Genomic DNA, 57,671 nt, shown 5'->3' on the forward strand with positions numbered 1-57,671 from the left:
ATGGGCCTATATATTTCATCATATTATCTTTTGTTACCCATTTATTTCTATAAGCAATTTCTTCTAAACACGCTATTTTAAAACCTTGTCGTTTTTCAATAGTTTCTACAAAAGAAGATGCCTCATGCAAACTATCATGAGTACCAGTATCTAGCCAAGCGAAACCTCTTCCCAGCAATTCAATATTAAGCTCTCCACATTCTAAATACTTCTGATTAATGGATGTGATTTCTAATTCGCCTCTTGAAGAAGGTTCAACAGATTTAGCAATATCAACAACTCGATTATCGTAAAAATACAAACCTGTAACAGCAAAATCTGAACGAGGGTTTTTCGGTTTTTCTTCTAAACTAAGTACTTTTTGATTATCATCAAATTCTACAACCCCAAAACGTTCAGGATCACGAACTTTATAGCCAAAAATTGTGGCACCTCGTTCATTACATGCGGCTTTTTTCAATAAATTAGAAAAACCTTGCCCCCAAAAAATATTATCCCCTAATGCTAAACATACAGAATCATTTCCTATAAAATCTTCACCTATAATAAAAGCTTGAGCCAGTCCATCAGGGGATTTCTGAATTTCATATTTTAAATTCACACCAAATTGTGAACCAGTGCCTAGAAGTCTTTTAAAACTATAAACATCCTCTGGAGTAGTTATTATCAAAATCTCTTTAATACCTGCTAACATCAATACAGAAATCGGATAATAAATCATTGGCTTATCGTAAACAGCTAATAGCTGCTTAGATACACCCTGAGTTATAGGGTATAAACGAGTACCAGAACCACCTGCTAATATAATACCCTTCACTATTCAGCTCCATTACCTAGTCGTTTCATTTTATAGTCACCGTTTATTACTCTTAACCACCAAGAATCGTTGTTCAAATACCACTTAACAGTTTTTCTCATGCCAGTTTCAAATGTTTCATTAGGAACCCAGTTAAGCTTTTCCATTATTTTACTAGCATCAATAGCATATCGTAAATCGTGCCCGGGTCGATCTTCTACAAACGTCACCAAATCACGATAATTTCTAATACCCTCTGGTTTTTCTGGAACTAATTCTTCTAATAAATTACAAATTGTATAAACCACATCTAAATTACATTGTTCATTATGACCGCCTATATTATAAGTTTCACCAATTTCACCTTTGGTGACTACTAATAATAATGCTCTCGCATGATCTTCTACATATAACCAGTCTCGAATTTGTGATCCATCTCCATAAACAGGTAAAGACTTCCCTGAAAGAGCACTCAGGATAATATGAGGAACAAGTTTCTCTGGAAAATGATAAGGTCCGTAATTATTAGAACAATTAGTAATCAGTATAGGCAAACCATAAGTCCGATGCCACGCCCGAACAAGATGATCTGAACTTGCTTTACTGGCTGAATATGGTGAACTTGGTGAATATGGCGTAACTTCAGTAAATAGTGGTAGATCTTTTCCTTTCATCATATTTTTTGGGTGCGGTAAATCTCCATAGACCTCATCTGTTGATATATGATGAAAGCGAAAATCATCTTTTTTTTCTTTTTCCAAGGATATCCAATACTTACGCGCAACCTCTAGTAATGTGTAAGTTCCAACTATATTAGTATGAATAAACTCGCCTGGGCCATCTATAGAACGATCAACATGACTTTCAGCGGCCAGATGCATAACCACATCTGGTTTATGAGTATCAAATACTCTGTTAAGTTCATTAGCGTCACAAATATCAACTCTCTCAAACGAATAACGATCACTTTTTATAGAGTCTGGAATGGAATCTAAATTTCCAGCGTAAGTCAGCTTATCTAAATTTACAACATCATACTCAGTATCAGTTAAAATATGTCGGACAAGAGCACTACCAATAAAGCCCGCACCACCAGTAACTAAAATCTTCATATCAAACCTTATTCATGCTTAAGAATCTAACTCTTTTGAGAAATATTCAACAATATTTTCAATTAAATATTTTTCTTTATCTTTAACGCCAACTTCGCAATAAAATCTTAACTCAGGCGCATTACCAGAAGGCCTCATGTGAACTATATCACCATTATTCAATAGAATACGAAAGCCATCAGTTTCGTCAATACTCACTATCTCCAAAGATTCAAAGTCACTTAATAAAAAATTTATATGTGACAGAAATTCATTTTTTTTTGTCTCATTAAATTTGATTTTTTTAATTAAATTATCACTTTTTTTAGTCGAGATATTTTTAATTCGATCGCTAGCAGTAAAGCGTGATGACAATTCTAAACTAAGTTGACTTATAGGTCTCATCTGCTCCAACGACATAGCCAATACAATTAAGGAAGGTAACAGGGAGTCACGCGTCGGCAAAGCATGCAAGATTTCGCCATTCACCACAAAATTCGCCCCCACCAAAAACCCACCATTGGCCTCATACCCCACTACCCGAGCTTGTGGTGTTTCTTTCAAAAGCGTCTCCATGCCAGCAATTACATAAGGGGAGCCAATCTTGGTGCGTAATGTTTTTCTTTTGGGACTTTGAAATTCACTTCTTAATTCAAGAACTGTATTCACATTCACGGGTGCAGCCACATGAGTAGCCCCTAAATAATCGGCACACAACACACCAAGAATATCTCCTCGAAGCCACTCTCCATGTTCGTTAGCTATCAATGGTCGATCGCCATCACCATCGGTTGAGATAATGGCATCTAGGTTATGTGTTTTGGCCCAATCGAGACCTTTTTGCTTATCCTCTACTGATACCGCTTCCGTATCAATCGGCACAAAGGTGTCGGTTCGTTCTAAAGAAATAACTTCGGCACCAAAATGCACTAGCAACTCTTTGATAACATCTCGTGCGACACTAGAATGCTCATATACACCAATGCGTTTGCCCGTAAGCATGCTAGCAGGAAATAAATCGATATAACGTTGCTTAAACAAGGCAATTGCTTGCTCATTGACCTGAGGAAGTTCACTCTGTGTAACTTGTGCCAACAAGGTTCCAGATATAGAAACTTGACCCGCCATAATGCTCGCTTCGTCTGCTTTACTAATTTCACCATCTGGCCGATAAAATTTAATACCATTACGATCAAAGGGAATATGGCTCCCCGTGATCATCACGGCAGGAATATTGTTTTGCATGGCATAATAGGCTAGGGCTGGGGTGGGTAGAGTACCGCAATTGATCACTTCTATATCTGCAGCTTTCGCCGCGATAATGCAGGCTTTAGCAATCTCTGGGCTACTAGGGCGTAGATCCATTCCTATTGCCACACATTTAGCCGTCGGGCAGATAACTTGCAAAAACGAAGCAGTGTAAGCAAAGCAAAGTTCTGGAGTCAGATCCTTAACGAGGCCACGTACACCACTCGTTCCAAATGCCACGCCAAGTTGCTGACTTAACTTATCGACATTAACGAGTTCAGACTCTGAATTAGCAGTCATTTTCTTAACAACTACTTTTTTAACGGCCATAACGATCACTAAAACGTACTATGTCGTCTTCTCCAAGATAACTTCCTGATTGTACTTCCACTAATTCCAGTGGAATTTTCCCAGGGTTTTCTAAAGCATGAACTACGCCAACAGGGATATAGGTGGATTCATTTTCCGTCAGTAGAATTTCTTTATCACCATTTTGTACTTTCGCTGTCCCAGAGACCACCACCCAGTGTTCAGCACGATGATGGTGCATTTGTACACTGAGTTTTTCACCCGGTTTTACCATAATACGTTTTACTTGATGACGCTCGCCCAAATCCACCGTTTGGTAGGTTCCCCATGGACGGTGTACCGTGGTATGAAACATATGCTCTTCACGCCCTTCTTTTTGAATGCGCTTAACAATTTTCTTTACATCTTGGGCGTTATTCTTATCCATGACTAAAACGGCATCAGCCGTTTCTACTATTACTAAATCTTTTACACCTACCGCAGCAATCAAGCGAGATTCGGAGCGCACTAGGCAGTTAGACGTACCTTCCGACATGACATCGCCCAATAATACATTTTGATCGATGTCTTTTTCTGCATAATCATATAGCGCATCCCATGCACCTATATCACTCCAATCACCCGCATAAGGCACGACTTTGGCTTTGCGCGTAGGCTCCATTACCGCGTAATCTATGGACTCTTCCGGACAAGCAGCAAAAATATCCGCATCGATACGTATAAAATCCCTATCTTCACTGCGTTTTTCATAGGCATGACTCACCGCTTGGAAAATATCAGCCCGGTGGATTGCTAATTCATCTAGATAGGATTTGGCTTTAAATAAGAACATGCCGCTGTTCCATAGATAATCCCCAGAATCCAAATAGACCCGCGCCGTTGCAAGATCTGGTTTCTCTACAAACTCGGCAACCGCAAAATTCATCCCAGAGCGAATATAACCATAACCTGTTTCTGGACATGTTGCCTCCACACCAAAGGTAACAAGCGCATCCCCTTGTGCTAATTCGGCCGCTTGCTGAATGGTTCTTTCAAATGCTTGGGTATCACGAATAACGTGATCAGCAGGTAACACCAATAATAAAGCGTCACCTAAATCTCTATACTTGGCTTCCAGAGCAGCCAGCGCGATGGCTGGCGCAGTGTTACGACCATTAGGCTCTAGCAAAACACTCGCATTTTTTATACCAATTTCTTGTAATTGCTGGGCAATTAAAAAACGGTGATCTTCATTACAAACAATAATTGGTAAGCTCATATCTAAAGAAGATACTCTTTTAGCAGTCTGCTGTAGTAGACTATATTGAGTATCGATCAATGGAAGACACTGCTTAGGAAAGTGCTCGCGAGACAGTGGCCATAGACGGCTACCTACACCACCGGATAAAATAACGGGTATAATTTGCAAAATACATCCCTACCTATATAACAATTCAATAAAAAGCAAAGGCTACTAATCATTCTCGCTTTTTTTAGTTAAGACTTCTTTTCGAAGCTCTTCAATTTCTTGTGTTAAGCTTTCATACTCTTGCAATTTTTTTTGCAAGAAATGTCGGGTCAATATAGCCCTATCTTCTATTCCTTTTGGCGTAAGGAGATAAAGATAACTGACTTTATTAGCGTTATTTCTAAAATTCTCTACTTTCACCAAGCCCTTTTCGATCAAGGCTTTTAAGCAAAAGTTCACCTTGCCAAGACTAATCCCTAAACGGCTGGCTAATTCACGCTGACTTATGTCAGGATCTTGCTGAAGCTCTTTAAGAATCTTAAAACGATATTCATCTGTTAGCATGTAAAAAAACTACTGTTTCCTCAACATTAAGACATCAGTCTACGCGTATATATAGTTTGGCTTAAGGCACCGTTCATCAAGTGAACGATATTAGTGGAAAACATTAAAATATGCAAACAGTGTGATAGAAAAGAGATTGAAAATTTTAAATTATTGTGCAGTGACAGGAAGCTGCTTCACTGACCGTAGCTTAGGATTAAGCCTGAAAAATATCCATTGTGTCAGGCTTAATCATCGTCGGGATAGCTCCCTACTGGGCAATGATTATAGGCCAGACGTTAGTCTAACTATTTCTATCAGATAAATTGTCGGGATCACTTCCAACAATGTATGTTGACCTACAACAAGCGACGATTATTCAACAGTTACGGATTTTGCCAAATTTCTTGGTTGATCTACATCGGTACCTTTTACAACGGCAACATGGTAAGACAATAGCTGCAGAGGGATGGTATGCACTATCGGCTCTAAGATACTTTCTACTTTAGGCACTTCCGTAAAGGTAATATTTTCTTCGTTATTAAGCTCGGTACCCTTGTCTGCAAAGACGTAAAGTTCGCCACCTCGGGCGGCTACCTCTTGAAGATTAGACTTTAGCTTATCCAACATATCGTTATTTGGCACCATAGCAATGATGGGCATATTCTCATCCACCAAAGCCAATGGACCATGCTTCAACTCTCCAGCAGGGTATGCTTCCGCGTGGATATAAGAGATTTCCTTCAGTTTTAAAGCGCCCTCTAAAGCAATAGGGAACATGGCACCGCGACCAAGAAATAAAGCATTATGTTTATTTGCAAAGCAATCGGCAATTTTTTTGATGTGAGCATCTTCTTGCAGCGCGGCATTCACATAACTAGGCAATGATCGCATAGCTTGCACTAAGGCTTTTTCTTTTTCTGCAGACAAACCATTTTCCACAGCTATTGCTACACTAGTAATCAACAATGCTGTTAATTGTGTGGTGAAGGCCTTGGTTGATGCCACCCCAATTTCAGCGCCAGCATTGGTTAGCAATGTGAGTGCCGATTCACGCACCAGCGTACTAGAAGGCACATTGCAAATGGCGAGAGTCGTCAAATAACCAAGTGTTTTTGCCATGCGTAATGCCGCCAATGTATCGGCCGTTTCACCGGACTGAGACAAGGTTAAAAACAGCGTATTTTTAGGCACCGCCACTTTGCGATAACGATATTCGCTGGCGACTTCCACACTGCAAGGCACGCCCGCCAAATCCTCAAGCCAATATTTGGCAACCAATCCGGCATGGTAGCTAGTGCCGCAAGCGACGATATGGACATTTTCTACCTCTTTCAAAAAGCCAGAATCCGCACCAAAGCAACTGGTGAGGACCTTTGACTCACTAATTCGACCTTCTAAGCAAGCCGCAATCACTTTGGGCTGCTCATAGATCTCTTTCATCATATAATGACGAAATTCCCCTTTATCGGAGGCATCAACATTGTGATTAAAGACACTGATGGGGCGATCTTGCACTACACCACTTTGATCATAAATGGTCACCGCATCGCGTGCTACCTCAACCACATCTCCTTCTTCTAGAAATATAAACTGGTCGGTCACATGCAATAACGCCAACTGATCAGATGCCACAAAGCTCTCTTCGATCCCCACCCCAACAACCAGTGGACTACCTTTGCGAGCAGCAATAAAACGCTCTTCCTCTTTACTGCTTACCACCGCAATGGCAAACGCACCTTCCAGTTTTGTTAGTGTTTTTTGTACCGCTTTTAATAGGTCCAACTCCGTTTTTAAAGCATCGTCAATAAGGTGAACAATGACTTCTGTATCCGTTTCAGATTTAAACTGATAGCCTTTGGCTTTTAGGTCACGACGCAGTGGCTCGTGGTTTTCAATAATACCGTTATGCACTAAAGCTAAATGACCTCCTGAGAAATGTGGATGAGCATTCGCTTCTGTGGGTTTACCATGGGTTGCCCAACGTGTATGAGCAATACCCAATTTACCATCCAGCGGCTCAACATCGAACTTATCCTTGAGGGCTTGTACTTTACCTACTGCTCGGTGTGCAAACACACCATTACCATTGTTAATAGCGATACCTGAGGAGTCATAGCCACGGTATTCTAGTCGACTTAACCCTTCGATTAAAATTTTTGATACATTACGGCGAGCGATCGCGCCAACAATTCCACACATGGATAAATCCTTTCTAAGACTTATCAAACTACTTTATAAAGAAGAGCTTGATATTATTCAATAGAGACAAATAGCTAAGACTTATAGGCTTAGACATTTCAGTTAAAATACTTTAGACACGATACACTTTGGTTAAGACTTTTTAGCAACGCGAATCCAATTGTCTTTTTGTGTTTGCCGGCTTCTGGCTAACACTAGTTGATTCGCTTCAACATCGCGTGTGATCGTTGAGCCTGCAGCCACGGTGGCTCCTTCACCTATGCTTACGGGCGCTACTAATGAGGAATTGGAACCAATAAAGACATTGTCAGCTACTTGGGTCAAATGTTTATGCATGCCATCATAATTACAGGTGATAGTTCCTGCTCCCACATTGACACCAGCCCCCATGTGCGTATCGCCAATATAACTTAAATGGTTAACCTTGCTTCCCTCACCAATGATGGCTTTTTTGGTTTCGACAAAGTTACCGATTTTAGCTTTGTCGGCAAGCTGAGTACCGGGGCGCAGTCGAGCAAAAGGACCAATATCGCAGTGTTTACCTACAATACTGTCTTCAATCAACGTATGACTTTTTAGAATTGTGCCATCACCAATTTGACAATCTTTTAGATGGCAGTTAGCACCGATCTCTACATTGTCACCCAAGACAACATTGCCTTCGAAAATACAGTTGATGTCGATAATCACATCCTGCCCCGTGCTGAGTTCGCCACGAATATCAATTCGTGCAGGGTCTAACAAGCTTGCACCATTTTCCATCAACACTCTTGCTTGCTGATTTTGCATTTCTCGCTCAAGGGCCGATAGCTGAATTCTATCATTGACACCAGAAACCTCTGCTTCGTTTTCGGGGTGAACAGTAACAATCTCTACGCCATCTTGCGCGGCCATAGCAATAATATCAGTGAGATAATACTCTCCTTGGGCATTATTGTTGCTCAACGCTGCTAGCCATTTTTGTAGATGATTATTAGGCGCTAATAAGATCCCCGTATTCACTTCATTGATTAGCAATTCTTTAGCAGAAGCGTCTTTTTGTTCAACAATGGCAACCACTTGCTCTTGGTCATTACGAACAATTCGACCATAGCCCGTTGGATTTTTAAGTTTTATCGTGAGTAAAACCAATGTATTAGGAGAAGACAACGCCGTCATGGCGTTTAGTGTGCTTGCCTGTATTAAGGGTACATCACCGTATAGGGTCAAAGTCGATCCGCCGACCTGCAAATGAGGCGCCACTCGACGCAATGCATCACCCGTGCCTTGTGGATTATTTTGCCAAACAATATTGGCCGAAAATTTTTGACATTCAGCAGAAACTTTTTCTCCTTCATGCCCAACAATAAGATGTAATTTGGCCCCTGGTAGCTCTTTAGCAGTATTTAAAACATGTTGAACCATAGGTGTGCCCGCTATTTTATGCAGTACTTTTGGTAAGTTAGACTTCATTCGACTGCCTTTACCGGCAGCCAAAATAGCAACATCAAGAGTCATCAAGCGTCCTTAATTTATTGGCGTTTTATTGGTAAATAAAAGTATGAGTAGATGAAAGAATTGTGACCATTAGACCGCGACTCTCTTTTTTGCTCAAGTTGAATTGTCATTTTTTTTATGACAATCATTAAAAATAGCACATTATTAACAAATCTATTACAGCTTAGATCAATAGCATTACCATGACTCTTTCTGTAAAATTTCCTCCTCCACATAGAGAAGACAAGGGTTTAATGTGAAAACAATATTAGTGACAGGTGGTACAGGCTTTATTGGAAGCCATACTTGTGTTGAGTTATTAAATCAAGGTTACGATGTCATAGTCGTCGACAACCTTTGTAATTCTAGCCCACTCGTTTTGGAGCGGATCGCACAAATCACTAGCAAGAAAGTCACTTTTTATAAGCTAGACTTGTTAGATAAGCCGAACTTAGAAAACATTTTTCAAAAACATCCTATCGACGCGGTTATCCATTTTGCGGGATTAAAGGCTGTTGGTGAGTCAACAAAAATCCCCCTGAGCTACTATCATAACAATCTCACTGGGACGTTAGTTCTTCTCGACATAATGCAAAAGCATCATGTCTTTGATTTGGTATTTAGTTCATCTGCAACTGTTTATGGGGAAAACAACCCAATTCCCTATATCGAACATTTTCCTTTAAGCTCAACCAGCCCATATGGCCGGACGAAAGTAATGATAGAGCAGTTCCTTCAGGATGCTTTTAAAGCGGATTCTATATGGAATATTTCATTGTTGCGTTATTTCAATCCTGTTGGTGCTCATCCTAGCGGGTTAATGGGTGAAGATCCTAACGGCATCCCAAACAATCTGATGCCGTTTATCACTCAAGTTGCGATAGGCAAACGCGACAAATTAAATATATTTGGGGGCGATTACCCAACCCATGACGGTACAGGGGTACGCGATTATATTCATGTAGTTGATTTAGCATTAGGCCATATTAAAGCCCTCAAAAAGTTAGCACTCAACAAAACACCAAGCGTTGAAGCCTATAATCTTGGTGCTGGAAAGGGTTATAGCGTTTTAGATGTAGTAAAAGCGTTTGAAAAGGCCGCAGATAAAAAGATCTGCTACCAGATTGCTCCAAGACGCGAGGGCGATATTGCTGAATTTTATGCTGATGCAACAAAAGCCAAAAACGAATTAAATTGGCAGGTAGAGTTATCTTTGGAAGATATGTGCCATGACGCATGGAACTGGCAAAGCAAAAACCCAAATGGTTATCAGTAAGAAGTCAACAAAGTAAAGTAAATGCTCTGCATACACCTAGATGCCACCTAAAACAGGTGGCATTTTATTTTACACTCGGACAACGGCTACATTCCTTCTGAAGAAGCTCAACGAACAATCTTGCTGCGGGGCCAGTGCGCTCTCCTTTACCAAAAATAGCATACACATAAAAGGTACGTTCGCTCCCTGAAACAAGATTTAATCGTTTCAGCTTGCCACTTTGTAACGCATCGCTAATATCCGCTTTTGGCAACCAAGCAAAGCCAACGCCACTTGAGACAATTTCTAATGCGGATTGCACACTGGAAACCGTCCAACGGCGGTCGGTTCCAAGCCAGCCCGCATCCACCGAGCTTTCTACTGCGGAATCACGAATAACCAGTTGCAGCTCTTGACTGAGTCGCTCATTATTAATGGGAAGTGTTTCTTGATTCAAGGGATGATCCGCTGCTACAACCGCCACCAATTCGACCTCCACAATGGGATCAGCAAGGTAGCCTTTGGGCACAATACTACTTAGCACTAGGTCTGGATGCCCCTGTTTAAGCGCCTCTATACCACCACTTAACACCACCTCTTTCAATTGCACCAGAGTCCCTTGACTTTGTGGCTCGAACGCTCGTAATGCTCTTAATAATGCGGGGGTCGGAAAGACTTGATCGACAACCACTTCTAATTCTGGCTCCCAGCCTTGTCCTAAGGTTTTCGCTAATTCCTCCAAATCCACCGCTTCTTGGATTAAGTGCCGCGATCGTCGTAATAAGACCTCTCCCCGCTCGGTTAATTTTGCTTTGCGGCCTTCGATAATCAGTAAAGGGTAACCAAGTTGTTCCTGAAGACGGGCCACCGTATAACTCACTGATGATTGGCTTTTATGCAAGGCTTCAGCCGCTTGCGCAAACCCGCCTTTATCGACAACTGCTTGCAAAACACGCCATTGCTCTAATGTCACTCTTGGGGCTTTCAATATTGCTCTCTCTTTTATTAAACATTAAAAACACTTTGTAGATTCGACTTCAGTTGTCGGGCTGAAGCCGCGACCTACATTTAAACCGTGTCTATCAGGCAATCTACCATTCATTGTATTATTGTAGGTTGGACTTTAGTCCAACGGCTTTTGTCGGGCTGAAGCCGCGACCTACATTTAAACCGTATCTGTCAGGCGACCTACCATTCGCTGTATTATTGTAGGCTGGACCTTAGTCCAACGGTTTTTGTCGGGCTAAAGCCACGATCTACATTTTAACCATGTCTGTCAGGCAATCTACCATTCGTTGTATTACTGTAGGTTGGACTTTAGTCCAACGGTTTTTGTCGGGCTAAAGCCGCGACCTACATTTTAACCGTGCCTATCAGGCAATCTACCATTCATTGTATTATTGTAGGTTGGACTTTAGTACAACGGTTTTTGTCGGGCTAAAGCCACGATCTACATTTAAACCGTGTCTATCAGGCAATCTACCATTCATTGTATTATTGTAGGTTGGACTTTAGTCCAACGGCTTTTGTCGGGCTGAAGCCGCGACCTACATTTAAACCGTGTCTGTCAGGCGACCTACCATTCATTGTATTATTGTAGGTTGGACTTTAGTCCAACGGCTTTTGTCGGGCTAAAGCCGCGACCTACATTTAAACCGTGTCAGTTAGGCGACCTACCATTCGTTGTATTATTGTAGGTTGGAGTTTAGTCCTACGGTTTTTGTCGGGCTGCCTTCCAACAATACATGGCAACCTACCCGTGTCTATAAATATATTGCATTCCAGTACGGATAGTTTCTTATACTTTTAACTAAACCTTTTCTTAAGGGGTTGACAACGATGTATCGTGCTATATTTTTACGATCTTCGTCTCTTCGCAAAGCCCTGTCATAAAATGATGGCTGCCAAAGCCTTCCCTGTTTCATTAAAGATCTATTGATTTGCTTAGCACTGCCCCCCTTTAGCGATCTAATAACACTCGACAAGCTTGATTGGTCCGATTCGAGCCGAACCAACCCATGAAAATGATCCGGCATCAAAACCCAAGCCAACCAAACACAATCAAACTGAGTTTCGTTTACTTGTATTTGTTGGCAGAATAACTGTGCTACATTGAAGTCCTTAAAATATGGATATCTATTTTGAGTATTAAACGTAACAAAATATTCTCCATTATTTTGTGAATATCTTCCTTTTCTCAAGTCATTCCATGACATAATTTTTCCTTATTTCAAGCGCATTGAGGTTGGATCTCAGCTTCAGTTTAACAAGTACTTTTGTACTGAAGCTGCGATCTACAAGACCCCGATCAAATAACTAATTGTCGGGCTAAAGCCACGACCTACCATCTCCTTGTATGATTGTTAGACTTCAGTCTGACGTCCCCATGCTCCTCCTACTCCTGTGTCGGGATAAATCCCGACCGACCTAGCTATCATCACACAAAATATGATTTTTTCGTCATTATATATCGTATTTTTCGATCACTATCCGCTAAATAATGCGCTTTCTTATCGAATAAACTGTCTTTATTATAGCCTCATTAATAAACTCACGGGACAGAATGATCCCATTAATGATAATTGGAGAGTAAATAATGCCGACTTTATTACGTATTGACTCTAGTGCTTCTGGTGACAACTCAAAATCTCGCCAACTGGCCAACGAATTTGTTGAAAAGTGGTTAGCGAAAAACCCCGAAGGAAAAGTTGTATCTCGCGATGTGACTGCCAACCCTTTACCACATTTTACGGGTGAAACACTTGGCGCTCTTTTCACGCCAGAAGCAGATCGCACTCCAGAACAAAAAGCCATTGTTGCCATTGGTGACGAGTTAATTGAAGAGTTAGAAGCCGCTGATATCGTGATCGTTTCTGCACCAATGTATAACTTCGGCATTCCATCGACTTTGAAAGCTTATTTTGACTACATTGCACGCGCTGGTCGCACTTTTAAATACACTGAAACCGGCCCGGTTGGGCTTGTTAACAAAGACGCTTATGTTTTTGCAGCAAGCGGCAGCTTCTTAGCAGATACACCTGCCGACCATCAAGTTCCTCATATCCAAACCTTCTTAGGTTTTATCGGTTTGAACGTGAAAAACACCTTTGTTGCTGGCGGTCAAGCACTTGGCGAGCCAGGTGAAGAGGCCTTTAGCAAAGCTAAAGCCCATATTGCTGAAGCGGTATAATCGCAACGCTATCGTTTAGCATTCTCCTACGAAACAAAGCCAAAGCCCATAATGCGTATTCCTATTAAACAGGGTACACATTATGGGCTTTTTCATTTCCATTAGACTATCTAATCTACCCATTAGATCAACTAGCATCTAAGAAGATTAATAGCTTATACTCCTTGAGCCTTTAAGCTGATCCGTTTTCTCGGCACATCCACCTCTAAGACCACAACCTTAATGATATCTCCCACTCGAACCACCTCCCTTGGGTCTTTGACAAAACGATCCGCTAGTTGCGATATATGCACCAATCCATCTTGATGCACGCCAACATCCACAAAGGCTCCAAACGCCGCCACGTTGGTCACAACCCCCTCAAGCGTCATCCCCTCATGTAAGTCATTCATATTCTGAACACTATGATCAAAGGCCGCATAGAGAAACTCAGGCCGAGGATCTCGGCCAGGCTTTGACAGTTCATCCAGAATATCTGTAAAGGTATAACTTCCCACTTGAGTCGCAAAGTCTGGTTCGCTTTTGAGCTGATTTAGCAATGCGCTATTTCTCATTAACTCGCTGGCTTTCACCCCAAGTCGAGTAGCCATTTGCTTCACCACACAATACGATTCTGGATGCACTGCGGATGCATCCAATGGTTCTTTGCCATTCAACACTCTGATAAATCCTGCGCATTGCTCAAAACACTTCTCACCAATTCCTTTGATGCTTAACAACTCATGACGGGATTCAATACGACCCTTTTGAGCACGATAGTCAACGATATTTTGCGCCAACCGGGCGCTTAAACCAGAGACATAAGACAGTAAGGAGGCTGAGGCCAGATTCACGTCGACCCCCACTTTATTAACACAATCCTCTACCACTGCGCTCAGCGACTTCACTAGCTGGCTGGGCTTTACATCATGTTGATACTGACCCACTCCTATCGCCTGAGGCTCAATCTTAACCAATTCTGCCAAAGGATCCTGAAAACGCCTGGCTATGGAGATGGCCCCTCGGATCGTTACATCTAAATCCGGGAACTCGGCTATTGCCACTTCAGACGCCGAGTAAACCGACGCACCCGCTTCACTCACAACCACTGTTTTACAGTCTAGTTTTTCTGATCTAATTAAATCAGTACAAAAAGCCTCCGTTTCTCTAGATGCGGTTCCATTACCAATCGCCAACCAATTTATCTGATATCTTTTCAGCAACGACCGTAATGTGTCTCTCGCTGCCTGCGCTTGCTTATCTGATGAAAAAGGGTAAATCACAGCCGATTCTTTTACCTGAGCCAACTCATCAATGACCGCCAGTTTCACACCATTTCGAAAACCTGGGTCCACCCCTAATACACGACACGCCCCCGCCGGCGCTGACATTAATAAATCATTGAGGTTATCGGCAAATACCTTTATTGCCCCTGCTTCAGCACGCTCCTTTAATTCAGACAAGACATCAGCTTCTAGCTTTGAGAATAACCTGCTTTGCCAAGCAAGCGATAAATAGTCATACTGACGCTTTGTTAAAGGAGAAGAAGAGGACACGGATGTAGAAAAGAGATTATTTAATGCCGGAATGTTCAGCCATGAAGGAACCTCTTTTTCTAACCCTGCTTCAGAATATCGAATCCCCAATTTTAACATCGACTCCTTTTTACCACGAAAAAGCGCTAATAAACGATGGGGCGGTACTTTCTTAATCGGCTCTTGATAATCAAAATAATCTTTATATTTATCTCCTATTTCTTGCTTCCCCCGAATAACCTTACTGACTAGCTCCCCTTTCGCCAATAGCACAGTCCGGCCTTTTTTTAACAGATCGCTATTCATAGACAGAGTCTCCATGATGATCTCTTGAGCACCTTTTAGCGCGTCCTCAAGAGACATAGGTACATCATGGTTAGACTTAAGCCATATTGCAACGAGTGCCCACTCATCGTCTCCAGACTGAGCCCACAAACGTTCTGCCAAAGGCCCTAAGCCCAGCCCTCTCGCCAAGTCTGCATTTGTTTTACGAGTTTTTTTAAACGGTGCATAGAGATCTTCTAACTCTGTTTTCGTTTCAGCCCGTTTTATTTTATCTGCCACTTCTAGTGGATAAGGTGTAATAGATTTCAAACTTTCCAGAATACTATGCTGGCGCTTATATAGCTCAACAAGATATAACCAACGATCATGAAAGCGCCGTAGATTCACATCGCTCATTCCTCCCGTCATATCCTTACGATAGCGAGCAATAAAAGGAACACTGACGCCTTCTTCGAATAAACAAATAATACTTTCACTCATTTTATTTGTTAAAGAAAACTCATTACTCAAGGTATTTGCTATCTGCCTCATTTTTTACCCCGTTTTTTACACTTTTCAATCATTAGACTCTTTTATTTGTGTCGCATCTTTGGATTTTTTTTATTAGAATCGGCAAACAAACTTGAAATAGTTAAAATATGAGTCAAACTATAGAACAATCCATTGGATCATTTTACAGTAACTGAGTCATCTGCGGATATTGTTTATTCGCATGTCAGCTGGCAAAAAGACAACCAAGCGTCCTTTGTCAGTATCATTTCGACACTTATTGAGTCTAAGGATGAATCTCTTTTTCGGTGTAGAACACAAAACAATCCGTTCTTAACAGATATATTAGGGGATACCTATGAGTTTATTACTTGAATTAGCTGGCAATAAAGCCAAAGCACGTGCCGCAGCGAAAGAACTAACGGTTGCTCAACTTGAAAACCTTATTGCTGGTTTCACAAATGCATTAGAAAAAGTCAAAGAGGAAGAGCAGGCTCGCCAAGCAGAAGAAGCAGAGAAAGCAGCTCGCGCTGAAGAAATTGCTGCACTGATTGCGAAAAGCGGTCTAACCATGGAAGAGGTAGCCCTATTGAGTTCACCAAAATCCAGCGCTAATAAAGGCAAAACCGTTGAGCCAAAATACCGTCTTACCATTGATGGTAAAACACATGAATGGACAGGCCGTGGCCGCACACCAAAAGTATTCCAAGAATACTTTGATGCAGGAAACAGCCGTGAGAGTGTTGAAATCAAATAATTTTACCACCCTAAAAAAAACATAAGACAATAAAAAAGCGACTTAAGTCGCTTTTTTATTGTCTATTCTTTTTATCTAATTTTTTATTGCTATGCACTGCGACTGCGGACCAAAAGGTGCAGCACAGTAACAGTGATATTTCTATTTTTCTCTAAAAGCATGCCTAACAAGCACTATTGCACAACCCAACATACCACCTAACAGCACCCCTAAAATAACAATCAATGGTCGTTTTGGTGAAGTTCTGCTTAACGGCGCTTCAGGATTTTCAACAAACTGATAGGTAGAAAATGCAAGATTGTTATCTATTTTACTAGCAGCAAGCAGCGCCAGCTTAGCTTGAATTTGCTGTAAACGAGGCTCAATAATCGTTAATTGCTTCTGCCCTAGCGCATCCAATACTTTAACTTTGGCAGCTAGCGCGTTTGCTCCAATATTAATCGGAAACATATCGCCATTGCCCAAATTCTGTTGCGGTTTATTTATACCTGCAGTTCTTGCAATGTCTAATGCATACTGAGCTCGCTGACGCTCATTGATTAATTTTGCCATTGCCTGATCATGCATCAGCGACTGCTGCTGCTCCAATTCACTTTGTTTGGCCTGCAATACAGATTGAATATTGGCCAGCGCAACACGTCGCGCTATATCAGCCACGTAGTCAATATAGCCATTTAAAAATTCAAGACTTTTATCAGAAGTATTTTGCTCACCTTTTAATGTAAATGATTCAACTTCTTGATTACCCGATTTAAGTGTCAGTGCCGACAGCTTTTGGTACCATTTATCATATAATGCTGCTTGGCTATCTTGTAATTGCTTCTTATCATCCTGGTTCTCTAAAGTCAGCTTATTTAGCGCTTCTTTAAAGTCTGACACAGTTGAAATATAGGCTTTCTTATTCGCCCGCAACTCAAACTGCTGTATAAAAATATCAAACAGAGTAGCAGGTAAAACAAACTGATCTAGCTTGTTACTCACTAACACGGTACCATCTTCTTGGTAAATATCAAAAGCTGGCTGTAAATCCCCTACCACCTTACGATAATTAGAAAAGTCACTGATTTGCGGGATGGTAACGATCGCCTCTGTTGTCCATACCTGCTTTGCTAACAAAGCATAGGTTACAGCCCCAAGAGCACAGATAATTGTCGCTATGATTATGGTCCACTTTCCCTTCCAAAGGGCAATTAATAATTCTTTTAGATCTATTTCATCATCTTGCTGAAAGGTCTTTCTAGGTAAAGACGACTCCTGCAATTGGCGGGGTTGCTCCACAATGTTTCCTTTTCTTATGTCAATAACAATTAATAATAGCGAGATAGCGGCACAAAAAAAGGCTCAACTACAACAAGCAAATAATACGAACTATAGAGTAATTTTTTTATAAATCAAATCCCAGACACCGTGACCTAGCTTTTCGCCACGCTGTTCAAATTTAGTCAATGGACGTGATTCTGGTCGCGGATAATATTGCCCCTTACTAGCGGCATTTTCATAGATGGTCTGCGCTTCCATAACCTCCATCATATGCTCGGCATAGGGCTGCCAGTCTGTTGCCATATGAAAATAGCCATCTATTTTTAAAACATTTGCCACTTGTTGTGCAAATAAAGGCTGAACAATGCGACGTTTGTTATGTTTCTTTTTATGCCAAGGATCAGGAAAGAATAATTGAAAACCACTGGCTGCCTTTTCCGGCAGACAATTCGCCATCACTTCGATGGCGTCATCACAATAGACCCGTAAATTCGTGATACCCACTTCTTTTGCCAGCATCATAAGTTTTGCTACACCGGGGGGATGCACTTCAATACCGATAAAATCTTTCTCAGGGGCATTTTTCGCCATTTCGGCAAGAGAAGCGCCCATTCCAAAACCGACTTCAATGACCACATCGGACTGACGACCAAACACTTCTTGATAATCAATTCGGCCATTCTCTATTTCTAGGCCGTAAAATGCCCAATTAGCATCGTAGTTTTTCTGTTGGCCTTCGGTCATCCGACCACCTCGCACAACAAAACTGCGAATGGTGCGTTTCTTAATAGGCTCCTGCTTGTCTATCATAGTGTCTTGCATTATCTCTTATCAATTAAATGAATGGCATCAAGTGAATGGTCGTTCATCGATTCACTAATATAATGGTCGGCTATACTACCGAAAAGACTATTTTTTGTCCCCTACCTAAATGACTATTTTCAGTAATCAATTGACCTTAAACTGACCTTGCCATAAGTTTTTTGCTAAAAGAAACCAAGCAAGCAAATATAAGACACCACCAATAGGTGTAATCGCTCCTAACCAAAGTACACCGGTGAGGGTCATCACATACAGGCTACCCGCAAAAAATACATTACCGATGAGAAAGCATACGATGATTTTTCTAGCGGAAGGAATATAGGAAAACAAAGCAGCAACAATAAGAGACGCTAGCGCATGATACATTAAATATTGGCTCCCCGTATGCCACCAAGATAAGGCTCTTTCATTTACCATTTTAGTCAGGGCATGGGCTCCAAATGCCCCAGCGACAACAGACAAAAAACCTTGTGTAGCCGCAAAACAGGCTAATTTAGCCGGAAAAGAAGAAACTTGAGACATGAATTATTCCAATACATTTAGAAAACCATTGCTGCCAATGGCAAAATAACGGCTACCATTTGAAAAAGACAGGGCAAGCACGCTGGCCCCAGTAGGTTGCAAGGTATCTCTTAGGTGAAGATCCCACTCTTTAAGCACTTGCCCCGTCGGTATTTCAACTAGAGACACTCGACTGTCAACACCACCAATTAAAAGCTGTTGATCGTTTCTAGAAAATACCGCACTACTAATGGTTCTTTTACGTGCCTTCAAAGATCCTGTATAGACCGTGGTGACAACTTTGCCCGTTTGTGTTGACCACACTTTAGCGGTTCCTAGCTGGGCAGAACCGAAGGCGTATTTACCGTCATCAGATAAGGCCACCGCCGCAATTTGATTACTTAACGTCCACTCAAACTTCTTTTTACCCGTCCGGACGTTCCACAAGGTAACGTGGTATTTATCATCCCCGGTGAGAGCCAGACGTCCATCAGGTGACACATCTACGGCTCGAACTATGGCGCCAGTACGAAATGTCTGTTTTATGCCACCATTTTTCACATCAAAATAACGTGCCGTTTGATCATCCAAACCAACAAGAGCGAAATCGCCATTATCTGTCAATTTTAACGACTGAATATTACCCGGGGTGTCCCAAAAACCGACGGAGTGACCATCTGAAGTACGCCATAACACCAAGGTCCGAGCAGATCCTGTCGCGGCAAATTCACCCGTCGGGTCAATGTCGGCACTAATAATGGACGTATACTCACCTTTCGCATGATTCCAATTATAGCGCCTATCGTTAAGAGCTGTTCGCCAATAGCTCCCACCATGCTCAATTGAGCCAACCACTGCGGCACTACCATCTTCACTCAGCGCGGCAGAGTAAAGTCCTTGAACAGCAAACTCTTCAACTCTTATTGGCGCTTTTTCGGAACAAGCTGACAACACAAAAGCGCTGATGATAAACAGAGAAAGATTACGCGCTTTTTTCGCTGTGGGCCTCATGAAGCTCCTCAATTAATCTATCTTCTAACTGAAAACGTTCCGCCATCACCACTGCAAGGGTTTTCATAGAACATGGAAGCGCTTCCAGTTGTGCACTGACGTGTTTTTGAGTGTCATACTTATCATTAAACTCAAGTGCTACTTCTGTGCTTTCATCGATTTCAGGCATCAATTCATTAAGCAGCTTCAAAGCTGAGTCGTCTTTAAACTCTTGAGCCTCCAGAGCCAGCTGCTCATATACATTAAAGTGCCCCACAGATACATAATCCACCAGCAGTTCACATAGGTGTTGAATTTTCGGCGTATCCATTTGGGTGTATTCTTCAAGATCGCGCAACTCTACCCAAGTCTCGATTAAATGCTGTCTCTGCTTTAGCCAACGATCAATAATGTCATGGACACCACCCCAGCGCTCTTGTGCCGTTTTACATCTCTCTAACATAGAATATCTCCATCTACACGACGATAGTAAAAACACGCCTTGCTTAATTATAAATCCAGTCTCTTCATACTCAGTTAAATAAGAGCATATTCCGAAGCGATACCCCCTGCAAGAGCGGGACAAAGGGTAATTTGTAACGTTTCAATGGGGCTAGGTGAGTAAGTGAAAACACCATTACCAAGCAACTAACCCCAAATTGCCCAATCATTTATATTTAACGTCTTGTTTTTCCTGAACGAAAAGCAATCCAAACATTAACGACGGCCATTAAAACAAACATGACCAAGGTCCAACCGGGAATACTAATACCAAGGAAAGTCCATACCACTTCACCACAATCGCCAGTTCCCATAATCATTGCTCGCGCGACGCTTTGCCATGGAAACGCACTGATCATATAACTTAACCCTGGCATACAAGCTGGCAAATCATCCACTGGAAGATGTTGCAAATACAAATGGCGGATGGACAGTGCCGCCCCCATTATTGATAAAACCACCACAGTGATAGAAAACCACTGTCGACGTTTCTCATTCGCCGTTAACGCTGAAAAAATCGATACTAGACCAATAAAGAAGAAAACAATGCGCTGCAACATACATAACGGGCATGGCTCAAGCCCCATTTGATATTCCATATAAAAAGCCACACCTAATAAAGCAAATGCCGCCAAACCAACCATGCCATGGAAGCGACGAGACGACATTCTCTTAATCATAGACAAGAGCATAGAGATTCCTTATATTCCATAGAGTTACATTGAGCAGAAATGGACATAAACAAACGAGAAAAGTTCCAAATTACTACTGACATACACATTTAATCGCAGTTAGTATACTGTCTATTGCAATAAATACGAGACATCACTATGTTCAGAACGGCTCCCTTAGTCCTTATTCGCCTTTTCACTCTCCCCATTTTTTTATTCAGCCTGCTGACGGTAACGGCCCATGCTGAGGACGCCTCAGGAAAAACGCCCCCTGTTTACATCGAAATCAGACCAGAATTTGTCGTTAACTTTGAAAGCGATACAGCAAGACTTAGGTACATCAAAACCAGTATTACACTGCAAACGGATGCGGCAGATAAAGCGTTAATTGAGGAGAATATGCCGCTGGTCAAAGATGCTCTTGTGATGTTTTTAAGCTCGAGAACTGGCGACCAAGTGACTGGCGCACAGGAAAGAGAAAAAACACGTATTGAAGCGACTCAGGACTTAAATAAAATTCTGAAAGAAGAGACCGGAAAAGAGCCAGTGAAAAGCGTGCTATTTGGCAGTTTTTTAACGCAGTAGTGCCTTAAGGCTATTTCTTACTATCTCTTTCTATATCAACGCTTGAATTTCTTAGACCCCTCCCTAACCCTCCCCTTAAATAAAGGGAGGGGACTGGAAATGCCTCAGTAAAAGACTCCTCCCATCTTACCAAGGGGGAGGCTGGGAGGGAGGTTATAGCTCTTTAATATCGTCGGGGCTTACATACCCAGCGACTTTATCAACGGGTTCATTGTTAAAAAATTTGTCCATCTGCTCCATAATGTATTTACGAGCATCAGGCTTCATTAAGTTTAACTGCTTTTCATTGATCATCATGGTTTGCAGTACTTGCCAGTCTTGCCATGCTTGTTTCGATACTGTTGACAGAATCTCTTGGCCTCGAGCCCCAGGTAGTGGCGCACGATCCAGCGCCTCCATCTCTTTTTGGTATTTTTTGCAGAATACGGTATTTGACATGATTTGCTCGCTGTCCAGTGGGTTCAATCTATGTGGTCTATGACGACCATGAATCTATATCAACCATTAATGGTGTTGTGGGCATAGAATTCAAGCGTTTCACGGGAGGCTATTGCATTCAATAGAGACAACCTCATTTAATAACGTACGTACTGGAGCAGGTAAGCCCAAGGTCATCACATCATCGAGAGCAAACCACTGATACTTCCCCTCTTCCATCACGGCGTTTAGCTCACCAATGCGAACATAACTTGGTTCGATATCCAAGTGATAATGACTAAAGGTGTGCCGAAAAGCCGTCAGGGAAGAGACATCATGAATCTGGGTTTGAAAACGCTGTTCAACATGCATGACCACACTTTCGTCGCAGGCCAGCTCAGGCAAACTCCACAACCCGCCCCAAATCCCTGTTTGGGGACGTTTTTCCAGCAATACTTGATTGTCGTCATTCGATATCACTAAGAACTGCAAACGCTTTTCTGGCTTAAGTGCTTTTTTGGGCTTACGAACCGGAAACTGTGTAGGATCCTGGGTTTGGCGGGCTAGACAATCGGTTTCAAGTGGGCACAACAAACACTGGGGCTTAGAGCGGGTACATAAGGTTGCACCGAGATCCATCATAGCTTGAGTATAATCACCACAGCGTTCGCTCGGCATATAATGCTCCGCCAATTCCCACATGGCTTCTTCCGTTTTCCTCTCACCCGGCCATATTGGAACCGCATGAAACCGTGCCAGCACGCGCTTCACATTACCATCTAAAATGGCGGCCTGCACACCACGAGAAATCGATAAAATCGCCGAGGCAGTAGAGCGCCCTATACCAGGTAATTCACAGACCCCTTCAACAGAATCAGGGAACTGCGAATCCCACTCGTCCACTAAGATCTTAGCGGTCTTATGCATATTCCTTGCGCGGGCGTAATAGCCCAAACCACTCCAATGGGCAAGCACCTCTTCCTGATTCGCCTTAGCCAGCGCTTCAACCGTTGGAAAAGCCGCCATAAACTTCTGATAATAAGGAATGACTGTGGTCACTTGCGTTTGTTGCAACATGATCTCAGAAATCCAAACACGATAGGGGGTTTTGTTCTCTTGCCAAGGTAGGTTTTTACGCCCGTGTTTATCAAACCACGCTAGTACACGAGGCGCAAAATTTTCAACTGGTTGCATTACTGTCTCACGATTGTCTTGTTCTGTGACATACACTGAACAGCGTATGGGGAAAAGGTCACTGAAGTGCCCCCTGCCCCATCAACTTATTCACATTAAAATAAACTCTTTAGTTTATCTTTTAGCTTATCTCTAAGCTTTTCCTCTTCTTCCTGACGTTTTGCTTTAAGCTTGTCTTTCAACTTTTCTTTCTCAGCTGCCACTTTATCCTTTAATTCTTGTTTCGCTAAATCCGCAAATAAAGCCCCAAACTTCTTCAAATCAGGGCGACATAAACTAGCAGGATCATCCGAAAACTGCCCCTTACACACAATAGGAAATGCCAGTTTAGTGATTTTGTCATTCACTCGACAGGCATGATCAAGATGGCTACCACTGAGCGCTACATTGGCTTGATAATCCAATGATTGCTTCGGTAAAGAAATGATACCGTCTCCTGTTACCTGAATCCCTGCTGATGTTAGGACTAAGCCCGGCGTTGAAATTTGCCCATTAACAATATGTGCTGGAAAAGTCATGTTTTCGAAGGGTGTATCGTCCCCAAAGTCTTTGTAATTAATCGACTCTTTGCGAACGGCGGCAATGCCTTTACACACGGTTCGAGTGAGGTTCATCCCCACTAGCGCACCTTTTTTAATATGAACCAATAAATCTCCCTGTAAAGAGGACATCAAATCCCCTAGGCGATTACCTTGAGCGGACAGTTCACCCTCTACAAACGTGGCGCCGCGCAATTTATCCATCTTCATATAATCATGAAATAACGGCTGAATTTGCACACCGGACACTTTTGGTACCAGCGTCATTTTAGGTGTATTACCGCGCACATCAAGAGTGGCTTTCACTTCTGCTTGTCCTTGATATAAATGGATTAGAGCCGGTGATACCCGTACAACACCGTTCCCCACCGTTGCGTCCAGAGCAACCTTATCGAGCTGCATTTTTTTGAAGATGACATGCTTCAAGGAAACGCCTAAATGCCCTTCTAATGAACGAATCAACGCCACTGGAATCAGCTCTTTGCTAGACGCGGCGACATCGGTTTGAGGCGCTTGGTTCTTCGTTGACGTTGTCGAACTATTTGCCACCTCATTATTGGCTGCCATTGATGACTGAGTAGAGTTTTTTGCAGCGGCTTGCTCAGAAGGTACCGTTTCAGGAGGTAAGTAGCGGTCTAAATCCAACCCTTCCCCTGCGATGTTAATATCCCAACGCAATGGTGATAAATCCACGCCCGCACTGGCGTTAATCTTACTGCCATCCAAGAGCAAAGACATCGGCTGAACTAGGAGGGTGTCTTTGTCTCCATGTAAGGTAATAGCCACTTGAGCCTTGGTCAAAGCACTGCTATCAGCCATATTTGGCAGCGTTATATTGAGTTTTTTCATCACCTCTCGGGGATTAAAGGGGGCAATAGCAAGCTTGCCATTAAATTCGGGATCACTTAACACTTGAAAAGCCTGTACGCTTGCCGTCGCCGTCATTCCTAGTGTTTTCAATTCCAAACCTTGCGCCGATAAGGTTTCTTGGGGCACATCCATATCTACTTGAGAAGCTTGCAAGCTGGCCTTGAATGGACTCGTCGGCAGCCTATCTCCTGACGTGGTGGTTGAAAGGTCAACATTATTTAAAGAGAATGCTTCACGCTCAGGAAAAACCGTCAGGTCAGCATCCAGTTTTACCTCAGCATTAATGGGGTGCTTTCCTTGCAAGTCGCTTTGCTTGATCATCAGGTTCATCGCTAATGGCCACGCCTTATTCCACTGAACATCGCTCAACTCCACATTCATAACGGCGTTTACTTTTTGCTTATTCACTGCATTGGTGTAAGTGATATCGGCATTTTTTATGATCAGTTTGTCTAAATGCAGGTTTGGCAAAGCACGTTTAAACGGATCACTTGCTGAAGTCGCATAATCAGCTTGATTGCTGGAACTTGCTTGGCCAGATTGAGGGGCATTAGAATTGGTAGACTGGGCCTTATTTTGTCCTTTTACCTTCGCCTCAACCACATTGCGCTGCCAATTAGCATGGCCTTGTTTATCCACTGATAGATTGGCTTTTAAATTCACCAACTCTACTGTATCCACGTCAATGTTGCGTTTTAACAAAGGCAATACCGCTAGCCCGAATTCAGCTCGATCGAACTGTAAAATCTCAGGGTCTTTCCCCAACGCCACGCCAATATGGCTTAATGAGAGTCCAAAATGGGGAAAAAAAGACCAATGAATGTCGCCATCCATGCGCAAACGCACGTCGGCTTTTTCCAACGCTACCTTTTGAATCTCTTTCTTAAAGTCATTGGGATTCACAAAGATCATGACATAGGCCACCAGAGCGACCATCAACACCAAGAGAACACCGACTAAGATCGCTAACCTTTTTACCCACACCATGCCACACTCCTTAAATCCTCTTCGACTGCAACTTATTAAGTTAACTGTCATAAATAAGCTAAGCCAATCTAATGCTCGCCATCATAACACTCGATAAGACACTTTATCTCCTTCAATAGCTCCTTTATCAAATTCCCCGATGAGCCCTTTATCAACTTAATAGCAACAAGTCATCAAAAAGGGCAAAGCAAGGGATAGAAGCCAACGACGCCAGACTCTATAATACAAGCCTAATTTTTATAACATGATGTCAAATCATAGCAACTCACTGTGGAGAAGCTTCAATGTCCGATCGGATCGCCAGCGTCGAGCGTAATACGCTCGAAACACAAATCAAAGTGTCTATTAATCTAGACGGTACCGGAAAATTCAACTGTGAAACAGGCGTCCCTTTTCTTGACCATATGTTGGATCAAGTTGCCCGTCACGGTCTGATTGACCTAGATATTCATGCTGTTGGTGACTTACACATTGACGCCCACCATACAGTGGAAGATCTTGGTATTACCATGGGACAAGCCTTTGATAAAGCCATTGGCGACAAAAAAGGTATCAAACGCTATGGCCATGCTTACGTTCCCTTGGATGAAGCTTTATCTCGCGTGGTCATCGACTTTTCGGGGCGTCCCGGCTTGGAAATGCATGTGCCTTTTACCCGCGCTTCCGTTGGCGGCTTTGATGTGGATCTTTTTTCCGAGTTTTTCCATGGCTTTGTTAATCACGCAAAAGTGACGCTACACCTAGACAATCTTCGTGGCAAAAACACTCACCACCAAGCGGAAACCCTTTTTAAAGCCTTTGGACGCGCCCTACGCATGGCATTAGAAGTGGACGAACGAATGGCAGACCAAATGCCGTCGACAAAGGGCTGTTTGTAGGAAGCTTTTATGACGAATGTAAAGAGCGATAGAAAAAATGTTGTAAAAAAATCCGTTGTCGTAGTCATCGATTATGGCATGGGAAATTTACACTCAGTCGCCAAAGCCCTTGAGCATGTGGCGGATGAACACACCGAGGTTGTCGTAACCAGCGACCCTCAAATCATTGATTCTGCGGATCGAGTCCTCTTGCCAGGTGTTGGGGCGATTCGTGATTGCATTGGGGAAATGCATCGCACAGGCCTTGTTCCAAGTATCCGAAAAGCCATGGAGGAGAAGCCTTTTTTAGCCATTTGTGTGGGCATTCAGTCTCTCATGTCTCACAGTGAAGAAAATGACGGCGTAGCGTGCCTCGATCATTTTAAGGGCAACGCACTGTTTTTTGGCAGCCAACATAAAGACCATGATGGCAGCAAACTAAAAGTGCCCCATATGGGTTGGAACCAAGTTAAGCAAACAATCAAGCATCCTTTATGGGAAAACATTCCTGACCAAGCCCGTTTTTACTTCGTGCATAGCTTCTACGTAGTGCCTGAAAATAAAGACGAAATAGCAGGCACCTGCGATTATGGTTTAGAGTTTTGTGTCGCCTTAGCCCGCGATAATGTATTTGCCGTCCAGTTCCACCCAGAAAAAAGCCATAAAGACGGTTTGCAACTGTATAAAAACTTCCTTAACTGGGATGGCAAACCATCACTTTGATTGAAAGGTACTGTGACTTAAAGATTAGGAGCCAACTATGGGCTTAGCAAAACGAATTATTCCCTGTCTTGATGTAGACAATGGCCGTGTTGTAAAGGGTGTTCAGTTCCTGGATATTCGCGATGCAGGCGACCCAGTCGAAGTCGCCAAACGTTATAATGAACAAGGCGCAGACGAAATTACGTTTTTGGACATCACCGCAAGTTCCGATGACCGAGAAACCACGGTTCATATGGTCGAAGCTATTGCCAGCCAGGTGTTTATTCCACTCACCGTTGGCGGCGGCATCCGTACCTGCGAAGACATTCGCCGCATGTTAAACGCTGGCGCAGACAAAGTCGGCATCAATACAGCCGCTGTTTTTAATCCAGAATTTGTCCGTGAAGCAGCACAGCGTTTTGGCTCTCAATGCATTGTAGTTGCCATTGACGCGAAGAAAGTTAGCGACAAAGGGGAACCCGATAAGTGGGAGATCTTTACTCACGGCGGTCGCAAGCCAACCGGGTTGGATGCGGTTGAGTGGGCGAAAAAAATGGTCGCATACGGCGCAGGCGAAATACTACTAACCAGTATGGATCGCGACGGCACTAAAAACGGTTTCGACCTAGGCTTAACGCGAGCGATCAGTGAAGCGGTGCATGTGCCCGTCATTGCTTCTGGCGGCGTTGGCAATCTGGATCATCTTGTCGATGGAGTGATTGAAGGCAAAGCGGATGCCGTACTGGCTGCTAGCATCTTTCACTTCGCTGAATACAGCATTCAAGAAGCGAAAGAACGTATGATGGCGGCAGGAATAGAAATGCGCATGTCTTAACCAACGTATATGATCCATTTCCAAGCATGACCTTAGGAAAGTTCGAACTCACACCTTCCTAAGCAATACATGAAATAAAAAGGGCATCCTCTACTTTAATCAGGCTGCCCTTTTTATTATCTAATCTTTTTACCATCTACTCTAGAAATTGAGTCTAGTGTAGAGAGTAACTTTGGGGTGCCAAGGTACCTGAGTTAGCAACTTGTTTATCCTCCTTGGGAGGCACAGCAAACTCAAACAACACAGACCGATGATGACCATCATCTTGCGTCATCGTGACCTCTAACTGCCAAGTGATGGTATTGTTATCCGACACTGGTAACAATATGTTAGCTCGCCATTGGTTTTGAACAGGTCGCTGGGTCAATTCCATGGAGCTGACCCCCATATAATGATCCTTGCCTTGCAGTGTAAGCTGAATCGAATCCACGTTATCCGCCAAGGCTTTAGGCAACTTAAAAGACACCTGCATGGGTTTATTAGCATGAATACCATTATCAAACACCAAGGTAGCGGATTTATCGACGCCATTCAGCGGAGCAGTACAGGTTTTCATGTTTTGGCTGCACTGAACCACGGCCATATAAGACTGTTGTGGCAGGATACGATCCAGCCCCCAGGTTAAGGCGAGCACAATAAGAAGTAACAACGTCCCCCAATAAAGAACCTGCTTCAACCTTACTGTATTCATGGTGTTTTGCTTAGCGATATTTAATCTCAACATGGGACTAAGTTTACAGCGCTCACGTCAGAACCTCTAGCATCAGAGTGAGGAGTGATTCTGCAATTTTAGAGTAGAAAAAGCGCGTCACTTGCCGTCAATGTGCAGTGCCGAGTACAATCCTTAAAAAACCAGACACTAGGGAAGGTCCCTAGCTCTGTCAACAATAGACACGGCTTGCCGAATGATTAAAAGGAAGACTGCTTGACCACCCTAAACAATGCCCTTAATGAGCTGGCGAAACACTGCCAGCAGGCAGACTCTTCAGCTCTGACATTTCATCGCGGAGTCGAAAGAGAAGCCCTCCGTGTTGACCGTTCATCGGGGCGAATTTCTCATAATCCACATCCTGTGGCGTTAGGCTCAGCCCTGACTCACGCTTCCATTACGACCGATTATTCTGAAGCGTTAATGGAATTTATTACGCAAGTTCATCCGAGTGTCGAGGGCGTCATTAGCGAACTAGAAGACATTCATCACGTTGTTAACCACGAGCTCAACAAACATAACGAGTGCCTTTGGCCTGCCAGCATGCCCTGTTATTTAGACGGCAATGAGGATGTTCCCATCGCCTATTTTGGCGAGTCCAATACGGGCAAACTCAAACGCATTTATCGAGAAGGGCTATCTAATCGCTATGGTCGCATCATGCAATGCATCGCCGGTATGCATTACAACTTCTCCTTTGATAAGGCGTTTTGGCGTTTCTTGGAACACTACAAAGGCAAAGCAGACTTAACACCAGAGCAACGGCAGAACTTCCAGTCTGAACAATATTTCACCCTTATCCGTAATTTCCGACGTAACTCTTGGATTCTTTCTTGGTTATTTGGCGCTTCATCGGCTATCGATACCAGTTTCTTGCCAAGTAAACCCAACACCTTGTCTCCATTAGATCAACACACTTGGGTGGGTCCTAAGGCGACTTCCCTTCGTATGAGCGATCTGGGCTACCAAAACAAAGCACAGGCAGATCTATATGTGTGTTATAACGAAGTCAGCGCTTACATTAGCACCATCAAAACAGCCCTAAAAACCCCCTACAAGCGTTACGAAGAGATCGGCGTGAAAGTAGCGGGAGCATATAAGCAGCTCAATAGCAACTTGCTACAGATCGAAAACGAATACTACAGCGACATTCGTCCTAAACGGGTGACACAACCAGGTGAACACCCTAGCGCAGCACTACAGGCCAGAGGAGTTGAGTACATTGAGGTCCGCATTATGGACATTGATCCCGGCTCTAGCATCGGTATGCAGGCATCAACCTTGTATTTCCTTGATGTCTTTTTACTGTACTGCATGCTGAACAACGACGAGCAGCTCAACGCTGAAGAATGCCATGCCCTTCGTCTTGCACAGCAAGATATTGCTGTGCATGGGAGAGATACCGAGCACCTGTTTGATTTCGGACAAGGCCCCGTCTTGCTAAAAGAAAAAATCCGTGCACTATTGGAAGAGCTTCGTCATGTTGCGACTTTCTTGGCCGAGAACACAGGTAATAATGCCTATACGTCTGCCATTGAAGTACAGCTCAATAAGCTCAACACCCCATCGATCTTACCCTCTCAAAAACTGATTCAACAATGTGAAGAGCATAAGGGATACCAGTCTGCCATGCTCTCATTGGCGAACCAACAGCAATCAAGCTGGTTAAAGACCCCCATTAGCCATGAGTTATCGCAACGCTTCGCTAAGCAAGCCTCGAATTCTTTAATGGAACAAAAACAGATTGAAGAGAGTGACGAAGTCGATTTTGATACATTTCTTACTGCGTATTTGCAACAGCAGTAGACATCGTTAAGCACTAAAAAAACGCCTCTTGGGGCGTTTTTTTCGTGCTGATTCTTCTGCAATAAAGCCTCTTTCTCAAGGCCAATAGCCGTAAGAAACCAGTGGCGAATTAAAGCATATTGTTACGCATTTGGAGAAATTGGAATATCGTCCAGATTATCAAATACCAGCCAATCTGCTAGTTTTATCCGTAGCTCATCAACGCCATCCCCACTTAACGCCGAGAAGGTTTGTGCACTGCCATCAACTCCACGCTCTTTTAGAGTTTTGGCAACTTGCAATTTCGCCGATTTCGCAGGACCTCGCTTAAGCTTGTCAGACTTAGTGAGCAGCACATGCACTCGCATATTATTTGCCTTCGCCCAATTTAACATCATCTCATCAAATTCTTTTAGAGGATGGCGAATATCCATTACTAAGATGACCCCTGCCAGAGAACGACGGTTCATCAAGTAATCTTGCATGTGCGCTTGCCAGACTTTTTTCATTTCAATTGGCACTTTCGCAAAACCATAACCTGGCAAATCAATCAACCGGCGATCTTCTAGGTTTAGACCAAAACAGTTAATTAACTGAGTTCGACCAGGAGTTTTTGATGTACGAGCCAGTTTTTTTTGATTCGTCAGCGTATTCAAAGCAGTGGACTTTCCCGCATTAGAGCGGCCAGCAAACGCGACTTCGATCCCTTGATCTAGTGGGCATTGTGAAAGTTTCTCGGCGCTCTTAATAAAATGAGCAGATTGGAAAATAGAGTCAAAAGGGGTCATAGGTTGGTATTCGTCAGTAGAATTTAGCGTTCACGTTTATTCATCGGTTGTATATAATGCCTGTGAATGGCTCGGTTTACCACGTTTAGTCGGCGTATTCTAACAAATTACACTATTTTAGTCTTAGGTTTAGGTAGTTGGTGTTAGGCGCGACAAACAGCGAATCCCCACTTTATCAGAGCAACAATGAACTATTAAGCTATTACAGCTAGCCATTACTTATTTAAAAGCGACTACTTTAAGAGCTATTACCAAAAAGGTTGCCACATGATCAAGGCTCTATTCACTGGCTTATTACTTTCTGTTATGACACCACTGGTGCTCGCTCAAGGTGATCCCATTGCTGGAAAATCTCTCACCACAACCTGTGCAGCGTGCCACGGACAAGATGGCAACAGCACAATCAACCTCTTTCCGAAACTGGCAGGCCAGCAAGAAAACTATCTATTGAAACAATTGCAAGACATTCAGTCGGGCAAGCGCGCTGTTCCGCAAATGACAGGTCAACTCAACTCCCTGACTCAACAAGACCTTTCCGATATTGCCGCGTACTTTGCTCATCAAACCATCAAAATAGGCAGAGCCAAGCCAGACTTAGTTGAACAAGGAGAACAGCTCTTTCGCTTTGGTGATCCAAGCAACGCTATTCCCGCCTGCTCTGCTTGCCATGGCCCTGCCGGACGCGGTATCAATTCTGCTCGCTACCCCGCTCTAAACGGCCAATTTGCTACCTATACCTCCAGCCAATTGCATGCATTCCAACAAGGTCTACGACATAATGATCCTAACAATGAAATGCAGTCCATCGCACAGAAACTCAATGATCAACAAATCGATGCGGTTGCCAGCTACTTAGCAGGACTCAAGGCTAGATAAACCTTATGTTGATAACAAGAAAAGAAAAACGGTCACTTATTAGGTTTTATACTTGTAAGTTTTCCGTAAACTTGCTGGAATAATCGAACTTTGTAATGGGAAACACATCGAATAAGATCGACAATTTGTGCATTATCGCAATGCTATCAAACATTACCTCTAGGAGTTATCAATGAAAAAGCTGTTCTCAGCCCTTCTTTTCTGCTTACTATTTCCTTTAACGGCTTTGGCTCAAGATTATAGCGACGGTCATGGCTACACCACCATTGCCGACCCTGTTCCCACCAATGACCCAAACAAAGTACAAGTCGTGGAAGTTTTTTGGTATGGTTGTCCACACTGTTTTCGTTTAGAGCCCTACACCCAAGAGTGGAAAAAAACCATCCCAGATTATGTGGATTTTCAATACTTACCCGCCGTCTTTGGTCGTGGCTGGCTTAACCATGCCAAAGCATTTTACGTTGCCAAGTTGCTAGGCGTCGAAAATAAATTACACTCAGATTTATACAATGCGATCAATATTGATCACAGACGCCTCGATACAGAGGACTCTCTAGCAGAATTCTTTACTCACTACGGCGTCAGTGAAGCAGAGTTTAAAAAGCAATTTAACTCGTTTGCCGTACAAAGCCGCCTCGCCCAGGCCGATGCCCGTATTCGCGGCTATGGCGTTCAAGGCACCCCGACTCTTGTCGTAGACGGTAAATATTTAGTCGATGCAGAAACCGCTGGCGGCAATGATAACATCTATAAAGTTGTCAATTACTTAATCGAGAAAGAACACGATAAAATGCAACTACAGTAGACTTAAATTGCGTCTTATTTAGTGAGGGTATATGACAGAATCTGCTCAGGAAAAATTAATTAGCACATTGCGCAAGGCGGTATCAAGAATCAGCCTACTGGCCGAAGGCAATGACCCTGAAGTAGATTCTGTTATCCGTCAGATTCGCCACAATATAGCCAAGGGCGCGGATGCAGACAAAATACAAGCCATGCTTAGCGCTGCCGAGCCCTATCTATTAAACAGCGAAGAAACTCACCTAAACCGAGCAAAACAGGTCCGAGAAACACTCCATGATTTAATTGACTTACTTGAGTTGCATCATAAGAAAAGGCTCCCCTGTAGCGAGAAACAAGCCTTGGAGTCGCTTATACGCTTACACTGGCAATCGCCACCTTTCTGGCCTTCTCTTTTTAGCGGCTATTTAGACCTTGCTAAAACCACCCTAAGTTTAGAAACGTCAAAAGAAAGCAGCAAAGAACCCCTTATTAAACGGCTGTTTTATCGTACGAAGAAACAACAAGACGTCCAGAATAGTCAGGAAATTATGGCCCAAATTAGCCATACCCTATCCAGCTTGCTGACCAACTTATCTTTAAGCAACGAGTACGACGAACAAATTATTGCCTTACGAGAAGTTTTGGCCAACAGCAACGACTTGCAGCAATTGCCCGACTTACTTGATGAAGTCATCAATCTTATCGTTATCAGCACAGGCAAAACTCAGGAAGGACTCACTAACTATCTAAATCAGTTGAATCTGCAGTTAGCCAGTATGAACGCCTCCATTGTTAGCCATTATAAAAACCAAAAGACGCTGGCTGAAAACCGAGAGGGGCTGAATGTAAGTTTAGAGAAACAGGTGAGTGATACCAGCCTTGCCTCCCAAAGCGCAACTGACCTAAATCAGCTCAAAGAACTCATCGACACGCGCATGAAAGTCATGACGACCACCATGGTCGATTACAAACAACAAATGATAGTGCTAGAAAAAGAGACTCATCAATCCATCGCCTCATTAAAAAGCAAAGTAGATCGGATGGAAAAAGAAGCCTCCACCATGCGGACCAAGCTGCAAGAAAAATTGGCTCAGGCAATGACCGATGCACTCACTAACTTGCCTAACCGTGCTGCTTACCAAGATTCCATCTTGCCTTTGCTGCAATCGTCAAAGAAAAGCGGAAAAAAACTCTTCTTAGCCGTCTGTGATATTGACCACTTTAAACAAGTCAACGACACTTGGGGGCATCAAGCTGGCGACAAAGTCTTACGTTTGGTAACCAAACAACTACTCAGCACCCTGTCCAATAAAGACATGATCTTCCGTTATGGTGGCGAGGAGTTTGTTGCTTTATTTGTCGATTCTAATGAGCAAGAAGCCACGCAAAAGGCCGAAAGCATTCGTGCCGCCGTCGAAAGAGCGCCCTTTAACGTAAATGGTGCACCTATCACCATTACCATATCGATAGGCATGGCGTGTTGTCGAATGTCAGAAGATCATGATGGGCTGTTTAATAGAGCCGATAAACAGCTTTATATTGCCAAAGAAGCTGGCCGCAATATTGTAAAAGTTGATCAAACAAAAGAATAAACCAGTACCAGAGGTCGCCGCACACGGTTACAATAGTTAACAACGCAGCAGTAGATAAATAGATTGGCGCAACATGTCGCCTCTAGGATGAAGTAATTTATGCAAGACGATCAGCAAAAAACCACCGACTTTGGCTTTAAAGAAATCCCCAAAGAGGAAAAAGTAAAAGCCGTCGCCAATGTCTTTCACTCCGTCGCCGCAAAATACGACATTATGAATGATTTGATGTCTGGTGGTATTCATCGTATTTGGAAACGCCACACTATCAGCCAATCGGGGGTACGCGCTGGCAATAAAGTACTAGACATCGCGGGCGGTACAGGCGATTTAACTTTGCAATTTTCTCGTTTAGTAGGTAGCCAAGGACAAGTTATTCTCGCCGACATTAACGATTCTATGCTAAAAGTTGGCCGCGATAAGCTCGTCAATAAGGGCGTTGTTGGCAATGTACAATTTGTTCAAGCCAATGCCGAAGAGCTGCCTTTTCCTGACGATACCTTTGATTGTATTACCATTGCCTTTGGCCTTCGCAATGTCACGGATAAATCCAAAGCATTGGCCTCTATGTATCGTGTATTAAAGCCCGGCGGCCGTTTATTAGTATTAGAATTCTCGAAACCAGAATCTCAGTCTTTGTCGAAAATTTACGATCAATACTCTTTCCGCCTTCTCCCCCTCATGGGTAAAGTGATTGCCAATGATTCTGAAAGCTATCGCTACTTGGCTGAATCCATTCGCATGCACCCAGATCAAGAAACCCTAAAAGGCATGATGGACGAAGTGGGCTTTGAGCGAACCAGCTACCAAAACCTGACCGGTGGTATCGTCGCCTTACACAAAGGATTTAAATTCTAATATGTTCAGAAGCGCCTTTCGTTTAACTCGCATCATTCTCACTGTGTTGCGCTTCCGTCTTGACGCCCTTATCCCATTCGATAAGTTACCTTGGTATCTTCGCTATAGCATTGGCCCTTTTTTTTCTTTAGGGCGCCAGCGGGCGATCAGAAACCGTGGAGAACGCTTGCGTCTGGCCTTAGAGTCTCTAGGCCCCATTTTTGTTAAGTTTGGGCAAATTCTGTCGACGCGACGCGATTTACTCGACGATGATTTAGCCGATGAGTTGGCACGCTTACAAGATAAGGTTCCCGCTTTTTCTGGGCAGCTAGCCCAAAGCATCATTGAAAGAGATTTAAAAGCGCCTGTTAGTGAACTGTTTGCTGAGTTTTCGGCAGAGCCCTTAGCATCCGCTTCCATCGCGCAAGTACATACCGCCAAACTGCATTCTGGTGAAGACGTCGTCGTTAAAGTCATCCGTCCAGGCATTGAAAACACCATTCGCCAAGACATTAGATTGCTTTATGCGCTTGCCCACTTTATCGCGAAAAGCAGTTCCGATGGACGACGTTTACGCCCAGTTGAAGTAGTCACCGATTACGAGTACACCATTTTAGACGAGTTAGACTTAGCAAAAGAAGCCGCCAATACAGGCTTGTTACAGCGTAATTTTACGGATTCCGATTTGCTTTATGTGCCTCAAGTCTATTGGGATTATTGCCATAAAAATGTCATGGTCATGGAGCGTATTTCCGGTATTCCAGTGGCAGACATTCGTGCTCTCAATGAAGCAGATGTCGACATGAAATCGCTTGCTGAACGTGGTGTCGAGATCTTCTTCACGCAAGTCTTTTCGCACAGTTTTTTCCATGCTGACATGCACCCTGGTAATATTTTTGTCGATGCCACTAATCCGTTACAACCCAAGTATATTGCCATTGACTGTGCGATCATGGGCAGCCTAGACGATGCTGATAAAAACTATTTGGCACGTAATTTATTAGCCTTTTTTCAACGGGATTACCGCATGGTGGCACAGCTACACGTTGAAAGTGGCTGGGTTCCAAAAGAAACCCCTGTTCACGCTTTTGAATCGGCCATTCGCAGTGTCTGCGAACCCATGTTTGCCAAACCCCTTAAAGACATTTCTTTTGGCCAAGTACTCATCGGTTTATTTCAGACGGCTCGCCGCTTTAATATGGAGGTCCAGCCTCAATTAGTACTATTGGAAAAAACCCTACTCAACATTGAAGGGTTAGGCCGACAACTTTATCCTGATTTAGATCTTTGGGTGACAGCCAAACCATTTTTGGAGCGCTGGATGCGTGAGCAAATGGGCCCGAAACGTGTGATGGAAGAAGTTCGCAAACAAGCTCCAGAGTGGGCGGGTCAATTTCCGAAGTTACCAAATCTTGTTTTTTCTGCTTTAACACAGATTTCCAAGCAAGAAGAACTCATGACGCAACAAACCCAAGCGATAGAAGCTCTCACAAAAGAAGTGAACCAAGCCAATCGTGGCCTACCATTCAAGCTACTAGGACTGGTCAGTTTAGGAGCAGCTTGGTTTATATCTGATCCAGAGTCATTGCAAAGATTACAAACCGCAGATATATTCAGTATGCTACTGTTTGCTGCGGGGCTATACTTGTTAGTATTAAAACCGTAACATTCAAGAGGCTATAATGAGCACCAACGTACTGGCAGAACTTGCAGTAACACTAGAACAACGGAAATCTGCTAACGCGGACTCATCTTATGTTGCCAGCCTTCATGCTAAGGGGTTAAATAAGATCCTTGAGAAGGTCGGTGAAGAAAGCACAGAAACCATTATCGCCGCAAAAGACGCAGCCCTTTCGGGAGATAAAAGTGACCTTATCTATGAAACGGCCGATCTATGGTTTCACACCCTTGTCATGCTATCTCACTTGGATTTAGGGCCGGATGCCATTTTAGATGAGCTCGCACGACGCTTTGATTTATCCGGCTTAGAAGAAAAGGCCAATCGCAATTAGGAGTAAGAAATGTTAGGTGGTGTTAGTATTTGGCAATTACTGATTGTCTTAGCAATTTTAGTACTGATCTTCGGCACTAAAAAACTGAAAAATCTAGGCTCAGATCTAGGTAGCGCCGTTAAGGGCTTTAAAGAAGCTGTTAACAAAGAAGAGGATGAAAACGACAAGCAAACACAAAGCAAAGTCATTGAATCCGAAGTCAAAAAAGACGATAAGAGCGCCTAACCTTGTTCGATATTGGTTTTTCTGAGTTACTGGTGATATTCGTCGTGGCCTTGATTGTTCTTGGCCCCGAGCGACTGCCTATAGCTGCAAAAACAGCAGGCTTGTGGATTCGTAAAATACGACGCAGCATTAATGCCGTCCAGCGCGAGATTAATGCCCAGCTTGATCAGGAAGAACTTGCTCGCAAGATAGAACAAAACAATCAGCGCATCTTAAAAGAGGGTCAGGACGTTCAAAACGCCATTCTTTCAGCTGACAAATTGCCGATAGAAGAAAGTGCTCCTCAAAAAGTAAAAGTCACGCCAGAGGAGGACAAAGTGCCCCTTCAAGAAAGTGCCGTGACAGCGCAAAATACAGATACCAAAACAGAAGAAGCCAAAACAGAGCCAGAGTCAGGCTTTAACGACCCAGCTTCTGTGAAGTCTGCTGCCTCTCCATCAACGGTAGAAGAACAACAGGATGATTCAATATTAAAAGAGGCTCATTCTTCAACAGTCAATACAAGAGAAAAAGCCGATACCACAGAGTCAACTCGTTCTTAATTAACTTGCGGATTGTATACCCTTTATGAGCACAGATTCTCACGATCAAGCACCGCTGGTCGCTCATTTACTTGAGCTACGTAATCGCCTACTTAAGTCCATCGTGGTGATATTGATTATTTTCCTTGGCCTATATTACTTCGCCAATGACCTGTACTTAATCGTATCCGAACCGCTACGTATGCTTCTTCCTAAAGGAAGCACACTGATTGCAACCGAGGTCGCTTCTCCTTTTCTCGCACCGCTCAAGCTGACCTTTGCCATCTCTGTGTTAATTTCTATTCCCTTTACCTTATATCAGGCGTGGTCTTTTATTGCTCCCGCACTTTATAAGAATGAAAAAACCGTTGCTATTCCACTGCTGATTTCTAGCGTCATCTTATTCTATGCAGGCGTTCTCTTTGCCTACTACGTGGTATTGCCGTTAATCTTTGGCTTCTTTACCTCCGTTGGGCCAAGCGACGTTCGAGTCATGACGGACATTAACAACTACCTGAACTTTGTTTTGAAGCTCTTTTTTGCCTTTGGCATCACCTTTGAGATCCCTGTGGCAACCTATTTGCTCATCAAAGCAGGTATCACAACCGTCGAAAGTCTCTCCAAAAAACGCCCTTATATCATTCTTGCCTGCTTTGTGATTGGCATGCTACTGACACCACCTGATATTTTCTCTCAGACATTATTAGCGGTACCAATGTGGATGCTATTTGAAATGGGATTATTAGCAGGTCGCACGGTCAAAGTCGTTTCTGAAGATGAATCAGAAGAAGCAACGGAGACCAATTAAGCCTTAAAGGACCTATCAATAGGGTGAACTAGAATGCCTACCAGCGTTCTTTTTACCCTTTGCACGAAGAACCTAGACCTTTAGCCCGCTCTTCTTTACTCTGTACGTTGCACAGTCAAACTAAGGAAGCGACATGAAAATCATTGGGGCCGAAGAAGTTCAGCAAACATTATCCTTCGAAGAATTGATTCCCGCTCTGGCGCTCGCCTTTCGCAGCGAGTTTGGCATGCCACAACGACACGTCTACCCACTTCCCGGCGGTACAACCGAAAAACACGACACCTTTGCCGTTTTACCGGCTTGGACAAAGGATGTCATCGGTGTTAAATCTTTCACCCACTATCCCGACAACCCCAACCAAGGCCGTTTAACCGTGGCAGCTCAGGTCTTGCTATTCGACAGAGAGACGGGGAGCCCCATCGCGCTGGTCGATGGCACCAGTTTAACCTATTGGCGAACCGCTGCTGTATCGGCATTAGCCTCCAGTATACTGGCCCGCAAAGATGCCAGCACACTTTTGCTCTTCGGAACAGGCGAACTCGCGCCTTATATGGCGTTAGCACATGCCAGCGTTCGCCCCATCCAGCATATTTTCATCCATGGCCGCTCACAAGAAAAGAGCAGCAAGGTGCAAGCCCTTATTCAAGCCGCACGCCCCGACCTCAACGTCAATATCTGCGATAATATTGAGGATGTTATCACTCAAGCGGACATCATTAGCTGTGCCACAGGCAGCCCTACTCCTCTGTTTAAAAGTGTGCATCTGGCGGCAGGTACACACATTGATTTAGTGGGAAATCATCACGCTAGCTGTCGAGAATGCGATACGGCCACTATAAAAATGTCCCATGTGATAGTTGATAGCCGATTAAATGTCTTAAACGAGGCTGGAGAGATTTTGATTCCACTCAAAGAAGGCAGTATTAATGAATCACACATCAAAGGCGAGTTGGCAGAGCTCTGTTCAGGCAAGGCACAAGGACGAAAGAGCAATAGCCAAATTACTTTGTTTAAATCGGTTGGTACAGCCCTTGCCGATGTGGTCAGTGCTTATCATGTATATCAAGCGCTGAATGGTTAATTCTTAACGATCAATCGAGCATAAATACTTAATTCAATAAAAAAGTGACAGGGCCATCATTGGTAAAAGACACTTTCATATCCGCGCCAAAGCGCCCAGTCTCAACACGATCATACTGGGCGCGCACTTTTTCCACAAAATCATTAAACAAACGCTCCCCTTCTGTAGGCACAGCGGCTGTGGAAAAACCTGGTCGTAATCCCTTCTTAGTTTCAGCCGCTAAAGTAAATTGCGATACCAGCAACACGCCACCACCCACTTGCTGAACATTCAGATTCATCTTGCCATCACCATCGCTAAACATACGATATTTCAACAGTTTATCGGCCAACCTTTGGGTATCTGCTTCTGTATCGCCTTTTTCAATTCCTACCAATACGAGCTGCCCGTGATCAATGGCACCTACCGTTTCACCCTCAACCACCACTTTGGCATTTAACGCCCTTTGCACTAATACTTTCATACTTTCCTTCCTAGTTCCGCCCCACTAAATGAGTCGTATGACTTTAACAAAGTCTAGAAAAAACAAAAGCGCCCGAAGGCGCTTCTGCTCGCTCACAGATTTATTTGCATAAACCCATTTGCTGCTGCTCTATTTCAACAGCTCTTTTAGAGCTATTTACTTAAGCTATTTTTACTTACGACCAGCGCGTTTACGCTCGTTTTCAGTTAACAACTTCTTACGAATACGAATACTTTCCGGCGTTACTTCTACCAATTCGTCGTCTTCGATAAACTCAAGCGCTTGCTCTAGGGTATGACGAATCGGTGGCGTCAAGGTCAAAGCTTCATCTGTACCAGAGGCGCGCATGTTCGTTAACTGCTTACCTTTAACTGGGTTAACGGTTAAGTCATTATCTCGTGAATGAAGACCAATAACTTGACCTTCATATACTTCAACTGCATGTCCTAAGAACAAGCGACCACGACTTTGCAAGTTAAACAAAGCAAATGCAGCGGTTTTCCCCGTCACCATACTGATCAATACACCGTTCTGGCGTCCACCAACATCCCCTTCTTTTACTGGACCATAATGGTCAAATACACTTGTCATGATACCTGAGCCAGAAGTAAGTGTGAGGAACAAGCCACGGAAACCAATCAAGCCACGAGAAGGAGACATAAACTCAAGACGTACACGGCCTTTACCATCTGGCTCCATGTTAGTTAACTCAGCTTTACGCAAGCCAAGCTCTTCCATGATCGAACCTTGATGTTGTTCTTCCACGTCGATAACTACTTGCTCATAAGGTTCGTGAATTTTACCATCCACTTCCTTTTGAACGACTTCAGGACGAGAAACCCCCATCTCGAAGCCTTCACGACGCATATTTTCGATCAATACAGAAAGGTGAAGCTCACCACGACCAGAGACAATAAACTTATCTGGCGCATCGCCTTGGCTAACACGCAAAGCCACGTTGTGAATCAACTCTTGATCTAAACGGTCTTTGATATTACGAGAAGTCACAAACTTACCTTCTTTACCAGCAAACGGAGAATCGTTCACCATGAAGGTCATGCTGACGGTTGGTTCATCTACCGTTAATGCAGGCAAAGCTTCAACACACTCTGGGTTACATAATGTGTCAGAAATACTTAGTCCATCAATACCTGTAATACAAACGATATCACCAGCAGCGGCTTTGTCTGTATCAACACGCGCTAGACCGTGATACCCCTTAACATTCAAGACTTTACCTTTACGCTCTTTGCCATCAGCAGACTTAACCACTACTTGTTGGTTCGGAGACAAACTACCACGTGTGATACGACCGATACCGATAACGCCAACGTAGGAATCGTAATCCAATGCAGACACCTGCATTTGGAACATCCCTTCAGGGTCAACGTCTGGCACAGGCACACTGTCCACAATCATTTGGTAAAGCGGTGTCATGTCTTCTGCCATGTTTTCTGGATCATTACCAGAAATACCATTGATAGCAGACGCATAAATAACAGGGAAATCTAGTTGATCTTCAGTTGCACCAAGGCTGTCGAACAAATCAAACACTTGATCCATAACCCAATCAGGACGAGCACCAGGACGGTCAATTTTGTTAATAACAACGATTGGACGAAGACCACGTTCGAACGCTTTTGAAGTAACGAAGCGGGTTTGTGGCATTGGACCATCAACCGCGTCAACCAACAACAACACAGAGTCCACCATCGACAATACACGCTCTACTTCACCACCGAAGTCGGCGTGTCCAGGTGTATCTACGATATTGATACGGTAATCGTTCCACATAATTGACGTATTTTTCGCCAAAATGGTAATACCACGTTCTTTCTCTTGATCATTGGAGTCCATGATTCGTTCTGAACCAAGGTCTTTACGATCGAGCGTACCAGATTGACTTAGAAGTTGGTCAACCAAAGTTGTTTTACCATGGTCAACGTGGGCGATAATAGCTACGTTACGTAACTTTCTGATATCATTAGACATTTATAGTTCTCTGCATTTAGCGTAAGCAAGAAGATACACCGCCGCTTGGCTTGGGCTATTATGCTATTCAAGCGCGTCGGATCTTGGTGCGGGGTAAAATTCGCGCAATTGTACCCTTATATTGATCAATATCCCATTAAAGAGACAAAAAAAGTCACAATAATTAATCGAGGCCAATCTGCACGCAATAAAAATACTCGTTTCTAAGACACAATCCGTGTGAAATAAAAATCAATTCTATCTCAAACCTATTGTGACCATTTTGCATCACTTTTATGTCAGTGTGATTACTGTTTATTCAGCCCCAGCAATTCATCAAATAAGCAGGACAAAATACCTATTGGAGGCTTTGCATTGATATAAATACTAGACAGCCCATTGCTGGGCTAATCTCATACTAAGAGGGAGTTAAGGTAAATAAATACCTACATTAGTTCGACCTTTACCCAACAAATAAGACGCATGGATACGACTCATGACGCCTTTACCACAATATAACAGGTGCATTGTCTCTTGGTCTAAATCATGCCAGCTAGACTCTAACGCAAAAAAAGGAATCACTTTAACCGGACGACCACTGACTTTCAAAGGACGCTTCGCCGCTTCATCCGGATGACGAATATCCACTATTACTTCATCGCCGACAGGCATACGGACGACTGGAACCTCGCCTTGATATTGTTTTGCTACATCATCCATTACATTTTGGATAGACATAACTTGAGCCTCTTCCACCGCTTTTTCCAGCACCGCAAAATCAAATTTACTTTCTTCGCGTTCTACTCGGTGCATACGGGCACGAGTAGTCGGGTTGACGGAAATCACACCACAGAATTCTGGCATGCTGGCCGCAAAAGGCGCGGTGCCAATCTCAATGGCTTTATCGATAATAGCCTGTTTATTAGTGGTAATCAGCGGGCGAAGCACCAATTCGTCTGTCACTTGATCGATGACTTTCAAATTTATTAATGTTTGACTAGAGACTTGTGCGACACTCTCGCCGGTTACCAGCGCTTTCGCCCCAACACCTTCCATTACCTTAGAAGCCGCTCTTAGCATCATACGCTTGAGGATAACCCCCATCTCAGCATTATCAACCTTGGTCAGTATCTCCCCCACCACCGCTTCAAAAGGCACCGTAACAAATTTAACATTAAGACCAGAGCCGTACTTCTCCCAAATAAAGTTAGAGACTTGTTTCACACCAATTTCGTGGGCATCGCCACCTAGATTGAAAAAGCAAAAGTGCGTTTTTAGACCTCGACTCATTGTCATAAAAGAACTGACAGTGGAATCATATCCCCCAGACATAAGAGACAATACTGAGTCCTGGGAACCCAATGGGTATCCACCCAAGCCCTCTACACGCTGTTCAATCATCCACACACGCTGATCACGAATATCGATAGGTACCAGTACTTCAGGGTTTTTCAAACGCACCGCTAAGGCGCCGCTACGCGCTTTTAAACAGCCGCCAATGTAACGCTCAGCCTCGACCGAAGTAAAATCATGGTGACCAACTCGTTTGACTCGAACAGCAAAAACAGCATCTTTTAACATTTCGCCATAAGACACCATGGCTTCTTCTACAATGTCATCTAGATCAGTAAATGAAAACTCACGAACAAACTGAAAATGCGCGATACCAGCAATATTAGACAGAGCTGTGGTGAAATCCTCACGTAGCTCATCCTTTTCAGAAAGCACCTCGATGAAATCCCAATTACCCGCCACAACAACATCAGCATCATGCTTTTTAAGAACCAACCTCATATTATGACGAAGTTGCTTTACAAACGCCTTTCTCACTGGACGACTTTTGATAGTGATTTCAGGGAAGAACTTAACAATAAATTTCATAGGAATTGCAACGCATACCAGATGGTTAAAAAAGGCGCACAGTATAATAAAAGATGCCAAGAACGAAAACCGACATTTTTGCACCAATATAAAGCATGCGCAGGTTTTATTGCCCTTTATTGGTTCATTTATTTATTGTATTGTCTTTTAGCTGGCCACAGAAGTGTGCGTTTTTTATGAGTTTTTTTTTAAGGCAATGTTTTAAAAGGTTTTTTTATAATGCCCAACATTCTGGCATAAGTTATGCTTTATATTGGGACATTGTGCTTACGGCTGGCACGCTTTTTCACAAAGTCGAATACTTTTTGTTTAAATTAAAATTGGAGAACAACTATGTCAAACAAGACCCTTGCTTTGATTGCTGAGCACGACGCGAAGTGGGTTGACCTTCGCTTTACTGACTTCCGCGGTAAAGAGCAGCATGTGTCTATTCCAGCATCTTCTGTCGACGAAGAGTTTTTTGAAAACGGTCAAATGTTTGATGGTTCATCCATTGCAGGCTGGAAAGGCATCAACGAATCAGACATGATCATGATGCCACAAGACGATACAGCCCTAATTGATCCTTTTACAGAAGAAGCAACTGTCATTGTTCGCTGTAACATTATCGAACCTTCAACCATGCAAGGTTATGACCGTGACCCTCGTTCTGTTGCACTACGCGCCGAAGAGTTTCTAAAATCTACTGGCCTTGGCGATACAGCTTTCTTTGGTCCAGAGCCAGAGTTCTTTGTATTTGATGATGTTCGCTGGAAAGCAGACATGTCTGGTTGTTCTGTAGAAATCAATGCAGAAGAAGCCGCTTGGGCATCTAACAAAAAATTCGAAGGCGGCAACATGGGCCACCGCCCTACTGTAAAAGGCGGCTACTTCCCAGTTCCACCTGTTGATTCTCACCATGATCTACGCGGTGCTATGTGCGGCGCAATGGAATCCATGGGCCTAGCCATTGAGGTTCACCACCACGAAGTAGCGACGGCTGGTCAAAACGAAATCGGTGTGAAATTCAACACCATGGTTAAAAAAGCAGACGAAGTACAAATCCTTAAGTACTGCGTACATAACGTTGCTCACGCATACGGCAAAACAGCGACTTTCATGCCTAAACCAATCGTTGGCGATAACGGTTCTGGTATGCACGTTCACCAATCTTTCTGGAAAGATGGCGTTAACCAATTCGCAGGTGACCAATACGCTGGCCTTTCTGAAACTGCTCTTTACTACATCGGCGGTATCATCAAGCACGCTAAAGCCTTGAATGCGTTTACTAACGCCTCTACTAACTCTTACAAGCGTCTTGTTCCAGGCTTCGAAGCCCCAGTTATGCTAGCTTACTCAGCTCGTAACCGTTCTGCTTCTATCCGTATTCCATACGTTGCTAGCCCTAAAGGTAAACGTATCGAAGCTCGCTTCCCTGATCCAACCGCTAACCCATACCTAGCCTTCGCAGCTATGTTGATGGCAGGCCTTGACGGTGTGAAAAACAAAATTCACCCTGGCGATGCTGCCGATAAAGACTTGTATGACCTTCCAGCAGAAGAAGCTTTGGCGATCCCACAAGTTTGTAGCAGCCTAGAAGAAGCTCTGCGCAATCTAGACGAAGACCGCGAGTTCCTAACTCAAGGTGGCGTATTCTCTGACGACATGATAGATGCCTATATCGACCTTAAGAAACAAGAAGCGCTTCGTGTATCAATGACTACGCACCCAGTTGAGTTCGAACTTTACTACAGCGTATAAGCATTGTAGCCAATAAAAAGTCAGTATTTTTAGTAAAAAGCCTCGCCTTATATCGGGGCTTTTTTTTGCGCTAAAATAAACCAAACAATCTTAATAGCACCAAAATAGTGCAATCAGATAGACTCTATCCAGCAAACCCCGTATAAACAGGCCTTATTGATTTGCCCAATGTTGGTTCGTATTTTGCACATAATAAGATTCAATAGAGAGGCACCCAAGTGTATAGCTTATTAATAGACCACTTATCGACCGCCGTGGTTCAAGTTAACCGCGAGCTCGGGATTGAATATTTAAATCCGGCAGCCGAAATGCTGCTGGCAGTTAGTCGCCGACGTATTTACGGCCAAGATATCGGAGCAGCTTTTCGTGAAAACGAAGAAAGCATTGCTTCTTTGTATGCTGCCATCGAGTCAGGCCACCCTTTCACAAAGCGAGATGCCGAAGTCGAACGCGCTAATGGAAAAAAATTGTTCTGTGATTACACAGTGACGCCTATTACCGGCACCATGAATACTACGGACAGTCTACTGATTGAGTTTTACCCTAGGGATCGCATGAAGCGCATCTCTCAAGAAGACGAGCTGATTGCGAACCACCAATCAAGTAAAGAATTAGTGCGTGGCTTAGCCCACGAGATAAAAAACCCGCTCGGTGGTATTCGTGGAGCAGCACAATTGATCAGTCGAGCCTTTACCGATGAAGCGCTAAAAGACTATACGCAAGTCATTATTGAAGAATCTGATAGGCTTAGGGACTTAGTGGATCGTTTGCTCGGACCACGTCAGTTGCCCCAAAAAGCACCATTGAATATTCACCGAGTATTGGAGCGAATTAAACAACTTATCTTGGTGGAAGCAGATGGTCAGATTGAGTTGATTCGTGACTATGACCCGAGTATTCCCGATATCATCGGTGATGAATCCCAATTGATTCAAGCCATGCTCAATGTCACTCGTAACGCCATGCAAGTTCTTTTAGAGCAAGAAGAAAACCAACATAAAGAAATTAAGATAGTCACTCGCGCCCTTCGTCAATTTACGATCGGAGCCAAGCGTCATCGCCTCGTATGTAAAGTAAGCATTATTGATAATGGCCCAGGTATTCCCGAACACATTATGAAAACACTTTTTTATCCCATGGTGAGTGGGCGTGCTGACGGAACGGGTCTCGGGCTTTCGATTTCCCAGTCGGTCGTTCATCAACATAACGGCATTATCGAATGCAACAGCCATCCACAAAGAACAGAATTTAATGTCCTGATACCTATCGAGACAGCATCTCAAGATAAGGAGGAGAACCCATGACACAACAAGAGACGGTATGGATTGTCGACGATGACAGATCCATACGCTGGGTCTTAGAAAAGACACTTGAACAAGAAGGCATCCAATGTCAGCTTTTCGACTCCGCCGACAACCTTGTCAAAATGCTCAATCAAGAGCAGCCTAGTGCCATCATCAGTGATATTCGAATGCCTGGTATGGATGGACTAGCACTGCTTGAAAAGTTACAAAAAGAGCATCCCTACTTACCTGTTATCATCATGACAGCCCATTCAGATTTAGAAAGTGCTGTGGCGTCTTATCAAGGTGGCGCCTTTGAGTATCTGCCCAAACCTTTCGACGTAGAAGAAGCGGTTAGTCTCGTTAAGCGCGCCATCTTGCACCATCGTAAGTCCATGCCCAACTTAGATGAAGCAGAAGTCGCTGAAATTGAAGCGCAAGTTGATAAAGAGATTATCGGTGAAGCGCCCGCCATGCAGGAAGTCTTCCGCGCCATCGGTCGTCTAGCAAACTCCAATATCACGGTATTGATTAATGGGGAGTCTGGTACAGGTAAAGAATTGGTCGCTCAAGCCTTGCATCGTCATAGCCCACGTGCTGCTAATCCTTTTATTGCCCTGAACATGGCAGCCATTCCTCATGATTTAATCGAGTCCGAATTATTCGGTCATGAAAAAGGTGCCTTTACGGGTGCCAACACCCAACGACGTGGGCGCTTCGAGCAGGCCAATGGTGGCACCCTCTTCTTAGATGAAATTGGTGACATGCCCGCTGAAACACAAACCCGTTTGTTACGAGTGTTAGCTGACGGCGAGTTCTATCGTGTCGGTGGTCATACGCCAGTCAAAGTAGATGTACGAATCATTGCCGCGACACACCAAAACCTTGAGGGTTTGGTCACAAAAGGCTCATTCCGAGAGGATTTATTTCATCGCCTTAATGTTATTCGCGTTCACTTACCCAAATTAGCAGAACGTCGTGAGGACATACCGAAGCTAGCCCGTCACTTCTTAAGTCGAGCAGCGGAAGAACTGTCTGTCGAACCCAAGTTTCTCTCCAAAGAAACAGAGAACTATCTGACTCGCTTAGAATGGCCTGGTAATGTTCGCCAACTAGAAAATACCTGCCGCTGGATCATTGTCATGGCATCAGGTAGAGAAGTACTGGTTGAAGACTTACCACCTGAACTATTGGCTGCAGTCCCCAGCGAACAACCTTTTGGCTCTTGGGAAGACGCCCTGAAAAACTTTGTCGACAGTGCTTTAGCAAGTGGCCAAAAAGGCATTTTAGATGACATCGTACCAAAATTCGAACGCATTATGATCGAAACCGCTCTAGCGCATACTGCTGGTCGTCGTCGTGACGCTTCGTTATTACTAGGCTGGGGACGTAATACTCTCACTCGAAAAATCAAAGAACTGGGCATTGATCACTCGGAACAAGACGACTAAAAGGCAACACTCTCATCAACAATGGCAGCCGCCTTGTCCACCTTAGTCATCGCAAGAGGCATCACAAAACGCAAGGGAACCTAAGACTCCCTTGCGTCAGCTCAATTTTCTCACGACTAGACCTTGCTTTTCCTTAAACAATCCCATACTAATTGAGTTAAGCAAGAAACATACACAAGGAATCTATCATGAGCAACAGCTACCCAACACTCAAATCCATGGGCATTAGCAGTACGGAGAATATTGAGAAATTTACTTTGCGCTACGAGAATAGCCAAGATGTGCTAAAAGTCTATTATCGTCGAGAAAAAGGCTCTTTATTACCAAAAAGTAAAAAATTCAAATTTGGCCGTTCTACCAAAACGGTTTTAGCCGATGGCGGTCAACAAACCTATCGACAAGTTCAAGAGCCCTCGCTGATTGTCGTACGAGCCCTAGAAGAACTAGAGCAAATTGTTGGCAAGCAGAAAGAAGAGAAAATCACCAGAGAAGAACTGATTAACGAGCTTGAGCACTTAGAAAAAGTCATGCAAAACAAAATTTCAGAGATCAAGCACAAGATCAATGCATTAAAATAAGAACTCTCAAGCGTAATTTTAACGCACTTAACAATACAACATCGCATGGCGGACTCATTGCTATGGGCCCGCTACTGGTCTGAGTTATCAAATCCCGCTAGAATCACCACCTTTGTACCACTCTTATTGAAAATAAGTGATTGCCCCATGTTATTAATTTCATCACCAAAAGATTTGGCTTTCATCATGCGCCAAGGCGGCGTCATTGCTTACCCAACCGAGGGGGTATGGGGACTTGGCTGTGACCCATTTAATGAGCAAGCTGTCAAGCGGATTCTAACACTGAAATCTAGACCCATGGAAAAAGGACTCATCCTAGTGGGTGGGCACGCCAATCACTTAAAGCCATGGGCAGACACCCTAGAACAAAAAGCAGCAGAACGTCTCATCAGCCAAACGGAAATTCCAACATCTTGGGTTGTGCCAGACACCAGCATTGCTCCTGCGTTTGTGAGAGGCGAGCACCAAAGTGTGGCCATTCGTCTTTGCCGACATCAACCAGTACAGACTCTTTGTGAAGCCTTTAATGGAGTGATTGTCTCAACATCCGCTAATCCCGCAGGTCTTGAGCCCGCCATGAGCGCCATCGAAGTGGACAATTATTTCGGCAATCGAATTGATGCCATTTATGATGCCCCACTTGGTAATGCCACTCAGCCCTCACAAGTAAAAGACATATTAACAGGCAAACTGTTTCGCGCCTGAGATAAAAAGGTCCTATTTATTGATAAATAGGGTACAAGTCTGTGAGTAACGCCTGTTTTGTACACAACTGACAAAAATAGGCCAAAAAAAACAGTGGACTGAATACAATACACCCACTGTTTTGTTGATAACCAACGTTAGACCCTTACATAATGGATCAATGGCCGCCTAAGTAGGCATCACGTACTTCTGGGTTTACTAGCAACTCTTGTCCTGTTCCAGTTAAACGAATTTCTCCATTTACCATCACATAACCACGATCAGCGAGTTTTAAAGCATGGTTCGCATTTTGCTCAACAAGAAAGATAGTCATCCCAGTGCTGGCAACATCTTCCAAAATTTTAAAAATTTGCTTAACAATAATCGGCGCGAGCCCCAAACTTGGTTCGTCTAATAATAGCAGCTTAGGGCGGCTCATCAGAGCACGAGCAATGGCCAGCATTTGCTGCTCACCGCCCGACATGGTTGACGCCCGCTGGTTGCGGCGTTCTTTCAGTCGAGGAAACAGCTCAAACATATGCTGCATATCTTTTTCCGCGTGTTCCATGCCAATGGGAATCGTCCCCATTAACAAGTTCTCTTCTACCGACATACCAGGAAAAATGCGACGCCCTTCCGGAGACTGAGCTAATCCATGAGACGCCACATAGTGCGCGCTTTTCTGCGAGATATCTTCACCACGATAAATAATTTCGCCTGATGAGATGCGAGGTTGGCCGAAAATAGACATCAATAAAGTTGACTTACCTGCTCCGTTGGCACCAATTAAGGTGACAATTTCTCCTTCCGTAACCGTGAGCGAAACTTTCTTTAATGCTTGGATTGGACCGTAATGGACATCAACCTCTTTAAACTCCATCAAGGTTGTCATAGGGTCACCTCCTCACCTTCTTCTGCGCCAAGATACGCCGCAATGACTTTAGGATTATTCTTAATCTCATCTGGATTCCCTTTAGCAATCACTTCACCATGATCCAGTACCACAATATAATCCGAGATATCCATGACCATCCCCATATCATGCTCAATCAGTAACACCGTCGTATTATGCTGATCGCGCAGCACGCGTATCATTTTGGTCAACGCCTCTGTTTCTGAAGGGTTCAACCCCGCTGCGGGCTCATCCAAGCAAATAATTTCTGGATTGGTACACATCGCACGCGCAATTTCTAAACGGCGCTGCTGCCCATAAGACAATTCACCCGCCAAGCGGTTAGCAAACTCTGTCAAATCCACCACGCCCAACCAATAGAAAGCACGTTCAAGGGCTTCTTCTTCAGATTGCTGATACGAAGGTGTGTTTAAAATGCCTGCTAGCAAATTACGGTTCACTCGCATATGTTGAGCAACTAATAAGTTCTCAACCACAGACATTTCTTTAAACAGACGTATATTTTGAAACGTACGAGACAAACCCGCACGGTTTACCAGATGCGACCCACCAAACATTTTGTATTTCAAACGTTTTAAAAAAGCGACAGGGGAAATAAAGTCAGTCGCCTTAAATGGCTCACCCAACACTTTAATAACACTGGTGTCTTTGCCATTCGCTGACAACATAATGTTTCCACCTGTTGCCTTATAAAAGCCAGTCAGACAATTGAACACCGTTGTTTTCCCCGCGCCATTTGGGCCAATTAAAGCCGACACCGAACCACGTTTTATATTAAACGTCACATCATTAAGGGCTTTGATACCACCAAAGTGCATGACCAAGTTTTCTACTTTTAAGATGTTCTCTTGGCTCATTTCACCACCCCTTCTTTCCGAGCAAAACCACGTCGAGTGATACGAACAAGACCACGAGGTTTCCAGATCATCATAACGACCATCAAAATTCCGAATAACAAAATACGATATTGCGCTACCTCTCTTAACAACTCAGGCAATACCGTCAAACAGAAGGCGGCAATCACCACACCCACCGTTGACCCCATCCCGCCAAGAACGACAATGGCAAGAATCAAAGCAGATTCAAAAAAGGTAAATGAAGTGGGGTTAATAAAGCCTTGATAGGTCGCAAAGAACACTCCTGCAATACCTGCCGTGGCAGCTCCCATCATGAATGCAGATAACTTAACCAATACATGATTAAGGCCGAGCGAGCGACAAGCAATCTCATCTTCACGCAAGGCTTCCCAAGCTCTGCCAATAGGCATTTTCACCAAACGATGTTTGATAAACAGCACCGCCCATACAACGACAAACAAGACCAAATAGACAAACATGTACTTATGAGCAGAATCATAAGGTACATTAAAGTACTCATGAAAGGTTTCGCCATGGGCAGAACGCCGCTTAAACTCTAAGCCAAATAAAGTCGGCGCAGGAGCTGTGATACCATTTGGCCCATGGGTAAATGACTGCCAGTTGGTGAGCACCAAACGAATAATCTCACCGAAACCAAGCGTGACGATAGCAAGATAATCACCGTGCATTCGAAGCACAGGGAAACCCAAAATTGCCCCTGCACACGCGGCTAAAATCGCCGCAATTGGCAACATGGACCAAAATCCCAAGCCAAGATGATTATACCCTAGTGCTAAACCATAGGCGCCAATGGCATAGAAACCCACGAAACCTAAATCTAATAGGCCAGCCAGCCCCACAACGATATTAAGGCCCAGCCCCAGTAAGACATAAATCAAACCTAAAATAACAATCGTGAGCACATACTTGGAAGCAATGAAGGGCACTAAAAGACCAATGACCATGACTAGTGGAATAATCCAAACCATTTTGGATTTATGATTTGGGGGTAAGACAGTCACACCATCGTCATTATTGGCATAACGAAATGCCATCATCTTACCTCGATGTGTTTGAAAGAAAGTCGACATCAAAAAACGCCCAACAAACACAATCGCAACAATCACGAATACTCGATCAAAGCTCAGCTTAAATTGGTAACCATTGAGAACGATCCCCATGATGGGTCCGAAAACCACCAGTGCCATCAACGCAGCGATAATGGCATCAGTCCCACTTTTTTTGTAACTAATATCAGTCTGAGTCATTTACACTTTCTCCACGGCAGGTTTACCAAGAAGACCACTTGGACGAATAATCAAAATAAGCACAAGTAGAGAGAAAGAAAACACATCCTTATAGTCAGAACTGATTAAGCCTGCAAATAAGGATTCGGACAACCCAAGAATTATGCCGCCAAGCATAGCACCAGGTAATGATCCAATACCGCCAAGCACCGCAGCAGTAAAGGCTTTAATCCCCATAATAAAGCCGATATAGAAATCAAACGAACCATAATCCAAGGTCACCAAAACACCGGCTAAGGCAGCCATAGAAGAACCAATGACGAACACGGAAGAGATCACTTTGTCAGTATCAATCCCCAAAATTGACGCCATTTTCCTATCTTGTTGCGTCGCACGACACATACGCCCCAACTTGGTTTTTTGAATGATGTAAGTCAAAACCCCCATGCCGGCAAAGGCAATCAACAAAATCAATATTTTCAGATAAGTAATTTGTACAAAACCATCACCTACATGAAAACGAATGGCTCCAGACAATAACGTTGGTACACCTTGTTGATTAGGACCCTGGCTCAGCTGCACATAGTTTTGCAGAATTAACGACATCCCAATCGCAGAAATCAAAACAGAAAGACGGCTTGAATTTCGCAGTGGACGATATGCCACCCGCTCGATCACCCAACCATACGCCCCTGTGACAATAATCGTAAAAATCAACGTGCCAATCAGTATGAAAGGAAAAGATTGCACACCAAAAAAAGTCAGTAACGCAATCGCAATGGCGGTGAGATAAGCCGAGACCATGTAAACATCGCCATGGGCGAAGTTAATCATCCCAATAATGCCGTATACCATTGTGTAACCGATTGCAATAAGTCCATAAACAGAACCGAGAGTTAGCCCATTAACCAACTGCTGGAGAACGATATCCATCGCAAAACCTCATGGGGGGAATAAAACTAAAAACAGGCTCATTGGTATCTATATACCAATGAGCAAGTGAACAAACTAATTAGGGCAATTAGTCAAGTTGATGGTATTTACCTTTATCATCCCACTTATACATGACGTAGTCGGATACGGTTAGGTCACCTTTTTTATCAAAGGTTTTCTTACCCATAACAGTATTTACTGAGTGAGAGTGTAACCACTGCGCAGCTTTGACTGGGTCAAGCTTCTCATGACCTAGCGCGTCTGCCACTACTTGCATCGCAGTGTAGGCGTAAAGCGTGTAGCCTTCTGGCTCATAACCACTATCACGAAATTCTTTAACAACGGCTTTACCTGCAGGGTAGCTAGTTGGATTAGCGCCAAAGGTCATGTAGACGCCATTGGCGTATTTAGCACCACCCGCCACTGTTACAAACTCATCGGATACGATACCGTCACCAGACATAAAAATGGCTTTTGAACCTTGATCACGAAGCTGACGAACCAATGGACCCGCTTCAGAATGCAGGCCACCAAAGTAAACCAAGTCGGCGTTTACTGAACGAATTTTAGTCACCAAGGCATTGAAGTCTTTCTCACCACGAGTCAAACCTTCATACATCACTTCTTTAACACCATAACCATTCAGGGTTTTTTTCATGGCATCAGCCAAGCCTTTACCATAAGTGGTTTTATCATTAATGATAGCAACACGTTTGGCTTTTAATGTATCCACAATATAGGTTGCGGCAACATCACCTTGCTGATCATCACGACCACAAACACGGAATACATTTGGCAGTCCTCGATCAGTCAAGATAGGACTAGTAGAAGCAGGGTTAACCATCAACACGCCAGCGTCAGCGTAAACGTTTGATGCAGGAATACTAGAAGAGGAACAGAAGTGACCGACCACCGCTACGACATTGTCAGAGTCCACTAATCGGTTTGCAACAGACAAGGCTTGTTTTGGTTCACAAGCATCGTCTGCTTTAATCAAGTTAATCTTTTCACCATCAATACCGCCTGCGGCATTAATGTCTTCCGCTGCTTTTTTGGCACCTTCCCATAGCTGCTTACCAAACGCCGCATTGGCACCGGTAAATGGACCCGCCACACCGATATTCACATCGGCTTGCGCTAAGGTTGCTGCACCAGCTACCGCAATAGAAAGTAACGTTTTTCTTAAAACCGCATTTGACATGTTCAGAGCTCCCACTTTTTTGTTTATCGTTTTTATTAAATAGCAAGAAGCGTTCCAGAAAATTAAAACCAAAGAAATGATGGTAAAAATGGAACTATTTATTTTTTTTATAAAAAATGTGCACACTTTTCACACACAAGATTAATCCGTGCACAAAAATTGGTCAATATAAAAAAGACAAATCTATGAAATAAAATAGGGAATTTGGCCGACAAGAAAGCACAAAACACCATAGATTAAGAGATTTTAAGGATTATATTTCAAACAATAGAAAGCGTCGCACCGAAAAAAGGCAATAATCGATGTAAGGAAAGGCAAAACAACAAGACTTCACAGGTTATTTGTGTCAAGACATTGTCATCTCTTAAATATAGACAAAAAGCACAGAAAAGTTTGTCAAAAAACTCCGCTTTTCTATCAAAAAACTCTGGAAACTGTCTTTTTTAGCAAAATAGTGAGCCAGCCTTTTTGCAACATCACGAACCAACGCCTTAACACTCCATAGAAGAGCTCAATAGAAAAACGCACTTTTGAGGCTGCTCTAGAACCAGAGCAGCCTCAATAAATGATCTAGATGAGCCACCTATAGAGAAGGGGCGTGATAGCTGAGTATCTGCGATAGAGGCACCAGAACAACATCATCCTTATTGAGTTGCGTTAAACGCTTCTTCAAATAAGACAAAGTTTCTGGATAGGGATGGCCAATTGCCATGGCTTGACCACGATGTTTTGCTAGCTTAATCAACCGAGAAAACTGACGATCTATGGCTTTTTCCGTGCGAATGTTATCCAAAAAAACATCCCGCGTGGTGGTTTTCAGACCATATCTCTTCGCTGTTACCCCCGCCACACTATGAGAAGACGTTAAACTGTCTATAAAAAACAAATGGTGCTGTTTCAAAGTCTGCATCACCCAATCCATCGACTGCTGATCGGCAGTCAGCAAACTTCCCATGTGATTGTTCACCCCTTGAATACCAGGCAGGCTGTCGATATCTTTCGTCAACGCAGTTTTTAGCTCCGTTTCCGACATCCGCGCATACAATCCGCCAGGCCCTAACTTCAACTCCCTTTCATTTTCCATCGGCGCATGCAGCATGGTGAGTCGTCCTTGCTCTTTGGAACGCACTGCCGTTTGATGAGCAAACGGCGTCATTGGTAGAATGGCTAATGCCACTTCTTTAGGTAACTGTAAAGCCCCTAACATTCCTCTGCGATTATAACCAAGGTCATCAATCAAAATCGCAATCCTCACTTTTCGACCAAGCAAAGACGAATCACGAGATAACGTGGATGATTCAGGCTTTTGTCCCTCGACCACACGATCATCAATGGTTTGTAGCATCAACGGACGATCATCATCTTGCTGCTCAGGGTTCAAAGCATCAAACATTATAAACTCTGATTGATCTTTCCCTGATGGCTCCATTGCACTTTTCAACGGAGCTGTCAGCGACGCTAACCAAGAGGTTAAGGCAGGAAAACTCACTGACTCCGTCGAAACCTGAGCATGATAAGGTACAGGATGACTTTCATGAGCAAACAACGCACAGGCAGTCAAGCCTATATAGAGCGAGACAAACAAGCGCATCATTCGCTTGATCGGAACAACTTTCACAATAAACTCTCTCAAGAACGGTGATCAAACTTAGGTAGTGTTTTCAAAATTGTCACCGCTTGAAACAACTGAAAATCTTTTTTCGCTAACTCACTTAACTTAACCCCTTGCGTGTCAAAGCGATCCGCTCCACCTGTTCCATTACTTAAATGTCCACTTAATTCAGACTCTTTGACGATGAAAGGCTCTTTGGTCAAGCTTAGAGTAGCTTGCGGAACAACAAGGTCAGGAGTAATACCCTGCGCTTGGATAGATCGTCCATTAGGTGTGTAATACAGGGCGGTCGTCAACTTGACAGCAGCGCCATTCGATAAAGGAATCACCGTTTGCACAGAGCCTTTACCAAAGGTATTCGTTCCTAGGATCAAACCGCGATGATGATCTTGCAAAGCACCTGAAACAATCTCGGAGGCGGATGCCGACCCTTGGTTGACAAGCACGACTAAAGGCACATTAGGCAACAGGGTGTTTTTCGTTGTTGCTCTAAATTGGCTGTTCGACGCGTCATCTCGGCCTTTGGTGTAGACAATCATACCTTTATTGATAAAGGCATCAACAACGCCCACTGCGGCTTGTAACACCCCACCTGGGTTGTTTCTAAGATCCAACACAACTCCCTTAATCGGCTTTTGCTTTTTCAGCTTATTAATCGCATGATAAAACTCTTGAGCCGTATCTCCCTGAAACTGGCTGATGCGGAAGTAGGCAATGTTATCCCCTAGC

General features: G+C 43.6%; 54 protein-coding genes (1 of these 54 running past the window's edge). 23 read left to right on the plus strand and 31 right to left on the minus strand.

The window, feature by feature from the left end; all coding sequences use genetic code 11:
* From rfbA to glmU, 7 genes are all read right to left on the minus strand, one after another.
* Positions 1 to 817 (minus strand): glucose-1-phosphate thymidylyltransferase RfbA (rfbA, locus tag JHD45_RS15320; RefSeq protein WP_199477390.1); only part of this gene is annotated, 817 nt, incomplete at its 3' end.
* The gene (rfbB, locus tag JHD45_RS15325) at positions 817 to 1,908 is read right to left on the minus strand and encodes a dTDP-glucose 4,6-dehydratase (RefSeq protein ID WP_199477391.1); all 1,092 of its coding nucleotides are present in this window, start codon (positions 1,906 to 1,908) and stop codon (positions 817 to 819) included. The genes rfbB and rfbA, both read right to left, overlap by 1 nt.
* 18 nt (positions 1,909 to 1,926) lie before the next feature.
* Entirely contained in the window at positions 1,927 to 3,465 is a 1,539-nt protein-coding gene (locus JHD45_RS15330) for a phosphomannomutase (protein WP_233407869.1), read from the minus strand.
* Positions 3,455 to 4,852, minus strand: a complete 1,398-nt coding sequence (locus JHD45_RS15335) for a mannose-1-phosphate guanylyltransferase/mannose-6-phosphate isomerase (protein WP_199477392.1) — start codon at positions 4,850 to 4,852, stop codon at positions 3,455 to 3,457. The genes JHD45_RS15330 and JHD45_RS15335 overlap by 11 nt, the downstream gene beginning before the upstream one ends.
* 45 nt (positions 4,853 to 4,897) lie before the next feature.
* Positions 4,898 to 5,236, minus strand: a complete 339-nt coding sequence (locus tag JHD45_RS15340) for a MarR family EPS-associated transcriptional regulator (protein WP_199477393.1) — start codon at positions 5,234 to 5,236, stop codon at positions 4,898 to 4,900.
* Positions 5,237 to 5,590: 354 nt separating this feature from the next.
* Positions 5,591 to 7,417 carry a glutamine--fructose-6-phosphate transaminase (isomerizing) gene (glmS, locus tag JHD45_RS15345; protein ID WP_199477394.1) on the minus strand — a complete coding sequence of 609 codons (1,827 nt, stop codon included), beginning with the start codon at positions 7,415 to 7,417 and terminating at the stop codon, positions 5,591 to 5,593.
* A 132-nt stretch (positions 7,418 to 7,549) separates the two neighbouring features.
* Entirely contained in the window at positions 7,550 to 8,914 is a 1,365-nt protein-coding gene (gene glmU / locus JHD45_RS15350) for a bifunctional UDP-N-acetylglucosamine diphosphorylase/glucosamine-1-phosphate N-acetyltransferase GlmU (RefSeq protein WP_199477395.1), read from the minus strand.
* 235 nt (positions 8,915 to 9,149) lie between these two features.
* Between glmU and galE the strand changes: the two genes are divergently transcribed.
* The gene (gene galE, locus JHD45_RS15355) at positions 9,150 to 10,169 is read left to right on the plus strand and encodes a UDP-glucose 4-epimerase GalE (protein ID WP_199477396.1); all 1,020 of its coding nucleotides are present in this window, start codon (positions 9,150 to 9,152) and stop codon (positions 10,167 to 10,169) included.
* Between the two features lie 64 nt (positions 10,170 to 10,233).
* Here the strand turns inward: galE and JHD45_RS15360 are convergent, their stop codons facing one another.
* Positions 10,234 to 11,136, minus strand: a complete 903-nt coding sequence (locus JHD45_RS15360; protein WP_199477397.1) for a LysR family transcriptional regulator — start codon at positions 11,134 to 11,136, stop codon at positions 10,234 to 10,236.
* Between the two features lie 775 nt (positions 11,137 to 11,911).
* Positions 11,912 to 12,364, minus strand: coding sequence for an REP-associated tyrosine transposase (locus JHD45_RS15365; RefSeq protein ID WP_199477398.1), 453 nt, complete (start codon positions 12,362 to 12,364; stop codon positions 11,912 to 11,914).
* 380 nt (positions 12,365 to 12,744) lie between these two features.
* Here JHD45_RS15365 and JHD45_RS15370 point away from each other — a divergent pair, with 380 nt between their 5' ends.
* Positions 12,745 to 13,338, plus strand: a complete 594-nt coding sequence (locus JHD45_RS15370) for an FMN-dependent NADH-azoreductase (protein WP_199477399.1) — start codon at positions 12,745 to 12,747, stop codon at positions 13,336 to 13,338.
* Positions 13,339 to 13,493: 155 nt separating this feature from the next.
* On the opposite strand, the gene JHD45_RS15375 is transcribed toward JHD45_RS15370, so the two are convergent.
* Positions 13,494 to 15,668, minus strand: coding sequence for a Tex family protein (locus JHD45_RS15375; protein ID WP_199477400.1), 2,175 nt, complete (start codon positions 15,666 to 15,668; stop codon positions 13,494 to 13,496).
* Positions 15,669 to 15,984: 316 nt separating this feature from the next.
* On the opposite strand from JHD45_RS15375, the gene JHD45_RS15380 reads away from it, so the two are divergent.
* Entirely contained in the window at positions 15,985 to 16,383 is a 399-nt protein-coding gene (locus tag JHD45_RS15380; protein WP_199477401.1) for an H-NS family nucleoid-associated regulatory protein, read from the plus strand.
* Between the two features lie 141 nt (positions 16,384 to 16,524).
* Here the strand turns inward: JHD45_RS15380 and JHD45_RS15385 are convergent, their stop codons facing one another.
* The 6 genes from JHD45_RS15385 to JHD45_RS15410 form a co-directional block, all read right to left on the minus strand.
* Positions 16,525 to 17,661 (minus strand): Wzz/FepE/Etk N-terminal domain-containing protein, encoded by a 1,137-nt coding sequence (locus JHD45_RS15385; protein ID WP_199477402.1) that lies wholly within the window; start codon positions 17,659 to 17,661, stop codon positions 16,525 to 16,527.
* 90 nt (positions 17,662 to 17,751) lie between these two features.
* On the minus strand, positions 17,752 to 18,465 hold the full coding sequence (gene trmB, locus JHD45_RS15390) for a tRNA (guanosine(46)-N7)-methyltransferase TrmB (protein WP_233407870.1): 714 nt from the start codon (positions 18,463 to 18,465) through the stop codon (positions 17,752 to 17,754).
* Between the two features lie 126 nt (positions 18,466 to 18,591).
* Entirely contained in the window at positions 18,592 to 18,987 is a 396-nt protein-coding gene (locus JHD45_RS15395) for a DUF423 domain-containing protein (protein WP_199477403.1), read from the minus strand.
* Positions 18,988 to 18,990: 3 nt separating this feature from the next.
* Positions 18,991 to 19,977 (minus strand): WD40 repeat domain-containing protein, encoded by a 987-nt coding sequence (locus tag JHD45_RS15400; RefSeq protein WP_199477404.1) that lies wholly within the window; start codon positions 19,975 to 19,977, stop codon positions 18,991 to 18,993.
* Positions 19,949 to 20,419, minus strand: a complete 471-nt coding sequence (gene rsd / locus JHD45_RS15405) for a sigma D regulator (RefSeq protein ID WP_199477405.1) — start codon at positions 20,417 to 20,419, stop codon at positions 19,949 to 19,951. Before rsd ends, JHD45_RS15400 begins: the two co-directional genes overlap by 29 nt.
* Positions 20,420 to 20,633: 214 nt before the next feature.
* Positions 20,634 to 21,149, minus strand: a complete 516-nt coding sequence (locus tag JHD45_RS15410; RefSeq protein WP_233407871.1) for a disulfide bond formation protein B — start codon at positions 21,147 to 21,149, stop codon at positions 20,634 to 20,636.
* 138 nt (positions 21,150 to 21,287) lie between these two features.
* On the opposite strand from JHD45_RS15410, the gene JHD45_RS15415 reads away from it, so the two are divergent.
* Positions 21,288 to 21,713: a flagellar basal body-associated FliL family protein gene (locus JHD45_RS15415; RefSeq protein ID WP_199477406.1), complete on the plus strand. Its 426-nt coding sequence runs from the start codon at positions 21,288 to 21,290 to the stop codon at positions 21,711 to 21,713.
* A gap of 153 nt (positions 21,714 to 21,866) precedes the next feature.
* On the opposite strand, the gene JHD45_RS15420 is transcribed toward JHD45_RS15415, so the two are convergent.
* From JHD45_RS15420 to JHD45_RS15430, 3 genes are all read right to left on the minus strand, one after another.
* The gene (locus JHD45_RS15420; RefSeq protein WP_199477407.1) at positions 21,867 to 22,151 is read right to left on the minus strand and encodes an oxidative damage protection protein; all 285 of its coding nucleotides are present in this window, start codon (positions 22,149 to 22,151) and stop codon (positions 21,867 to 21,869) included.
* A 99-nt stretch (positions 22,152 to 22,250) separates the two neighbouring features.
* Entirely contained in the window at positions 22,251 to 23,324 is a 1,074-nt protein-coding gene (mutY, locus tag JHD45_RS15425) for an A/G-specific adenine glycosylase (protein ID WP_199477408.1), read from the minus strand.
* 95 nt (positions 23,325 to 23,419) lie between these two features.
* Positions 23,420 to 25,720 (minus strand): AsmA family protein, encoded by a 2,301-nt coding sequence (locus JHD45_RS15430; RefSeq protein ID WP_199477409.1) that lies wholly within the window; start codon positions 25,718 to 25,720, stop codon positions 23,420 to 23,422.
* A gap of 284 nt (positions 25,721 to 26,004) precedes the next feature.
* Here JHD45_RS15430 and hisB point away from each other — a divergent pair, with 284 nt between their 5' ends.
* Genes hisB through hisF form a run of 3 tightly spaced genes read left to right on the plus strand, consistent with a single transcriptional unit; the run spans position 26,005 to position 28,114 of the window.
* The gene (gene hisB / locus JHD45_RS15435; RefSeq protein WP_199477410.1) at positions 26,005 to 26,598 is read left to right on the plus strand and encodes an imidazoleglycerol-phosphate dehydratase HisB; all 594 of its coding nucleotides are present in this window, start codon (positions 26,005 to 26,007) and stop codon (positions 26,596 to 26,598) included.
* A gap of 9 nt (positions 26,599 to 26,607) precedes the next feature.
* Positions 26,608 to 27,300, plus strand: coding sequence for an imidazole glycerol phosphate synthase subunit HisH (gene hisH / locus JHD45_RS15440; protein WP_199477411.1), 693 nt, complete (start codon positions 26,608 to 26,610; stop codon positions 27,298 to 27,300).
* 37 nt (positions 27,301 to 27,337) lie between these two features.
* On the plus strand, positions 27,338 to 28,114 hold the full coding sequence (hisF, locus tag JHD45_RS15445) for an imidazole glycerol phosphate synthase subunit HisF (RefSeq protein WP_199477412.1): 777 nt from the start codon (positions 27,338 to 27,340) through the stop codon (positions 28,112 to 28,114).
* A 154-nt stretch (positions 28,115 to 28,268) separates the two neighbouring features.
* On the opposite strand, the gene JHD45_RS15450 is transcribed toward hisF, so the two are convergent.
* Positions 28,269 to 28,805, minus strand: a complete 537-nt coding sequence (locus JHD45_RS15450; RefSeq protein ID WP_199477413.1) for a hypothetical protein — start codon at positions 28,803 to 28,805, stop codon at positions 28,269 to 28,271.
* Positions 28,806 to 29,039: 234 nt separating this feature from the next.
* On the opposite strand from JHD45_RS15450, the gene gshA reads away from it, so the two are divergent.
* Positions 29,040 to 30,629, plus strand: coding sequence for a glutamate--cysteine ligase (gene gshA / locus JHD45_RS15455; RefSeq protein ID WP_199477414.1), 1,590 nt, complete (start codon positions 29,040 to 29,042; stop codon positions 30,627 to 30,629).
* 122 nt (positions 30,630 to 30,751) lie between these two features.
* Here gshA and yihA read toward each other — a convergent pair whose 3' ends face one another.
* Entirely contained in the window at positions 30,752 to 31,396 is a 645-nt protein-coding gene (yihA, locus tag JHD45_RS15460) for a ribosome biogenesis GTP-binding protein YihA/YsxC (RefSeq protein ID WP_199477415.1), read from the minus strand.
* A gap of 267 nt (positions 31,397 to 31,663) precedes the next feature.
* On the opposite strand from yihA, the gene JHD45_RS15465 reads away from it, so the two are divergent.
* The 10 genes from JHD45_RS15465 (at position 31,664) to JHD45_RS15510 (ending at position 40,128) form a co-directional block, all read left to right on the plus strand.
* Complete coding sequence (locus JHD45_RS15465) at positions 31,664 to 32,272, plus strand: c-type cytochrome (RefSeq protein WP_199477416.1); 609 nt, start codon at positions 31,664 to 31,666, stop codon at positions 32,270 to 32,272.
* 172 nt (positions 32,273 to 32,444) lie between these two features.
* Positions 32,445 to 33,077: a thiol:disulfide interchange protein DsbA/DsbL gene (locus JHD45_RS15470; RefSeq protein WP_199477417.1), complete on the plus strand. Its 633-nt coding sequence runs from the start codon at positions 32,445 to 32,447 to the stop codon at positions 33,075 to 33,077.
* A 31-nt stretch (positions 33,078 to 33,108) separates the two neighbouring features.
* Entirely contained in the window at positions 33,109 to 34,647 is a 1,539-nt protein-coding gene (locus JHD45_RS15475; protein WP_199477418.1) for a GGDEF domain-containing protein, read from the plus strand.
* A gap of 99 nt (positions 34,648 to 34,746) precedes the next feature.
* The gene (gene ubiE / locus JHD45_RS15480; RefSeq protein ID WP_199477419.1) at positions 34,747 to 35,502 is read left to right on the plus strand and encodes a bifunctional demethylmenaquinone methyltransferase/2-methoxy-6-polyprenyl-1,4-benzoquinol methylase UbiE; all 756 of its coding nucleotides are present in this window, start codon (positions 34,747 to 34,749) and stop codon (positions 35,500 to 35,502) included.
* Between the two features lies 1 nt (position 35,503).
* Complete coding sequence (ubiB, locus tag JHD45_RS15485) at positions 35,504 to 37,147, plus strand: ubiquinone biosynthesis regulatory protein kinase UbiB (protein WP_199477420.1); 1,644 nt, start codon at positions 35,504 to 35,506, stop codon at positions 37,145 to 37,147.
* Positions 37,148 to 37,163: 16 nt separating this feature from the next.
* A complete protein-coding gene (locus JHD45_RS15490) occupies positions 37,164 to 37,493 on the plus strand; it encodes a phosphoribosyl-ATP diphosphatase (protein ID WP_199477421.1) in 330 nt (109 codons plus the stop codon).
* A gap of 9 nt (positions 37,494 to 37,502) precedes the next feature.
* A complete protein-coding gene (tatA, locus tag JHD45_RS15495; RefSeq protein ID WP_199477422.1) occupies positions 37,503 to 37,718 on the plus strand; it encodes a Sec-independent protein translocase subunit TatA in 216 nt (71 codons plus the stop codon).
* 2 nt (positions 37,719 to 37,720) lie between these two features.
* On the plus strand, positions 37,721 to 38,260 hold the full coding sequence (tatB, locus tag JHD45_RS22330) for a Sec-independent protein translocase protein TatB (protein ID WP_233407872.1): 540 nt from the start codon (positions 37,721 to 37,723) through the stop codon (positions 38,258 to 38,260).
* Positions 38,261 to 38,285: 25 nt separating this feature from the next.
* Positions 38,286 to 39,047, plus strand: a complete 762-nt coding sequence (gene tatC / locus JHD45_RS15505; protein ID WP_199477423.1) for a twin-arginine translocase subunit TatC — start codon at positions 38,286 to 38,288, stop codon at positions 39,045 to 39,047.
* Between the two features lie 133 nt (positions 39,048 to 39,180).
* Entirely contained in the window at positions 39,181 to 40,128 is a 948-nt protein-coding gene (locus JHD45_RS15510) for an ornithine cyclodeaminase family protein (protein ID WP_199477424.1), read from the plus strand.
* 28 nt (positions 40,129 to 40,156) lie between these two features.
* Here the strand turns inward: JHD45_RS15510 and dtd are convergent, their stop codons facing one another.
* From dtd to thiI, 3 genes are all read right to left on the minus strand, one after another.
* The gene (gene dtd, locus JHD45_RS15515) at positions 40,157 to 40,591 is read right to left on the minus strand and encodes a D-aminoacyl-tRNA deacylase (protein WP_199477425.1); all 435 of its coding nucleotides are present in this window, start codon (positions 40,589 to 40,591) and stop codon (positions 40,157 to 40,159) included.
* Between the two features lie 171 nt (positions 40,592 to 40,762).
* Positions 40,763 to 42,583 carry a translational GTPase TypA gene (typA, locus tag JHD45_RS15520; RefSeq protein WP_199477426.1) on the minus strand — a complete coding sequence of 607 codons (1,821 nt, stop codon included), beginning with the start codon at positions 42,581 to 42,583 and terminating at the stop codon, positions 40,763 to 40,765.
* A 408-nt stretch (positions 42,584 to 42,991) separates the two neighbouring features.
* Positions 42,992 to 44,443, minus strand: a complete 1,452-nt coding sequence (gene thiI / locus JHD45_RS15525; protein WP_199477427.1) for a tRNA uracil 4-sulfurtransferase ThiI — start codon at positions 44,441 to 44,443, stop codon at positions 42,992 to 42,994.
* A gap of 333 nt (positions 44,444 to 44,776) precedes the next feature.
* Between thiI and glnA the strand changes: the two genes are divergently transcribed.
* From glnA to JHD45_RS15550, 5 genes are all read left to right on the plus strand, one after another.
* Positions 44,777 to 46,183, plus strand: a complete 1,407-nt coding sequence (glnA, locus tag JHD45_RS15530) for a glutamate--ammonia ligase (protein WP_199477428.1) — start codon at positions 44,777 to 44,779, stop codon at positions 46,181 to 46,183.
* 218 nt (positions 46,184 to 46,401) lie between these two features.
* The gene (glnL, locus tag JHD45_RS15535; RefSeq protein ID WP_199477429.1) at positions 46,402 to 47,487 is read left to right on the plus strand and encodes a nitrogen regulation protein NR(II); all 1,086 of its coding nucleotides are present in this window, start codon (positions 46,402 to 46,404) and stop codon (positions 47,485 to 47,487) included.
* Complete coding sequence (ntrC, locus tag JHD45_RS15540) at positions 47,484 to 48,917, plus strand: nitrogen regulation protein NR(I) (RefSeq protein ID WP_199477430.1); 1,434 nt, start codon at positions 47,484 to 47,486, stop codon at positions 48,915 to 48,917. Before glnL ends, ntrC begins: the two co-directional genes overlap by 4 nt.
* A 188-nt stretch (positions 48,918 to 49,105) precedes the next feature.
* Positions 49,106 to 49,495 carry a DUF3461 family protein gene (locus JHD45_RS15545; protein ID WP_199477431.1) on the plus strand — a complete coding sequence of 130 codons (390 nt, stop codon included), beginning with the start codon at positions 49,106 to 49,108 and terminating at the stop codon, positions 49,493 to 49,495.
* A 147-nt stretch (positions 49,496 to 49,642) separates the two neighbouring features.
* Positions 49,643 to 50,200 (plus strand): L-threonylcarbamoyladenylate synthase, encoded by a 558-nt coding sequence (locus tag JHD45_RS15550; protein ID WP_199477432.1) that lies wholly within the window; start codon positions 49,643 to 49,645, stop codon positions 50,198 to 50,200.
* A 157-nt stretch (positions 50,201 to 50,357) separates the two neighbouring features.
* On the opposite strand, the gene JHD45_RS15555 is transcribed toward JHD45_RS15550, so the two are convergent.
* From JHD45_RS15555 to JHD45_RS15585, 7 genes are all read right to left on the minus strand, one after another.
* On the minus strand, positions 50,358 to 51,071 hold the full coding sequence (locus tag JHD45_RS15555; protein ID WP_199477433.1) for an ABC transporter ATP-binding protein: 714 nt from the start codon (positions 51,069 to 51,071) through the stop codon (positions 50,358 to 50,360).
* Entirely contained in the window at positions 51,068 to 51,949 is an 882-nt protein-coding gene (locus tag JHD45_RS15560) for an ABC transporter ATP-binding protein (protein WP_199477434.1), read from the minus strand. The genes JHD45_RS15555 and JHD45_RS15560 overlap by 4 nt, the downstream gene beginning before the upstream one ends.
* Positions 51,946 to 53,217 carry a high-affinity branched-chain amino acid ABC transporter permease LivM gene (gene livM / locus JHD45_RS15565; protein WP_199477435.1) on the minus strand — a complete coding sequence of 424 codons (1,272 nt, stop codon included), beginning with the start codon at positions 53,215 to 53,217 and terminating at the stop codon, positions 51,946 to 51,948. Before livM ends, JHD45_RS15560 begins: the two co-directional genes overlap by 4 nt.
* On the minus strand, positions 53,218 to 54,129 hold the full coding sequence (locus JHD45_RS15570; RefSeq protein ID WP_199477436.1) for an ABC transporter permease subunit: 912 nt from the start codon (positions 54,127 to 54,129) through the stop codon (positions 53,218 to 53,220).
* A gap of 88 nt (positions 54,130 to 54,217) precedes the next feature.
* Complete coding sequence (locus JHD45_RS15575; RefSeq protein ID WP_199477437.1) at positions 54,218 to 55,330, minus strand: branched-chain amino acid ABC transporter substrate-binding protein; 1,113 nt, start codon at positions 55,328 to 55,330, stop codon at positions 54,218 to 54,220.
* A gap of 583 nt (positions 55,331 to 55,913) precedes the next feature.
* Entirely contained in the window at positions 55,914 to 56,948 is a 1,035-nt protein-coding gene (locus JHD45_RS15580) for a divergent polysaccharide deacetylase family protein (RefSeq protein ID WP_325097315.1), read from the minus strand.
* 11 nt (positions 56,949 to 56,959) lie between these two features.
* Positions 56,960 to 57,671, minus strand: the 3' portion of a protein-coding gene (locus JHD45_RS15585) for a S41 family peptidase (RefSeq protein WP_199477438.1). 602 nt of this gene lie beyond the right edge of the window; only the last 712 of its 1,314 coding nucleotides appear in the window; its start codon lies off the right edge, out of view; its stop codon occupies positions 56,960 to 56,962.

It is taken from the genome of Marinomonas spartinae, assembly GCF_016461715.1.
Lineage (GTDB): Bacteria > Pseudomonadota > Gammaproteobacteria > Pseudomonadales > Marinomonadaceae > Marinomonas > Marinomonas spartinae_A.

Excerpts from the sequence above, each read along its gene's own strand:
- JHD45_RS15365 (WP_199477398.1), bottom strand. The coding sequence starts at position 12,364 with ATGTCATGGAATGACTTGAGAAAAGGAAGATATTCACAAAATAATGGA.
- glmU (WP_199477395.1), bottom strand. The coding sequence starts at position 8,914 with ATGACTCTTGATGTTGCTATTTTGGCTGCCGGTAAAGGCAGTCGAATG.
- JHD45_RS15400 (WP_199477404.1), bottom strand. The coding sequence starts at position 19,977 with ATGAGGCCCACAGCGAAAAAAGCGCGTAATCTTTCTCTGTTTATCATC.
- JHD45_RS15570 (WP_199477436.1), bottom strand. The coding sequence starts at position 54,129 with ATGGATATCGTTCTCCAGCAGTTGGTTAATGGGCTAACTCTCGGTTCT.
- hisF (WP_199477412.1), top strand. The coding sequence starts at position 27,338 with ATGGGCTTAGCAAAACGAATTATTCCCTGTCTTGATGTAGACAATGGC.
- JHD45_RS15560 (WP_199477434.1), bottom strand. The coding sequence starts at position 51,949 with ATGAGCCAAGAGAACATCTTAAAAGTAGAAAACTTGGTCATGCACTTT.
- hisH (WP_199477411.1), top strand. The coding sequence starts at position 26,608 with ATGACGAATGTAAAGAGCGATAGAAAAAATGTTGTAAAAAAATCCGTT.
- typA (WP_199477426.1), bottom strand. The coding sequence starts at position 42,583 with ATGTCTAATGATATCAGAAAGTTACGTAACGTAGCTATTATCGCCCAC.
- JHD45_RS15450 (WP_199477413.1), bottom strand. The coding sequence starts at position 28,805 with ATGAATACAGTAAGGTTGAAGCAGGTTCTTTATTGGGGGACGTTGTTA.
- ubiE (WP_199477419.1), top strand. The coding sequence starts at position 34,747 with ATGCAAGACGATCAGCAAAAAACCACCGACTTTGGCTTTAAAGAAATC.
- rfbB (WP_199477391.1), bottom strand. The coding sequence starts at position 1,908 with ATGAAGATTTTAGTTACTGGTGGTGCGGGCTTTATTGGTAGTGCTCTT.
- JHD45_RS15545 (WP_199477431.1), top strand. The coding sequence starts at position 49,106 with ATGAGCAACAGCTACCCAACACTCAAATCCATGGGCATTAGCAGTACG.
- ntrC (WP_199477430.1), top strand. The coding sequence starts at position 47,484 with ATGACACAACAAGAGACGGTATGGATTGTCGACGATGACAGATCCATA.
- JHD45_RS15330 (WP_233407869.1), bottom strand. The coding sequence starts at position 3,465 with ATGGCCGTTAAAAAAGTAGTTGTTAAGAAAATGACTGCTAATTCAGAG.
- JHD45_RS15375 (WP_199477400.1), bottom strand. The coding sequence starts at position 15,668 with ATGAGGCAGATAGCAAATACCTTGAGTAATGAGTTTTCTTTAACAAAT.
- glmS (WP_199477394.1), bottom strand. The coding sequence starts at position 7,417 with ATGTGTGGAATTGTTGGCGCGATCGCTCGCCGTAATGTATCAAAAATT.
- JHD45_RS15415 (WP_199477406.1), top strand. The coding sequence starts at position 21,288 with ATGTTCAGAACGGCTCCCTTAGTCCTTATTCGCCTTTTCACTCTCCCC.
- JHD45_RS15410 (WP_233407871.1), bottom strand. The coding sequence starts at position 21,149 with ATGCTCTTGTCTATGATTAAGAGAATGTCGTCTCGTCGCTTCCATGGC.
- JHD45_RS15490 (WP_199477421.1), top strand. The coding sequence starts at position 37,164 with ATGAGCACCAACGTACTGGCAGAACTTGCAGTAACACTAGAACAACGG.
- JHD45_RS15465 (WP_199477416.1), top strand. The coding sequence starts at position 31,664 with ATGATCAAGGCTCTATTCACTGGCTTATTACTTTCTGTTATGACACCA.
- JHD45_RS15470 (WP_199477417.1), top strand. The coding sequence starts at position 32,445 with ATGAAAAAGCTGTTCTCAGCCCTTCTTTTCTGCTTACTATTTCCTTTA.
- hisB (WP_199477410.1), top strand. The coding sequence starts at position 26,005 with ATGTCCGATCGGATCGCCAGCGTCGAGCGTAATACGCTCGAAACACAA.
- tatA (WP_199477422.1), top strand. The coding sequence starts at position 37,503 with ATGTTAGGTGGTGTTAGTATTTGGCAATTACTGATTGTCTTAGCAATT.
- JHD45_RS15510 (WP_199477424.1), top strand. The coding sequence starts at position 39,181 with ATGAAAATCATTGGGGCCGAAGAAGTTCAGCAAACATTATCCTTCGAA.
- dtd (WP_199477425.1), bottom strand. The coding sequence starts at position 40,591 with ATGAAAGTATTAGTGCAAAGGGCGTTAAATGCCAAAGTGGTGGTTGAG.
- JHD45_RS15340 (WP_199477393.1), bottom strand. The coding sequence starts at position 5,236 with ATGCTAACAGATGAATATCGTTTTAAGATTCTTAAAGAGCTTCAGCAA.
- ubiB (WP_199477420.1), top strand. The coding sequence starts at position 35,504 with ATGTTCAGAAGCGCCTTTCGTTTAACTCGCATCATTCTCACTGTGTTG.
- livM (WP_199477435.1), bottom strand. The coding sequence starts at position 53,217 with ATGACTCAGACTGATATTAGTTACAAAAAAAGTGGGACTGATGCCATT.
- yihA (WP_199477415.1), bottom strand. The coding sequence starts at position 31,396 with ATGACCCCTTTTGACTCTATTTTCCAATCTGCTCATTTTATTAAGAGC.
- glnA (WP_199477428.1), top strand. The coding sequence starts at position 44,777 with ATGTCAAACAAGACCCTTGCTTTGATTGCTGAGCACGACGCGAAGTGG.
- JHD45_RS15430 (WP_199477409.1), bottom strand. The coding sequence starts at position 25,720 with ATGGTGTGGGTAAAAAGGTTAGCGATCTTAGTCGGTGTTCTCTTGGTG.
- JHD45_RS15550 (WP_199477432.1), top strand. The coding sequence starts at position 49,643 with ATGTTATTAATTTCATCACCAAAAGATTTGGCTTTCATCATGCGCCAA.
- JHD45_RS15575 (WP_199477437.1), bottom strand. The coding sequence starts at position 55,330 with ATGTCAAATGCGGTTTTAAGAAAAACGTTACTTTCTATTGCGGTAGCT.
- thiI (WP_199477427.1), bottom strand. The coding sequence starts at position 44,443 with ATGAAATTTATTGTTAAGTTCTTCCCTGAAATCACTATCAAAAGTCGT.
- trmB (WP_233407870.1), bottom strand. The coding sequence starts at position 18,465 with ATGCAAGACACTATGATAGACAAGCAGGAGCCTATTAAGAAACGCACC.
- JHD45_RS15420 (WP_199477407.1), bottom strand. The coding sequence starts at position 22,151 with ATGTCAAATACCGTATTCTGCAAAAAATACCAAAAAGAGATGGAGGCG.
- JHD45_RS15380 (WP_199477401.1), top strand. The coding sequence starts at position 15,985 with ATGAGTTTATTACTTGAATTAGCTGGCAATAAAGCCAAAGCACGTGCC.
- JHD45_RS15370 (WP_199477399.1), top strand. The coding sequence starts at position 12,745 with ATGCCGACTTTATTACGTATTGACTCTAGTGCTTCTGGTGACAACTCA.
- mutY (WP_199477408.1), bottom strand. The coding sequence starts at position 23,324 with ATGCAACCAGTTGAAAATTTTGCGCCTCGTGTACTAGCGTGGTTTGAT.
- JHD45_RS15555 (WP_199477433.1), bottom strand. The coding sequence starts at position 51,071 with ATGACAACCTTGATGGAGTTTAAAGAGGTTGATGTCCATTACGGTCCA.
- JHD45_RS15475 (WP_199477418.1), top strand. The coding sequence starts at position 33,109 with ATGACAGAATCTGCTCAGGAAAAATTAATTAGCACATTGCGCAAGGCG.
- rsd (WP_199477405.1), bottom strand. The coding sequence starts at position 20,419 with ATGTTAGAGAGATGTAAAACGGCACAAGAGCGCTGGGGTGGTGTCCAT.
- JHD45_RS15395 (WP_199477403.1), bottom strand. The coding sequence starts at position 18,987 with ATGTCTCAAGTTTCTTCTTTTCCGGCTAAATTAGCCTGTTTTGCGGCT.
- tatC (WP_199477423.1), top strand. The coding sequence starts at position 38,286 with ATGAGCACAGATTCTCACGATCAAGCACCGCTGGTCGCTCATTTACTT.